The following is a 57,671-nucleotide window of genomic DNA, read 5'->3' as shown; positions in this document are numbered from 1 at the left end:
GGATCAGGTCGATGATGGTCTTGAGATCGGTGCTCATTCGGTGGCCGGCGCTGCAAACGGCCGGAGTATAGAAGATCGCGGCGCGTTCCAAGCGGATGGGGGCCGGAATCACGCCCGCTTCCCTATAATCTCGTCATGAACAACCGCACCCGAACCGGCGGCAGCGCCAAGCTGTCCTTCCTCGCCATCCTTGCCGCCGCGCTCGCCGCGGGGCTGGGCCTCTGGCTGTCCCAGCGCACCCTCGCGCCGGACGCCGCCACCCCCCGGATCGAGGGCCTGCAGGGCACCCTGGTCTACCCGCAACCTCGTCCGGTGCCGGCCTTTGCGCTGGACGGTCCCGACGGGGCCAAGGTCGGCAGCGAGCAGCTGGCCGGGCGCTGGAACATCGTCTTCGTCGGCTTCACCCACTGCCCCGACATCTGCCCCACCACCCTCAGCACCCTCGGCCAGGCGACCAAGCCCTTCGCCGACCGGGCGCCTGCCGAGCGCCCCCAGGTGCTCTTTGTCTCGGTCGACCCCGAGCGCGACAGCCCGGAGACGGCGGCCGAGTACGCGCGCTTCTTCGGCAACGATTTCCTTGCCGCCACCGCCGACCACGAGCGCCTGCTGCCGTTCACCCGCAGCCTGGGCATGGTTTACATGCAGACCCCGGTCGAGGGTGGCGACTACACCGTCGACCACAGTTCCTCGCTGGCGGTCATCGATCCCGAGGGCCGGCTGGTGGCCGTCATGCGGCCGCCGCTCGACCCGCAGAAGATCGCCGCCGACCTCGCCCTGCTGATGCAGGCCGGCGCATGAGTCCGGGGATCCTGGCGCAGTACCTGCTGCCCCACCGCCTGCTGTCCTCCCTCGCCTACCGCGTCGCCCGCAGCCGCCAGCGCTGGCTGAAGCAGACCCTGATCGACACCGTGATCCGCCATTTCGGTGTGGACATGAACGAGGCAGCCAATTCCGACCCCACTGCCTACCCCAGCTTCAATGCCTTCTTCACCCGGGCCCTGAAGGACGGCGTTCGCAGCGCGCCGGCCCAGCCCGAGCGGCTGGCGCATCCGGCGGACGGCAAGGTTTCACAGGCCGGATCCATCGACTCCGAGGGTCGGATCTTCCAGGCCAAGGGGCAGAGCTTCACGGCCGCCGAACTGCTCGGCGATGCCGACTACGCCCAGCGCTTCGCCGGCGGCGACTTCCTCAACGTCTATCTGTCGCCGCGCGACTACCACCGGGTCCACATGCCCTGGACCGGCACCCTGATCGAGACCCTGCACATTCCGGGGCGACTGTTCAGCGTGGCGCCCGGCCCGGTGGAGGCGATCCCCCGTCTGTTCGCCCGCAATGAGCGCCTGGTCTGCCGCTTCGAGACCGATTTCGGACCGATGGCCGTGGTCATGGTCGGGGCGATGCTGGTCTCCGGCGTCGAGACGGTCTGGGGCGGCGAGGAAATCCCTCCCTATGCCAGCGCGCCGAACCGCAAGGACTGGCGCGAGCGAGGCATCCGCCTCGAGCGTTTTGCCGAGATGGCCCGCTTCAACTACGGCTCGACCGTGATCGTCCTGCTGCCCGCCGGCGCCGTGGTGATGGATCCGATGGAGCACAAGCAGCCGACCCGGGTCGGCGAAGGATTCGCGACCCGGATGAACGCTGGCGCCGCGGCCAGCTGAGCCGCGGCGGGCCGCCGGTTCGGGCGCAAACCGGACATTACGCAAATCCAACATGTGGAGCCAGCTTGCTGGCGATAGGCACCTCGGAAGGGACGATCGCCAGCAAGCTGGCTCCTACAATGGGACCGGGGCGAATGCGCACTCTGCGCCCAACCCGGCCGTGAGGCCGATGCGACGCCGGCCTCAGCCGCGGCAGCCGGCCAGGCGCAGACTCTGGCCGGGGCGAATCAGATAGCTCGGCGGCTTGATGCCATTGACCCGGGCCAGCGACTCGGGGCTGTCGCAGCCATGCCGTCGGGCGATCGAGGCCAGGGTGTCGCCGCGACGCACGGTATAGCTGCCGGCCACCGCGCCGGAGTCGTGCCGCTTGGCGGCGCTGGCCAGCTGGAGGGCGGCCTCGGCAAGCTCGCCGGCAAGGCAGTCCTCGCGATAGCCGGCGGCGACCTGGGCCGGGACCTCAAGCCGGGTGCCGGCGGCCAGCTCGGTGTGCGGAAGATGACGCGGATTGAGGTTGCGCAGGGCGCGGAACCAGCCGCTGCGGCTGCCGCGTTGGCCGACACAGATCGCCAGCTGGTTCAGCGAGGCCGGCTGCTCAAGGACCAGGGCAACCGGCTCGACCTCGACCTGCGGCAGTTCAAGGCCGTAGTCCTCGGGATGCAGGAACAGCCAGGCCGCGGCCAGCACCATCGGGACATAGTCGCGGGTCTCGCTGGGAAGCTGGCGGTTGATGCCGGCGTCCCAGAAGCTCCTCCGCCCGTGCTGTCGCACCAGCCGGCCGACCCGGCCCTCGCCGCCGTTGTAGGCAGCGAGCGCCAGCGCCAGATCATTGTTGAACTCGGCGAAGCGCTCGTTGAGGTAGCGCACATTGGCGCGGGTCGACATCTGTGGGTCGAAACGCAGATCGAAGCCGTCGGCGTCGCGGCCAAGGCCCAGCCTGGCCCCAGTCGCCGGCATGAACTGCAGCGGACCGGCGGCGCCGGCGCGCGACACCGCATGCACCTTGCCCGCCGATTCCTTGGCCAGGATGCCGAACAGCAGGGCCTCGGGCAGCCCGGCGGCCTCGTACTCGGGCCACATGCGGTGGCGCATGAACTGGTAGTTCTCATAGGACTCCAGAAGCTGCGGACGCATCCAGGTCAGCCACTCGTTGAGCGCCGCCTTGACCGGCGCGTTCAGTGCGATCAGCTCGCGCAGGTCGCGTCCCTTGAGCAGGGCAAGGCTGTCCTGCAGGCCCTCGATTTCGGCCTCCGGGCCCCCTGCCAGGTCGACGCGCCCCTCCTCCACCAGGGCCCCGCCCTCGCCCTCCAGGGCGAGGGCATCCGGACCGGCCTCGTCGTGCTGGACGAGCAGCTCGGACTGCGCCGAGAGCAGTTCGGCGTAGCGCGCCAGCAGCGGCGCGGTGTCGCAGTCGGGCAGCGCCGCGCAGGCCTCGTTCGCTGACTGCAGGGCCGCCCCGGCGTCGCGCAGGCGGGCCGCCGACTCGGCGCTGCGCTGGGCGCGCCATTCGGCCAACGCCGAGCGCCAGGCTTCGGCCGCGGCTTCGGCCGCGCCATGGGCCGAGACGGCGGCATTCGAGGCCGTCCGGGGCTGGGCCGCACAGCCGGCGAGCACGCCGACCAGCACGGCGACGCAGAGTCGCTGCATGGTGTGTTTCCTGTTCCGTCCAGCCGGCAAGGCTAGCCGGCCGGGGGCGGGTCATCAACGCGCGGCGGTGGCCTCGGCTTGCTTGCCGGCCGGCGCGCGGTGTTTCTCGAACCAGCCCGAGGTGTTCAGCACCTGGGCGATCATCTGGCTGGGACGCCGGTTGATCGAGTGCGAAGCGCCGGGGATGCGCACCAGGGCGGTGTCGATCTTGCGCAGCTTCAGCGCCTGGTAGTACTGCTCGGTCTCCGACATCGGCGTGCGGTAGTCGGCCTCGCCGGTGATCAGCATGGTCGGCGTACTGACCTTGCCGACGTAGCTGATCGGCGAGCGCTTCAGGTAGTGCTCGGCGTGCTCCCACGGTGGCCCGGGAAACCAGTACTGCGAAAAGTAACCGTAGGCATCGGCGGTGAGCACGAAGCTGTACCAGTTGATCACCGGCTTGGCGACCACCGCGGCGCGAAAGCGATCGGTGTGGCCGACGATCCAGGCGGTCAGGGTGCCGCCGCCGCTGCCACCGGTCACGAACAGGTTGTCCTGGTCGACGATGCCGCGCGCGATGACCGCATCGACGCCGCTCATCAGGTCGTCGAAGTCCTGGCCCGGATAGTTGTGGTGGATGAGGTTGGCGAACTCGGCGCCGTAGCTGGTGCTGCCGCGCGGATTGGCGTAGAGCACCAGATAGCCCTTGCTGGCGTACATCTGGATCTCGGGGGCGAAGCGCGGGCCGTAGTTGGCGAACGGACCACCGTGGATCTCGAGCAGCAGCGGGTAACGCTTGGCCGGGTCGTAGCCGGGCGGATAGACCAGCCAGCCCTGCACCGGGCGCCCGTCGTGCGAGGACTGCCACTCCAGGGTCTCGACCCGGCCCAGCTCGCGGCCATCGAGCAGGGTGTCATTGAGCGCGGTCAGCACCCGCGGATCGCGACCGCGGCTGACGACGGCGAGGTCGGCCGGTCGGTACGGCGTGCTGTGGGTGTAGAGCACCTGCCCACTGGCGACGTCGAAGGAGCCGCCGTCATAGGGCCGGCCCATGGCCGTGCCGCCAAGGTCGCTGGCCACCTGCTCCAGCTTGCCGCCTCGGCGGGCCACCCAGCCGATCCGGGTGACGCCGTGGTCGTCGTAGCTGAAGTAGAGGCCGCGGTCACCGTCCCAGCCGATCTGCTCGATGCTGCGGTCGAGCGACCCGGTCAGCGCCCGCGACTCGCCGGATGCAAGGTCGAGCACCGAGAGCACGCTGTTCTGGTAGCCAAGGCGCTGGTCGTCGAAGCCGACATAGGCCAGCGACTTGCCGTCCGGGGACAGCATCGGGCGGGCATCGGGGCCGTCGCGATCGGTCAGGCGGTGCAGCTTGCCCGTCGCCACCTCGACCCGATACAGGTCGCTCTCGATGGGATCATGGTCGGCGTCCTCGACCGGATTGGCCGAGAGGTAGAGCGACTCTCCGTCCGGGCTGAAGGACAGCGGCCCGGAGAAATCGAAATCGCCGCGAGTCACCTGGCGCGGCGCGCCACCCTCGGCGTCGACCACGAAGACGTGGCTGTAGCCCGGCTCGATGAAGCCGGCACCGTCGAAGCGGAAGCGGAACGTGTCGATCACCTTGACCGGGTCGGCCCACTTCGCCCCCGAGGGCGGTCGCGGCATGTCCTTGGCCAGGGTGGTCGTCTGCGCGCTGACCCGCTGGGTGAAGGCGATGCGCTTGCCGTCGGGCGACCAGACCAGGGCCCCCGGCGATCGCTCGAGCTGGGTCAGCCGGGCCGTGGCGCCGCTGTCCAGCCAGCGGACGAAGATCTGGCTGCGGCCGCCGTCGCTGCCGACGAAGGCGATGCGTCGACCGTCCGGCGACCAGGCAACGCCCGCGTCGTTGCGGTCGCCGGTGGTCAGCGGCCGCTGCTCGCCGCTGCGCAGGTCGATCCACCAAAGATTGCTGCGCCGCTGGTCCTTCTGCCGGTCGAAGAAGCTTCGCTGATAGATCGCGCTGCGCCCGTCCGGGGCCACCGCCGGGGACTCCGCCCACTGCAGGGCGAACACATCCATCGGCGCGAAGGCCGGCCTGGCAGCCAGCGGCGCCGACAGCGCAAGGGCGAGCAGGAGCAGGCTTCGGTAGGGCATCGAAGATCTCATGGCAACGGAACGATCCTCGATCCTACCGAGTGGCCGATCACGGTGGCGAGACGGGGCGCCAGCACACTGCGCCAGGCCGATCTAGTCCCCGTCCGGAGCGAGCGATGCCCAGGCCTCGTCCAGCGCCGCATAGGCCGCCGGCATCAGGGCTTCGTACCGCGCTGCGGCGGCGGGCAGGCCCAGCAGCGAATCGAAGTGCTGTGCGCGCGGCAGCAGGCGGAAGCGCAGTGCCGGGCTTCCGGCATTCGCATCGCGATAGGCCTCGGCGCTGAAGGCGGCAGGCACCAGTCCGTCCTCGGCGCCGTGCAACAGCCACAGCGGTCGGCCCTCGGCCAGGCGGCCGGCGCGGGTCTCTTCGACGGCCAGGCGCAGGGCGCGCGCATCGGCGCTGTCGCCGGTCCAGAGGGATCGCAGGCACTGTAGCCCCGGGAAATCGGGATCCTCACCCTCCCCGGGCGGTGAGGCCAGCAGGACGCCATTGCCGGGCGGGATGCCGCTGCTGTCCGACCACCACAGCGCCGGATCGGCACCCTCGCCCATCGTGTAGGCATAGCCGCAGGGCATGCTGTCGGGCCCACGCCGCAGGTAGGCGCTGGCGTAGCCCGCGCCCACTGCCCGCCACAGGTCGAGGCGAGTGCTGGCCACGGCCGCCTCCAGCGCAGCCACCGACCAGCCGGCTGCGCGCAGCCGGGCATAGGCCGCCTCGGCCGCCGAGCCGCCCTCCGATGTCTGCAGCCATCCGGCCCGTTGCAGGCTTCGGCAGCGGGCCGCGGCCGCTGCCGGATCCACTCCAAGCAGGGCCTTGGCCAGCTGCGGTGCCGCCGCAGCACAGGGCATCCAAAGCGCAGCCTCGGTGGCGTAGTCATACAGCGCGCGGCCGCCCTCGTGCGGCAATACGTTGGGGGAGACGGCCACCACCGCATTCACCGGCCAGTCGAGGGCGGCGGCCTGCAGCACGGCTCCGGCGCCGTTGGACACGCCGGTGGCGATGATGCGCCAGCGATCCGCGGACACCTCGCGGGTCGCCGGCACCAGGGCGCCGATCTGGGCCCTGGCCCATAGCGCCGCCTGGCGGACGTACTCGCCCCAGGCCGACTCCGGGTGCATCGCCGAATGCGCATGCGGAATCGCCACGTGTCTCATCGGCGACTCAAGCTCATAACGTACGGCTTCATCTTCCGCACCGGCCGGGCTGCCATCCAGCGCCGGCCCGTTGAGCCGACCGGGGGCGATCCAGTCACTGCCGGCCCCCTTGTCGGTGTAGGCGATCGCGCAACCGCGCGGCAGTCCCCAGCCGCCGGCCAGCGCGATGGCCCCGTAGATGCCGCGCGATCCGGAGCTGGCCGAGACCACCAGGCACGGCCGGCCGGCATCGAAAGACTGCGGCAGCTGCAGCATCACCCGATGCCGATGCCGACCCCGATCCAGTTCGAGCAGCGCATGCAGTTCACGACCCGGCACCGCCCCCTGGGCGAGCCGGCCGGAGCCAAGCCCGGCTTCGGAAATCGTCGTGATCCCGCGCCAGTTGGTCCACACGGCACGGCGGCGCAGGGACGCGGCGCTGCCGTCGAAGGGCGGCGGCGTCGGCGAGGCCAGTCCCTCCCAGCCCAGACCGGCGGTCAGCAGGTCATCGTCGCCCGCGTGCTGGGTCAGACGCTGGGCGAGCGGCGTCGGGCCGTCGTGGCGGACGGTCGTGGCGCAGCCGGCCTGCAGCATGCAGAGCAGGGCCGCAAACAATAACGTCGCGACGCCCTGTGATCCCGGAAACCCTCGCATGCCGCACCCTCGCCTCGATCCAGTCGCCCTGCCGCGACCGTAGTGGCACCGCGGCCGGCCGGGCATCGTACCTTGGTACAGGTCGACGCCCTGCCCGACTTGCTAAGGTTGCCGCAGCCCGCCACGGACCCGGCCGTGATCCACATCCTCATCGCAGACGACCACCCGCTGTTCCGCGCCGCGCTGGCCCAGGCGGTCAAGGCGCTGGAAGCCGACACCGAAGTGCTCGAGGCGGGCTCGCTGGCGAGCGCCCAGGCGGTGCTCGATGCCCGCCCCGGTATCGACCTCGTCCTGCTCGACCTGCACATGCCCGACAGCCACGGCCTGATGGGACTTGCCACCCTGCGCGCCGCACACCCGGCGGTGGCGGTGGCAATGATCTCTGCGGACGACGAGCCGGAAACCGTGCGGCGGGCGATGGCCTACGGTGCGGCTGGCTACATTCCGAAGCGATCCGACGGCGACCAGCTGCACGCCGCCCTGCGCACCCTGCTCGACGGCGGCGAGTACCTGCCCGATGACCTCGCCGACCGCCTCGGCGCCCTCCCCGCGTCCGACGATGACGATGATCGCACCGCCGCCCGGCTCGCCCAGCTCACTCCGCAGCAGTTCAAGGTCCTGACCCTGGTCGCCGAGGGTCGGCTCAACAAGCAGATCGCCGACGTGCTCGGCATCTCCGAGCGCACGGTCAAGGCCCATCTCAGCGCGCTGTTCGAAAAGCTCGACGTGCGCAACCGCACCCAGGCTGGTGTGCTGCTGAAGTCCCTGCAGCTTCGTGATCTGGTCCCGGCACAGCGCGACGCGCCCGCCTAGCCTATTCAGCTTCGGTCCCGATAAAGCGCTTCGATGCGCGCGGCGCGGCACAGCATCTCCTCGCGCAATACACGGGGTGCCAGCACTTCGATCTCGTCGGCGAATCCGAGCAGCAGCCCTGCCGCGTGCTCGACCGACTCCATGTCCACCTCGACCCGGCGCCAGCCGTCCGCGCCGGGCGCCGCGCACCGGATCGCCTGAGCGATCCGGTCTCCAAGCCGGTCCAGTCGGTCGTGGCTGCTGGGCGCGACCCGCAGGGTGACGGGCAGCCGCCGCAGGCTGGCCTCGAATGCTTCCACCTGGCCTTGCCAGACATCGGCCAGATTGAAGTTCTTCGGCCGGGAGAAATGCTCCGCCGCGGCTTGCGCGCTGCGAATCGAGTCGAGCCGGTAGATGCGCCGGCGACCGCGCGACTGGGCGACCAGATACCAGCGACCGGCCTTGAGCACCAGGCCCAGGGGCTCGACCTGCGCCTGGCTGCGCCGCGTCCAGCTGTCGTAATCGAGCAGCAGGCAGCGGTTCTCCCAGACGCAGCCGGCCACCACCTGCAGATGGGCGGGTACGACCGGATGCCGGTACCAGTCGAGCGGATCGAGATGGAAGCGTTCGGCCATCCGCTGCGCGGCCGGCGCGCTCGACGAGGGCATCGCGGCCAGCAGCTTCAGCCGCGCTGAGGACGCCTGCCCCGCCAGCCCCAGGTCCGCCGCGGCAGCGGGAATGCCGGCCAGCAACAGTGCCTCGGACTCCCCTTGGGTCAGGCCGGTGAGCTCGGTCCGGAAGTCACCCAGCAGGGCCACGCCGCCGTTGCGTCCGCGCTCTGAATAGACCGGGACCCCGGCTGCGCTCAGCTCGTCGATGTCGCGATAGACGGTGCGGAGGGAGACACCCAGCTCCTCCGCCAGCGCGCGGGCCGTGCAGCGCCCGCGCAGCTGCAGGGTCATCAGAACGGTGAGCAGGCGGGACGCACGCATGTCGGCAGCATGATGCTCGAATGTTGACACGGCCTGTCAACTATTCAGCGCTAGCCTGCGTCCACCTCCAACATTGCAGGCCCCACCATGAGCGACTTCTCATTCCAGACCGGCCACTGGCTGGTCCATCACCGCAAGCTCGCCGAACGCCTGGTCGGCAGCCGGACCTGGCTCGAGTTCCGCGGCACCTGCAGCGCCTGGCCGCTTCTCGATGGGATGGGCAATGTCGAGGACCAGTGGCTCGACGACCCGAGCGGCGCGTACCGGGCTGCCGCGCTGCGTCGGCGCGACCCGGACACAGGCCAGTGGTCGATCTGGTGGCATGACGGCCGCTCGGCCAGCCTCGATCCCCCCGTGGTCGGCCGGTTCGAGGCCGGAGTCGGGCGATTCTTCGCCGACGACACCCTGCGCGGAATGCCGATCAGGGTGCGGTTCGAATGGCACGATACGCATACTCCGTGCCCGCGTTGGGAGCAGGCCTTCTCCGCGGACGACGGCGCCACCTGGGAGCTCAACTGGGTGATGCGCTTCGTGCGTGCAAAGCAGGGCGTTTCACCGTATCTGGGCACGCACGGGATCTGATGCCGATTCTGCCCATTGCGACCACCGGCCGGACGCCCATGCCAGGGGATTCGATATGAACGACTACGTGCTGCTGATGTACGACGATGTCACCGATCAGGCCGCCTCGGAGGATTCCGATGCCTGGGCACGCTACCTGTCGGCCTTGCGCGGTTCGGGCTGTTTCGAGGGCGGCAGTTCCATCGGACGTGGGCTGTCCTTCAAGCGCGGCCGGCCGACGCAGGCAGCCAGCGTCAACATCAGCGGCTTCATCCGGGTTCGCGCCGAGACCCTCGAGGCGGCGGCGCGCTGGGTCGAGGGCAACCCGGTCCATGATGCCGGCGGCACGGTCGAGGTTCGCGATCTGCCACGCGACTAGCCCGGACATTTCATGAGGTCGCCATGAATCGCTTCGGTGCAAAGTGTTCGAAGCAGGGAATCACTTGCTTCCGCGGTCAAACGCCAGATGCGGGGCGATTCATGGCGACCTCGCGAAATGTCCGGGCTAGCGTCCCCCGATGGCCGCTCAGTGCCGCTGCGCGCTCGCCCAGCGACGCAGCAGGGACCGCAGGGCCAGGGGCTTGAGCGGCTTGTACAGCACCTGGCAGCCCTCGGCCTCGGCTTCCTGGCGGATGGCGGGGTCGTGGTCCGCGGTGATCAGCACGCAGGGCGCTGCGCGCAGCGCGGGCGGCCAGCCGCGCCGCAGTGCCAGTCCGGTGACGTTGTCATCCAGGTGGTAGTCGAGCAGCACGGCGTCGGGTGCAATGTGTCCATGCAGCGACTCGCGTTGGCCAAGCAGGCGCACGCGGCATCCCCAGCCTTCCAGCAGCGCCCGCATGCCGGCCGCGACCGCCGGATCGTTGTCCAGCACCCACACCGACAGATCCAGCGAGGCGCGGTGCTCCACCGCCGGCGCAGCGACAGCCTCCAGGGGACGCGCGGCCACCCGTGGCACGCGCAGCGCGAACACGCTTCCCTTCCCCGGCCAGGAGCGCAACTCGACCCGGCTGCCGAGCAGCTGGGCGATGCGCTCGGCAATCGCGAGCCCGAGGCCGAGCCCGCGTCCACCCCGGTCGAGGCGGCGGAACTCCTCGAAGATCACCTGCTGGTGCTCGCGCGCGATGCCCGGCCCCTGGTCCCAGACTTCGACACGCAGCGCGTCGCCCACCCGCCGCACGCCCAGCAGCAGTCGACCCCGCTCGGTGTAGCGCACGGCATTGGCAAGGAAGTTCTGCAGCACCCGCCGCAGCAGCTGCGGGTCTGAATGAACCCAGGCCCGCGTCGGCACGCAGCGCAGACGCAGTCCCTTCTCGCCGGCCAGCACGCCAAACTCCGAAAGCAGCGGGTCCAGCACCTCCTGCAGGGCCACGTCCACCGGTCGAGCGCGCATCGCACCCGCGCCGAGCCGCGAGATATCCAACAGCCCCGACAGCAGCGACTCGGCGGACTCGAGCGCGCCCAGCAGGTGCTCGACGTCGGCCTGTCCATCGCGCTGATCGAGCCGGCGCGACAGCGAGTGGCCGAACAGGCGCGCGGCGTTGAGCGGCTGCGCCAGATCGTGGGTGATGGTCGCCAGCAGCCGGCTCTTGGCGAGGTTGGCCTGCTCGGCCTCGCTGCGTGCCCGGTCCAGCGCGGCGGTGCGCTCCCGCACGCGCTGCTCCAGCGACTCGGCGATGCGGGTCAGTTCCGCCTCGCTGCGGCGGAAGGCGGTGACGTCGGTGAACGTGGTCAGGAAGCCGCCGCCGCTCATCGGCGCGCCGCGGATTTCGATGATCGTACCGTCGGGCAGCCGCCGTTCGCCCAGATGCGCGGTGCCGGTGCGTAGATGCTCGAGACGCTTGTCGACGGCCGGATCGTCGTCGGCATCGCCGAGCATCTCCTGGGCATGGCGGATCAGGTCCTCGATCGGCTGGCCGACGCGAAGCAGCGATTCCGGAAACCTGAACAGCTCGGCGTAGCGACGGTTCCAGGCCACGAGGCGCAGCTCGGCATCGACCACGCTGATGCCCTGGCTCATGTTCTCCAGCGCCGCCGCCAGCACCTGGCGCGAGAAGCGGGCAGCCTGCGCCGCCTCGCCCACCAGTGAAGCGACCTGCTCGATCTGCCGGTCACTGCCGACCCGCGCCGCGTCGAGCAGCAGGCGGGTCGAGGCAGCACCGATCACCGCGGTCAGCTCGTGGGCCACGCGTTCTTCCAGCTCGCCATTGGCCGCCGGCGCATCATCCAAAAGCCGCCGGGCGCGTTCGGCGCCAAGAAATCGCTGGGCGATCGGCTGCAGGGCATCGACCCCCAGCCGCGGGCCGGCGGACAGCCGGGCGCCCCCGGGCGCGAATCGCTGCACACCCGCCAATACCAGCAGGTTTACCGCCAGGCTCGACCACACCGCCAGCGACAGTGGATCGATGCCGCCGAAGCGCGCCGCGCCGACGCCAAACGGGGTCGGCCAGAGCAGCGGCAAAATCAGCACCCAGGCCCAGACCGCGAATCCGGCAACCAGCCCGGCGCCGATCGCCCGCGGCGACAGGCGCGGCCAGTACACGCCGAGCACCACCGCCGGGGCGAGCTGGGCCAGCGCCGAGAAGCTTTGCGCACCGATCTCGGCCAGCGAGTCCAGCGCGCCCAGTGCGCGCGAGTAGACATAGCCCAGCGCCAGCACCGCGGCGATGCCGATCCGCCGTACCCGGCGCACATCGCCGAGCCAGCCGTGCACCGAGCCCTGCCGGCGCAGCAGCCAGGGGGTGACCCAGTGGTTGCCGATCATGATCGACAGAGACAGGCTGGCCATGATCACCATGCCGGTGGCCGCGGCGATGCCGCCGAGAAAGGCGAGCAGGGTCAGGGTGCGGGCGTCCTCGGCCAGCGGCAGGCCGAGCACGAACAGGTCAGGGGCGAGACCGAGCGGCGACAGGCGCAGCTGCCCTGCGGCCGCCAGCGGCCAGATCGGCAGGCTGATGAGCAGCAGGAAAATGGGAAACAGCCAGCGCGCCGTGCGCAGCTGGCCGCGGTCGGCGCACTCGACGACGCCGACGTGGAACTGGTGCGGCAGGGTGAACATCGCGGTCAGGCCGAGGAAGGCCAGGGTGACGTAGGCACTCCAGCGCGGCGTCTCGCTGGCCGGCACCCCAGCCGACCACTGCGCATGCAGGTCGAGCGGCCCCTGGTACACGGCGAACACGACAAAGGCACCGACCGCCAGCATGGCCAGCAACTTGAACGCGGCCTCGAAGGCCATGGCCTGCAGCAGGCCGCGATTGGCCTCGCTGGCCGAGGTGCGGCGGGTGCCGAAGAGCATGGCGAAGGCAGCCATGATCAGGGCCACGTAGAAGGCGCTGTCCTGCCAGGCCGGCGGCTCGCTACGGCCCGCCACCAGGGCCGAGTAGCTCATCGCGACGGCCTTCAGCTGCAGGGCGATGTAGGGCAGCATGCCGAGCACGACCAGCCCGGTGACCAGGGCCGCCAATCCGCTGGACTGGCCGAAGCGCGAGGCGATGAAGTCGGCCACCGAGGTGGCATTGGCGCCCTTGGCCGTGCTCAGCAGGCGTGAGAGGAAGGGCAGCCCGAACACGTAGAGCAGGATGGTGCCGAGGAAGGTCGGCGGCAGCCACCAGCCGTAGTTCGCGCCCTGAGCCACCGTGCCGTAGAAGGTCCAGGAAGTGCAATAGATCGCCAGCGACAGCGCATAGATCAGCGCCGCGCTGCGCGCCCGCGGCACGTGCCGCTCTCCCCAGAGGGCGACAAGGAAGAGCAGGATCAGCCAGGCGACCACGCCGGCCGCAACGCCGCCCGCGCTCAACATGCGGTTTCGCCCCCCTGCCCGCCCATCGCTGCCGGGCTCAGTCCTGCAACCAGGGAACGTGGCCGGTCGCCACGTGCTGGCGCGCCGACTCGACGTTGGCGTGGGAGTCGTCGAAGAAGATGTCGGCGCCGAAGGCCTCGAGGAACGGGCCCTTGTCGCGGCCGCCGAGGAACAGCGCCTCGTCGAGGCGCACGCCCCAGTCGCGAAGGGTCAGGATGACCCGCTTGTGCGCGGGCGCCGAGCGCGCCGTGACCAGGGCCGTGCGCACCGGCGAGTTCTCCGGAGGGAAGGCCGCCTGGATCCGGTGCAGCGCGTTGAGCACGCCGCGGAACGGGCCGGCCGGCAGGGGCTCGCCAGCCTTCTCGCGCTCGTTGCGGGCAAAGGCCTCGAGGCCCTGGTCCTGGGAGATGCGCTCGCTCTGGTTGCCGAAGATCACCGCGTCGCCATCGAAGGCGATGCGCAGCTGGGTGGCATGGCCGGGCACGGTCCGCGATGGCAGCAGCGTGGCCGCGGCGACGCCGGCGTTCAGTGCGTTGCCGACGTCCTCGGGATGGGCCGACAGGAACAAGGCCGCTCCGAATGGCCGCACATACGGCCAGGGTGGCGCGCCGTTGCTGAAGGCCGCGCGGACGATGCCCAGGCCGTGGTGCTCGATGGAATTGAAGATCCGCAGCCCGGTGTCGGAAGAGTTGCGTGAGATCAGGATGACCTCGATCGGCGGCACGCCCTCCTTGCCCAGCGCGTTCAGCGCCAGCAGCTTCTTGACCAGCGGGAACGCGATCCCGGGACGCAGCACGTCGTCCTCCTTGCTGCGCTGGAACTCGGCGTAGGCCTCCAGCCCGTCACGCTCGAACAGGGTGTGCGAATCCTCGAGGTCGAACAGCGCCCTTGAGGAAATGGCGACCACGAAGGGCTCGGTGGGGGGGGGCAGCGGACTCGGCATGAGCGGCGATGGATGGGGACCCGGCCACGATAGCCGATCACCGTGACCGGGTGCGCTTCGCGCGCCCTGCCTCGCGCCCGGGGGACGCATCGCCTACCACCCCACCCGGCGCTGCGAGCTTCGCCCTTACTCCGGCAGCGCGAGGCGCACGCCAAGCTGCTGTTCGGCCTGATCGGCGAACTGGCGGGCCTGCTGCTGCAACCAGTCGTGGAAGGCAGCGATCCGCGGGCTGTCGCTTTCGGCGGGGCGGCACAGGAGGTGGTGGGCATACTCGGTCGGCCGCCAACTGGCAATCGGGTGGAGCTGGCCGCGGCGCAATGCCTCGGCCGCCAGCGAGACACGGCCCAGGCACCAGCCCGCGCCGGCGATGCAGGCGGCCAGGGCCAGCCCGCTGTCGGAGAAGCCGACGCGCTGCGTCGCCGCCCCGCGGGGCAGGCGCAGCTCGCGCAGCCAGGGCGACCAGCGCAGCCAGGTCTCGCCCTCGCCGGCGCCCAGATCTTCCAGCAAGGGCGGCGGTGACGCCTTGCCTCGCCCGCCGCCGCGCCGCGAAGGGGGTTGCGCGCTGGCCAGCACCGCCACGGCATCCCCCATCACCAGGCGACTGGAGAGTCCGGGCTCGTCTCCCGGGCCAAAGCGCAGGGCGATGTCGGCCTCGCCCTGCAGCAGGTCGACGCGTCGCGCGTCGGCCACCACCTGCAGCTGCAGCGAGGGGAAGTCGCGCAACAGCGCCGGCAGCCGCGGAGCCAGCCACCACTGTGCGGTGGACTGGGGCAAAGACAGCCGCAGGGGTCCATCGAGCTCCGGCCGCCGCAAGCGCGCGGTGGCCTCCTCGAGCAGCTGCAGTGCCTCGCCGATGCGCGCCCGGTAGCGGGCGCCTGCCGCGGTCACCGTGACCCCGCGCGTTCGCCGGTCGAACAGCGGCATGCCCAGCGCGCTCTCCAGCTCGCGAACGTGATGACTGACCGCGCCCGGGGTGACGTGGAGCTCTTCGGCCGCGCGGACGAAGCTGCCGGTCCGCGCGGCTGCCTCGAATGCGCGCAGGCTGTTCAACGGAGGCAGGCGTCCAACCATACCCTTACGACTCAGTAATTCTCATCCATAGGCGGAATACTACTCGCTTGAAGTGAGAATTCCTCACCCTGAGAATTCCTCCAGATTCTTCAGGAGCGCGCCATGAACCCTTCTTCCCTGTATCGCCTCAGCGCCTTCACCGACCAGCCCGATGGCGGCAACTGCGCGGGCGTCTGGCTGGGCGAGGTCCTGCCCCCGGCGGCCGTGATGCAGGCCATCGCGGCCGAGGTCGGCTTCTCCGAGACCGCTTTCGTCGCCCCGGCCAGCGGCGCGGCGCGGCAGATCCGCTACTTCAGCCCCCAGGCCGAGGTCAGCTTCTGCGGCCACGCGACCATCGCAGCCGGTGCACTGATCGGCCGGCTGAGCGGGGCCGGCACGTACGTTCTGTCGACGGCCGCGGGTGAGGTCGAAGTGCACAGTGAGGCCGGTCCGCGGCGCTGGCGCGCCAGCCTGCTGTCGGTGGCAACGCGCCATATCGCGCCGCCCGCTTCCCTGCTCGATGGCGCGCTCGGCCTGCTCGGCTGGCGACGCGACCAGCTGGACGCGGCCATTCCGCCTGCCGTGGCCTATGCCGGCGCCTGGCACCTCGTGTTGGCGACCCGGGATGCCGACAGGTTGGCCCATCTGGAGTACGACTTCGAGGCCCTGCGAACGCTGATGCTGGAGCACGGCCTGACCACACTGCAGCTTGTCCGAGCGGAGGGCCCCGGGCGCTTCGAATCGCGCAATCCGTTTCCGGTCGGCGGGATGTTCGAAGACGCCGCCACCGGCGCCGCGGCCGCCGCCCTGGGTGGCTACCTGCGTGACGCTGGCCTGCTCGCAGCGCCGGCCCGCCTGCAGATCCGTCAGGGCCACCATATGGGCCGGCCCAGCCTGATCGACGTCGAGATCCCGGTCGCAGGCGGCGTGCGAGTCTCGGGCGAGGCGGTCGAGCTGGACGACCTGCCGGTCGCCGCAGCCTGAGGTCCCTGCCCCGCACGCGGCCACCTGCCTTCACCCCTCTCGTGTGCGCGGATCCCGCGATGGGGAGGAGGCAGGCCGCGTGAATCAGTCTGGATATGCCGTGATCGCCCCGACCTGGCGGCAGACGCCGCCTACGCCGTGGGACCCGTCGGATCGGATGCGTGAGGCGGCACGGCGCGGTGGCAGCCCCCCGATCGCGGGCCCACAGCATGCCTTTCGACTCCTCCTCGACTCTCCCTAGCATTTCACGCGCTCCGGGGCAGCAGAGGAGTAGCCTCGGAGCTCCCTGGATCTGGGGAGTTCGAACATGTTCACTGGCAACAAGACGCTGGCAATTGCTGCAGCGCTCGCACTCGGTGCGACAGCGCCGTCGGGGGCGCAGGATCTTGGCTTCACCTACGTCGAAGGCGGCATCATCGCCGGCTTCGTCAATGACGTTGAGAATTCCGGAACGATCAACGGCGCCGGCAGCGCGTTGGAGCTGGAAACCGATGCCGGCGGCGGCGGCTTCATCGGCGGCGCGTGGCAGTTCGGCGAGCGCTTTCACCTGTTCGGCGATTATTCGTCGACCAGTCAGGACCTCGAGGTCAGCGACGGCAGCTCTACGGTCGAGGGTGATTTCGATCTTGTGCGCTGGCGCATCGGTGTCGGCTATGCGTACCCGATATCCGACGCGACGCGCTTCTATGGCCGCCTCAGCTTCGACAACGCCGAGCTCGACAACGTGAAGGTCGCCGGCTTCGATCTTGCCGCCGACCTTGACGACGATGGTCTCGGCGGCGAGCTCGGCATGATCTGGGCGGCCACGCCCGACATCCAGGTTCAGGGCCACCTACGCTACACCTCGGTCGGCGAGGTCGCCGGCGGGGGGTCCGACGCCTTCGACTCCGACATCCTAGTCGGCCTGAACGGCCGCTGGTTCTTCCGACCGGGCATCGCACTGATCACGGGATACGAGCTGGGCAAGATCACGACCTGGAACGTCGGCCTGCGGTTCTCGTACTGAAGCCCACCGCTCCGCCGCTCCTGCCCCGGCGAGCACGGCTCACCACCGAACGGCGGGGGCGGGCGCGAAGCAGACATTCCACAACACCCGAATGTAGGAGCCAGCTTGCTGGCGATCGTCCCATCCGGGGCGCCTATCGCCAGCAAGCTGGCTCCTACAGCGGGGCCGGGGCGAATGCGAACTTCGCGCCCGTTGCTGCCTGCCACGCGCGCGGCGCCCAGCGCCGGGTCTAGCTCGCGAACTGCTCGTCGAGGATGCGCTCCTCAAGGTTGTGCTCGGGGTCGAACAGCAGGGTCACGGTGCGGTCCTGCGATTCCCTGACCCTTACCTCCACCACGTCGCGGACCTCGGAGGAATCCGCGGTCACGCTGACCGGCCGCTTGTAGTGATCGAGGATCTCGAAGCTGACTTCCGTGTCCGAGCGCAGGATCGCCCCACGCCAGCGCCGTGGGCGGAAGGGGCTGATCGGCGTCATCGCCAGCGTGCGGCTTTCCAGCGGCAGGATCGGGCCGTGGGCGGACAGGTTGTAGGCCGTGCTGCCGGCCGGCGTCGAGACCAGCACGCCATCGCAGACCAGCTCGTCGAGGCGCTTGGTGCCATTGAGGGTGATGCGGATCTTGGCCGCCTGCTTGCTCTGCCGCAGCAGGGACACCTCGTTGTAGGCAAAGGCCGTGACCGTACTGCCGGCCTCGCTGACCGCCTGCATCTCCAGCGGTTTGAGCACCGCCGGCTGGGCGCGATGGATACGCTCGAACAGGTCGTCCGGCCGATGCTGGTTCATCAGGAATCCGACCGTCCCGGACTTCATGCCGTACACCGGCTTGTTGAGATCGCGGTGTCGATGCAGGGTGCGCAGCATGAAACCATCGCCGCCCAGCGCGACGATGACGTCGCAGTCATCGATGCCATGCGCGCCGTAGCGCGCTTCGTAGCGGGTCTTCTGCGCCTGCGCCTCGGCCACGCTGCTGGCAAGGAAGGCAATACGCGGCGGGGTCGACATCGGCAGCTCCGGTAAGGGTGGGCGACGGCGCGAGGTTCCGCGACCGCCCAAGGGTGCCGAACCGGCCGCCCCTTGCCAAGGGCGGCCGGAGATTGCGCTGCTTAACGCGCGCTGGCGGCGGCCAGCTGGGCGAGGCGGCGCACCGCCACCTGGACGGTTGGATAGTCCGTGCTGCGCTGGCTGCGGATCTCGGCGAACATCTGCAGGGTGAAACGCAGGGCCTGGTCATCGCGCGCCGTCCACTTCGCCACGACCTTGTCCGCCGACACCTTGCCGATGCCGAGCAACTGGGCCACCAGCGCGCCCTGCTGGGCCTGCAGTTCGTCGCGCAGTGCGCCGCGGGCCAGAGCATGCCAGCGCCCCTCCACCGGCAGCTCCTCGATGCGCTGAAGCAGCCAGTGGGTGTGCAGGCTCTGGCCAAGATCGGAGTGCACCCGGGCGACATCGAGCACGCTGCGCTCATGCTCCAGCGCCACCTCGATGATATGCAGGGCCTGACCCAGGAAGGGCAGCAGGGCGAGCCGCTCGGCGAGGTTCTGCGGGAAGCCCGCCTCGCACCAGCGCTGACGCTCGCTCTTGAACTGCTCGAGGTCCTCGCCGCCCAGCGTCTTGCCGAGCATGGCGCGCATCTCGATCATGCCCGGCAGGTAGCGGGCGACCTCGGCGGCGATGTCTCCGCGTCGCCCAGGCTTCTGCAGCAGCCAACGGGTCTGCGCGCGGAGTACGCTCCAGATCAGCATCAGGGCATCGATCTGGGCCGCCTCGGTGACCTTGCCGTCGAGCGCGTCGATCTCGCTCCAGGCAGTGCGCGCATCGAGCACCTCGCGGGCAATCGTATAGGCCTTGGCGATCTCGGCCGGCGACTCGCCGGTATCCTCCTGCATGCGCAACATGAAGGTCGCGCCCATGCGGTTCACCAGTGAATTGGTCACCGCGGTGGCGATGATCTCCCGGCGCAGGCGATGGCCTTCCATGTGCTGCTTGAAGCGCTCACGCAGTGGCTCGGGGAAGTAGCGGGCCAGCTCCTTGGACAGGAACGGATCCTCCGGCACTTCGGACTCCAGCAGCTGCTGGTAGAGCACGATCTTGTCGTAGGACAGCAGGATCGACAGCTCTGGCCGGGTCAGGCCCTGGCCGCGCAGCTTGCGCTCGGAGAACTCCGAATCCGAGGGCAGGAACTCCAGCGCGCGGTCGAGCAGGCCCCGCGACTCGAGGATGCGGATGAAGTGCTGCAGCGAACCCAGGCGTTGGGCGCTCATCCGCTCCATGACGCTGATTGCCTGGTTCTGCCGGTAGTTGTCGAACAGCACCAGCTGCTCGACCTCGGCAGTCATCTGGGCGAGCAATACGTTGCGCGCCTCGACATCCATCTCCGAGCGGGCCACGGCCTCGTTGAGCAGGATCTTGATGTTGACCTCGTGGTCCGAGGTGTCGACGCCGGCCGAGTTGTCGATGAAGTCGGTGTTGAGCAGGACCCCGTGCTGGGCCGCCTCGATGCGCCCCTTCTGGGTCATGCCGAGGTTGCCGCCCTCGCCCACCACCCGGCAGCGCAACTCGGCGCCATTGACGCGGATCGCGTTGTTCGCGCGGTCGCCGACGTCGGCGTGGGTCTCGTCCTGCGACTTGACGTAAGTGCCGATGCCGCCGTTCCAGAGCAGGTCGACCGGCGCACGCAGGATGGCGCTCAGCAGTTCGTTCGGGCTCATCGCGCCGACCGAGGGGTCGATTCCCAGCGCTTCCTTGGCCTCGGCAGACAGGGTGATGGTCTTGGCGCTGCGCGGCCAGACGCCGCCGCCGGCCGAGATCAGCGACTTGTCATAGTCCTCCCACGACGAGCGAGGCAGCTTGAACATGCGCTCGCGCTCGACGAAGGAACGTGCCGAATCCGGGTTCGGATCGATGAAGATGTGCCGGTGGTCGAACGCCGCGATCAGGCGGATGTGCTTCGAGAGCAGCATTCCGTTGCCGAACACGTCGCCGGACATGTCGCCGACGCCAACACAGGTGAAATCCTCGCTCTGCGAGTCGCGGCCCATGGCGCGGAAGTGGCGCTTGACCGACTCCCAGGCGCCCTTGGCGGTGATGCCCATGCCCTTGTGGTCGTAGCCCACCGAACCACCGGAGGCGAAGGCGTCGCCCAGCCAGAAGCCGTGCTCGGCGGAGATCGAGTTGGCGATGTCCGAGAAGGTCGCGGTGCCCTTGTCCGCAGCCACGACCAGGTAGGGGTCGTCGGCGTCGTGGCGGACCACGTCACGCGGCGGAACCACCTTGCCCTCGACCAGGTTGTCGGTGATGTCGAGCAGGCCATTGATGAACATGCGGTAGCAGGCAATGCCTTCGGCCAGCACGGCGTCGCGGTCGCCGCTGATCGGCGGCCGCTTGACGAAGAAGCCGCCCTTGGCACCGACCGGCACGATGACCGTGTTCTTGACCATCTGCGCCTTGACCAGGCCGAGCACCTCGGTGCGGAAGTCCTCGCGCCGGTCCGACCAGCGCAGGCCGCCGCGGGCCACCGGCCCGAAACGCAGGTGCACGCCCTCGACCCGCGGGCCGTAGACGAAGATCTCGCGGTACGGACGCGGCTTGGGCAGGTCCGGCACCTTGGACGGATCGAACTTGAAGGCGATGTAGTTGGCGTACTGGCCGTCCGGCTTCTGGTAGAAGCTGGTGCGCAGGGTCGCATTGATGATGGCGATGAAGCTGCGCAGGATGCGGTCGTCGTCGAGCGACTGCACGCGGTCCATCAGCTGGTGCAGGGCGTCCTCGACCGAGCGCATCTGGGTGGCGCGGTCCTGGCCCCGCAGTTCGACCAGGGCATCGATCACCGAGGCATCGACCGGGCGCTGCGCGGCCACCGCTTCGAGCTGGGCCCGGAAGGCGGCCTGGCCGGCCTTGATCTCCTCCGGGCTCTCGTTGCCGGTGGCGGGGTGGAACTTGGCCTCGAACAGCTCGACCAGCAGCCGCGACATCAGCGGGTAGCGGGCCAGCGACTCCTCCATGTAGGGCTGGGAGAACGGCACGCCGGTCTGCAGCAGGTACTTGCAGTAGCCGCGGAGCATGGCGACCTGGCGCCAGTCGAGGTTGGCGTTGAGGATCAGCCGGTTGAAGCCGTCATTCTCGGCATTGCCGCGCCAGATCTGCTCGAAGGCGTCCTCGAACGGGCCACGCAGGGCATCGACGTCGATGGCCTCGAAACCGACCTGCTCCAGCGCGGTCATGATCTCGAAGTCCTGGATGTAGATCGACTCCCCGGCGACCTCGACCTCGTAGGGATGCTCGGAGAGCACCCTGACGCCCATGTTCTCCATGATCGGCAGGGCCTCGGACAGCACCAGCGGGGTGGCGTAGCGGAACAGCTTGAAGCGCAGCCGCTCGTGTTCGGCCCGCGAGGTACGGTAGAGCTTGAGGCGCAGGTCCTCGGGACCGTGGAGCGAGGCGACCTGCTCCACGTCCTCCGCAGCGACATGCGGCGAGACCTGCTCGACGTAGCCGGCCGGCAGCGCCTTGCCATAGCGGCTGAACAGTTTGATGCCGCGAGGCTCGCCGTGCTGGGCGACCAGCTGGTCGCGGAGTTCGTCCTGCCAGTTGCGGACGATCTGCGCGAGCTCGGCTTCCAGGGCCGGCGTGTCGACCTCGACCTCGTGGCCGGCCTTGGGCCGGATCAGCAGGTGCAGCTGGGCCAGCGTCGATTCGCCGACCTGCACCGTGGTATCCAGGCGCTCGCCGTGCAGCGCCTCGCGCAGCATCGCCTCGATGCGCCGACGCACCTCCGTGTTGAAGCGGTCGCGCGGGATGTAGACCAGCACCGAGAAGAAGCGGCCATACCGGTCACGACGCAGGAACAGCTTGGTCCGCGCCCTCTCCTGCAGACCGAGGATGCCGATGGCCGTGCGGAACAGCTCGTCCTCGGTGGACTGGAACAGCTCGTCACGCGGCAGACTCTCGAGGATGTGGCGCAGGGCCTTGCCCGAATGGCTGTTCGAGGGCAGCTCCGAGCGCTGCATCACCGCGTCGAAGCGGCGCCGCACCAGCGGGATGTCCCATGGCCGGCGGTTGTAGGCGCTGGATGTGTAGAGACCGATGAAGCGCTGCTCGGCGATCGGCTCGCCCTGCTCGTTGAAGCGCAGGATCCCGATGTAGTCCATGTAACCCGGGCGATGCACGCTGGAGCGTGCATTGGTCTTGGTCAGGATCAGCGCCTCGGCGGCGCCCGACTGCGGCAGTTCGTGCGCCGCAAGGCTCTTCACCGAACGCGAGCTGGATCCGCGACTGGCGGCGCCAAGCAGGCCAAGCCCGGTGCCGTCGACTGCGCGCAGCACGTCCTCCCCGTCCTGCTGCTCGACCGCATACTCCCGATAGCCGAGGAAGGTGAAGTGGTCATCGGCGATCCAGCGAAGGAACTCCACTGCCTCGGCGCGGCCGCCATTGCCATCCGGCACCGGCCTCGAGGCCAGCTCCTCGGCGCAGTCACGCATCCGGTCGCGCATCTTGGCCCAGTCGCGCACGCAGGCGCGGACATCGCCCAGTGCAGCGCTGATGGCCGCCTCGAAGCGGCGCAGGTCCTCGGCCTCGGCCTGACGGTCGATCTCGATGTGCATCAGGGACTCGGCGCGGCCCTTGCCATCGATGCCGAGCAGGTGGCCGGCCGGATCCCGCAGGGCGTGCAGCACGGGGTGGATCATGGCGTGAACCAGGGCGTCGTTCTGGGTGATCGCCATGCTCACCGAGTCGACCAGAAAGGGCATGTCGTCATTGACGATCTGGATGACGGTGTGGGAACTCTCCCAGCCGTGATCCTCGAGAGTCGGGTTGAAGATGCGGATCTTCGGGGTGTCGACCTTGCGGTCACGGAGGAAATCCAGGAACCCGCACAGCAGGCTGGACCACTGCTCGGCGCTGCGGCTGCCGAAGTCGTCGACATTCACCCGTCGACAGAAGGCCTCCGCAAGCGCGGTGGCGTCCTTGTGGCGGGGGGCGGGAAGGCGCTTGCAGACGGCAGCGATGACGGCGTCGAGCGGATTGCTCGGGGACGCGGCGACAGCATTCATTGCGGGCTCGGAAAGGGGGCCGTGAAAGGTGCGCGAAGTCTAGCGCCCGGGCGCTCCTGCGGCCATAACAACAACCACTCCCGAAGCGCTTCCGCTGCATCTCCCAACAACCACGACGCCGCTCCGCGCCCCCGCTCCGTCAGGTCGCGCAATGCCTGCCGACGGCTGCTGAACCCTGACCCAACGCGAACCCCTGTGCAGCGCGACGCGGAGCCGGCGGGGCCGATGCTGCAGCGCACGATGGGAAGTGCGCGCGGCGCGGGCGAGTTCGGAATCGTCCTAGCCGTCGGCGCGGCAACGTCCGATGGTCGCGTCGATCCCGTCGCGGAATGCTGGGACCTCCGCCTGGTGAGAGAGCCATCCATGCACGCCACCCCCGCCCCGTCTTCGCCCCTGTCCGGGCGGTGGGTGCGCGCCTTCCTGATGCTTGCGGCCCTGTGGCTGGCCGCCACGGCCGACGCCGGCAACGCGCCCGGGTTGATGCTGGCCAGCCGCTTCCAGGGCCAGCCCGACATCGCCGCCTACTGGGTCAGCGAGAAGCTCGACGGCGTCCGCGCGCGCTGGGACGGTCGTCGCCTGTGGACGCGCAGCGGACAGCCGATCCGGGCGCCGGCGAGCTTCACCCGGGGCTGGCCGCCGATGCCCATGGACGGCGAGCTGTGGATGGCCCGCGGTCGCTTTGCCAGAACCAGCGGCATTGTTCGAAGCGTGGAGCCCGACGCCGCGGACTGGTCGCGCCTGCGCTTCATGCTGTTCGACCTGCCCGGCCACCCTGGGCCCTTCGATGATCGGGTGCGGGCCATGCGCGATCTGGTGGCCAGCGCGGCCCATGTCCATCTGCAGATGATCGAGCAGCGCCGGCTGCCGGACCGCGCCGCACTCGACGCACTGCTGAGGGACGTGGTGGAGGCCGGAGGCGAGGGACTGATGCTTCACCACGGCCAGGCCCGCTACCGCGACGGCCGCAGCGACGCCCTGCTCAAGCTCAAGCCCTTCGACGACGCCGAAGGCACCGTTGTCGACTACACCCACGGCCGCGGCAAGTACCGCGGCCTGGTCGGCGCCCTGGTCCTGCGCCTCGACAATGGTCGCCTGTTAAGGGTGGGCTCCGGCCTCGCCGACGCCGACCGCCGCACGCCCCCGCCGCTGGGCAGCCGAGTCACCTTCCGCTACAGCGGCCACACCGCCACCGGCCTACCGCGCTTCGCCCGCTACCTGCGCGTACGGGAGGAATAGAGGCGCGTCTGTCGCCGGCCAGCCGGGCTGCCCCGAATGGAAGACACGGGCGCAAAGCAGGCATTCATAGGGTGCGGCTGGCCGCACCGCGCGTACCGTCCGAACGCCCGTATCGGAGCGCCAAGGCACACCCTATAGGGCTTTGCTGAAGCCCGACGAAGTCCGACTGTGGGAACGACCTTGGGCGCGACCGCGGAAATCCGCTCTGGCCACGGCCTTGGGTGAATCCGTAGCGCCGCTGTCGCGCCCAAGGACGCGCCCACAATTTGACTGCGGCAAGGCCTGCTTTGCAGCGCATACCTCACCTGGCAGCGCCGCTGCGTGTGTAGGAGCCAGCTTGCTGGCGATCATCCCATCCGGGGCGCCTATCGCCAGCAAGCTGGCTCCTACATTCGGGTCCTGCGGTAGGTCTTCTTTGCGTCCCGAAGAGCCCTCTACGCCGTCGCTGTGCCCAGGCCCGGCATGACCGGGCGCGGGCGGTTGACGACGCTCAGCGCAGCCCGGTCTCGTTGCGGGCGATGACCATGCGCTGGATCTCGCTGGTGCCCTCGTAGATCTCGGTGATCTTGGCGTCGCGGAAATAGCGCTCCAGCGGCATCTCCTTCGAATAGCCCATGCCACCGTGGATCTGCAGCGCGGCGTGGGTGATGAACATGGCCGCCTCCGAGGCGGTCAGCTTGGCCACCGATGCCTCGGTGCTGAAGCGGCCGCCGTGCTTCTCCGTCTGGGCCTTGGTCCAGGCCGCGCGCAGGGTCAGCAGCTCGGCGGCGTCAAGGCGGCACTTCATGTCGGCGATCTTGGCCTGGATCATCTGGAAACTGCCGATCGCCTGGCCGAAGCTCTTGCGCTCGCGGCTGTACTCCACCGCGGCCTTGTAGGCGGCGCGGGCCAGGCCCACCGCCTGCGAGGCGATGCCGATACGACCCGCGTCGAGCACGCCCATTGCGATCTTGAAGCCCTCGCCTTCGGTGCCGACGACCTCGTCCGGAGTCGCCACGTAGTCGGTGAACTCGATCTCGCAGGTCGCCGAGGCGCGGATGCCGAGCTTGGGCTCGGTCTTGCCGCGGTGGAAACCGTCCTTGGCGGTGTCGATCATGAAGGCGGTGATGCCCTTGGCGCCCTTGGACGGATCGGTCATCGCGAAGAGGATGATGTACTTGGCCACCGGGCCCGAGGTGATCCAGCTTTTCTTGCCGTTGATCACGTAGCTGCCGTCGGCCTGCTTGACCGCCTTGCAGCGCATCGCCGTGGCGTCGGAGCCCGACTGCGGCTCGGTCAGGGCGAAGGCGCCGATCTCCTTGCCCTCGGCGATCGCGCGCACGTACTTCTGCTTCTGCGCCTCGGTGCCGAACTTCAGCAGGCCGTTGCAGAACAGCGAGTTGTTGACCGAGACGATGGTCGAATGCGCGCAGTCGGCCTCGGCGATCTCGATCATGGCCAGCACGTAGCTGACCGGATCCATGCCGGCGCCACCGTATTCGGTGGGCACCTCGATGCCCATCAGGCCGTTCTCACCGAGCAGCCTGATGTTGTCCAGCGGGAACTCGCCGGTCTGGTCGAAATGCTCGGCGCTCGGCGCGATCTTCTCCTGGGCGATGCGCCGCGCCACGTCCTGGATCATCAACTGCTCTTCGGTGAACTGGAAATCCACGGTCTACCTCGCTGGCTTTTCGGAAACGGATTCTTCACGGCTTCGCACCGCATAACCTGCCAATGGTAGCGGGTTCGGGGGGTGAAGGGCTGTGAGCTGGCGGGGCCTGCGGCCCCGCAGGGCTCAGGGGCTAGGGCCTAGGGCTCAGGGAGAGAGCGCGGGCGCCGCTGCAACGCGTCGCTCCGGCCGCCGCACCCTTGCTTCGCTGGCCCCGGAAGGGGCAGCAGACCCCCAAGTCAGCCTCACCTCGCCTCCCTGAGCCCTAGCCCCTGAGCCCTGAGCCCTGCTCTCTCTGCTAATATCTCCCGATCGCGATAAAAGGATATATCACGTGGACCTGACTGCCTGGTCGGCCTGCCTGCGGGTCTTGGCCGATCCGACCCGGGTACGGCTGCTGGCCCTGCTGGACCGCGAAGAGCTGACCGTCGCCGAGCTGTCGGAGATCACCCAGCTTGCCCAGCCCCGGGTCTCGACGCATCTCGCCAAGCTGAGGGAGGCCGGACTGGTCCGCGATCGGCGCTCCGGGGTGTCGGCCTACTACCGATTCGAGCCGGACGGACTGAGCCCGAGCCAGCAGGCGCTGTGGCGCTCGCTGAGCGATGCGGCGGACGACCCCCTGCTGCGCCAGGACGCCGAACGCCTGCCCACCGTGCTGGCTGCGCGAGCCTTGGACGAGAACTGGGCCGACAGCGTGGCCGGCGACATGGAGCGCCACTATTCCCCCGGACGCACCTGGGAGGCGCTGGCGCGGGCCGCCCTGCAGCTGATCGAGCCCGGCGACGTCCTCGACGTGGCCTCGGGCGACGGCGCGCTGGCCGAGCTGCTTGGGCCACAGTCGCGGCGCTACCTCTGCGTCGACGCCAGCCAGAAGGTGGTGGCCGCGGCCCGCGAGCGACTCTCCGGCATCGGCAACGTCGAGGTGGCGGTGCAGGATATGCACGCGCTCGACCTTCCCGATGCCAGCTTCGATCTGGTCCTGCTGATGAACGCGCTGACTTACGCCCAGAAGCCAGCCAAGGCGATGGCCGAGGCGGCCCGCGTGCTGCGCCCCGGCGGACGGCTGCTGGCCACAACACTGACCCGGCACGAGCACCGCGCCGCGGTGGCGCCCTACGGGCACGCCAACCTCGGCTTCACGGTGAAGGAGTTGCGCAAGCTCGGCGAGAAGGCCGGCCTGCAGGTCAGCCGCTGCGAGCCCTTCACCCGCGAGCGCCGGCCGCCGCATTTCGAGGTGCTCTCCCTTATTGCGAGAAAGCCATAGGGCGGGACTCGACGCGACAACCGGCTGTCCGAAAGACCCCGCCTGCATGCCCCGACACCCGCCATCGACGACCTCGCGGGAACTGCAGGCAACCGAACACCGCTGGTGGCGGGCAACTACCCGCCCTACACAAATGATTCAACCGAAGGTGTGTGCATGTACCAAGAATTGCCCTGGCTTCATCCCGACCGCGCCCAGGCCCTGCTCGATGCCCTGTCCCAGAGGATCCTCGTGCTCGACGGCGCGATGGGCACCATGCTGCAGCGCCATCGGCTCGGCGAGGAGGACTTCCGCGGCGAGCGCTTTGCCTGCGGCTGCGGCCATGACCACGGCGACGAGGCCGCGCACGGCAAGGACCTCAAGGGCAACAACGACCTGCTGGTGCTGACCCAGCCGGAGATCGTCCGCGGGGTGCATCGCGAGTACCTGGACGCCGGCGCTGATCTGGTCGAGACCAACACCTTCAACGCCACCTCGATCTCGCAGGCCGACTACGGCATGCAGCACCTGGTGCGGGAGATCAACCGCGAGGCCGCACGCATCGCCCGCGAGGCCTGCGATGCCAAGACGGCCGAAACGCCGGACCGGCCGCGCTTCTGCATCGGCGTGCTCGGCCCGACCAGCCGCACCGCCTCGATCTCGCCTGACGTCAACAATCCCGGCTTCCGCAACGTCGACTTCGAGGAGCTGCGCCTGGCTTACGTCGAGGCGACCGAAGGCCTGATCGAGGGCGGCGCCGACACGATCATGGTCGAGACCATCTTCGATACGCTGAACGCGAAAGCCGCCCTGTACGCCATCGAAGACGTGTTCGAGAAGCTCGGCGCGCGGCTGCCGGTGATGATCTCCGGCACCATCACCGACAAGTCCGGACGCACCCTGTCCGGCCAGACCGCCGAGGCCTTCTGGTACTCGCTGTGCCATGCCCGGCCGCTGTCGATCGGTCTCAACTGCGCGCTCGGCGCCACCGACCTGCGCCCGCACGTGGAGGCCCTCGCCGATCTCGCCGGCTGCCATGTCAGCGCACATCCGAACGCCGGGCTGCCGAACGCCTTCGGCGAGTACGACGAAACACCGGAAGAGATGGCGGTGGTGCTGGAGGAGTTCGCCCGCTCAGGCCTGCTCAATATCGTCGGCGGCTGCTGCGGCACCACGCCGGACCACATCCGCGCCATCGCCGGGGCGGTGGCCGGAAAGCCGCCGCGCCGCCGCGCCGAGCCGAAGCCCTTCACGCGCCTGGCCGGCCTCGAACCCTTCGTCATCACCCCCGAGACGAATTTCGTCAACGTCGGCGAGCGCACCAACGTCACCGGCTCGGCACAGTTCCGCAAGCTGATCAAGGAAGACCGCTACGCCGAGGCCGTCGAGGTCGCCCGCCAGCAGGTCGAGAACGGCGCGCAGATCATCGACGTCAACATGGACGAGGGCCTGCTCGACGCCGAGAAGGCGATGCACACCTTCCTCAACCTGATCGCCGCCGAACCGGACATCGCCCGGGTGCCGGTGATGGTCGACTCCTCCAAGTGGAGCGTGATCGAGGCCGGCCTGCGCTGCCTGCAGGGCAAGGGCGTGGTCAACTCGATCTCGCTGAAGGAAGGCGAAGCCGCGTTCCTGGAGCAGGCGCGCAAGGTGCGCCGCTATGGCGCGGCCGTGGTGGTGATGGCCTTCGACGAGACCGGTCAGGCCGACACCCTGGCCCGCAAGATCGAGATCTGCCGGCGCAGCTATGCCCTGCTCACCGAGCAGGCCGGCCTTGCGCCCGAGGACATCATCTTCGACCCCAACATCTTCGCCGTCGCCACCGGCATCGATGAGCACGCCAATTACGGCGTCGACTTCATCGAGGCCGCACGCCAGCTCAAGCGGGACTTCCCCCTGGCGCACATCTCGGGTGGCGTCAGCAATGTCAGCTTCGCCTTCCGCGGAAACAATCCCGTGCGCGAGGCGATCCATTCGGTGTTCCTCTACCACGCCATCCACGCCGGGATGGACATGGGCATCGTCAACGCCGGCGCGCTGGCGATCTATGACGACCTGCCGGAGGAACTGCGCGAGGCAGTCGAGGACGTGGTGCTGAACCGGCGCAGCGACAGCACCGAGCGCCTGCTGGATATCGCCGACAAGTACAAGGGCGGCAAGAGCGGTGCTGGCCCGGCCAGTGCGGACAAGCTGGCCTGGCGCGAGCTGCCGGTGAACGAGCGACTGCGCCACGCCCTGGTGCACGGCATCGACGAGTTCGTCGAAGGCGATACCGAGGAGTGCCGGCAGGGCTTCGACAAGCCCCTTCAGGTGATCGAGGGCCCGCTGATGGACGGCATGAACACGGTCGGCGACCTGTTCGGCGCCGGCAAGATGTTCCTGCCCCAGGTGGTCAAGTCGGCACGGGTGATGAAGAAGGCGGTGGCCTACCTGCTGCCCTACATCGAGGCCGAGAAGGCCCGCAGCGGCGACACCGGCAAGGCGCAGGCCAAGATCATCATGGCCACCGTCAAGGGCGACGTGCACGACATCGGCAAGAACATCGTCGGCGTGGTCCTGCGCTGCAACAACTTCGAGGTGGTGGATCTCGGGGTGATGGTGCCGGCGCAGACGATCCTCGACGCGGCGAAGAAGGAGGGCGCCGACATGATCGGCCTGTCCGGCCTGATCACCCCTTCGCTGGAGGAGATGAGCCATATCGCCAAGGAGATGCAGCGCCAGGGCATGGAGATGCCTCTGCTGATCGGTGGCGCGACCACCTCCCGGGCGCACACGGCGCTGAAGATCGAGCCGCACTACAAGGCGCCGACGGTCTGGGTCAAGGACGCCTCGCGCGCAGTCGGCGTCGCCCAGAAGCTGATCAGCGCCGAGCAGCGCACCGCCTTTGTCGCCGCCAACCAGGCCGACTACGCCGAGATCCGGGAGCGGCACAAGGACCGCGGCACCGGCAAGCGGCTGATCCCGCTGGCCCAGGCCCGGGAGCAGGCGCTGAAGCTCGACTTCTCGGCCATCGACGCCCCGCGCCAGCCGGGCCTGCACGTACTGCGTGACCTGCCGCTGGCCGAGCTGGTGCCCTATATCGACTGGACGCCGTTCTTCCAGACCTGGGAGCTGGCCGGCCGCTACCCGGCGATCCTCAAGGACGAGGTTGTCGGCGCCCAGGCCAGCGAGCTGTATCGCGATGCGCGGGCCATGCTGGAGCGCATCGTTGCCGAGAAGTGGCTGACCGCGAACGGCGTCTGCGGCATCTGGCCAGCGCTGCGCGAAGGCGACGATATCCTCGTGCTGGATGAATCCGGCACGCGCCATGCAACCCTGCACTGCCTGCGCCAGCAGGCGGACAAGCCGGCCGAGCGCGGCAACCTGTGCCTGGCCGATTTCATCGCGCCGGCGGAGTCGGGTGTGCAGGACTGGATCGGCGGGTTTGCCGTCACCGCCGGCCTGGGCTGCGAGGAGCGCGTTCGCGACTTCGAGGCGCAGCACGACGACTACAACGCGATCCTGCTCAAGGCCCTGGCCGATCGCCTGGCCGAGGCCTTCGCCGAGTATCTGCACGCAAGGGTGCGGCGAGAGCTGTGGGGCTATGCCAGCGATGAGGGCCTCGACAACGAGGCGCTGATCGCGGAGCAGTACCGCGGCATCCGCCCCGCGCCCGGCTACCCTGCCTGTCCCGAGCACACCGAGAAGTCGACGCTGTTCCGGCTGCTCGACGCAGAGTCGAACTGCGGCATGTCGCTGACCGAAAGCTTCGCCATGAACCCGCCGGCCTCGGTCTCCGGCCTGTACTTCGCCCACCCGAAGAGCCAGTACTTCGTCGTCGGCCGCGTCGGCAAGGATCAGGTCGAGGACTACGCCAAGCGCAAGGGCTGGTCAGTCGGCGAGGCCGAACGCTGGCTGGCGCCGATCCTCGATTACGACCCGGAGTGACGCGGCGCTTAGGGCGCAGAGAAGACGTTCATAGGGTGCGGCTGGCCGCACCGGGCATACCGTCCGAACGCCCGTATCGGTGCGTCCAGGACGCACCCTATGGGGCTTCGCCGACGCCCAACGAAGCCCGACTGTGGGAGCGCCCTTGGGCGCGACCGCGGAGATCCGCTCTGGTCGCGGTCTGTGGTGAATCCGTAGCGCTGCGGTCGCGCCCCAGGGCACTCCCACAATTTGACTGCGGCAAGGCCAACTTGGCGGCGCAGACCGGGCCTGGCAACGCCGTTGCACGTAGGAGCCAGCTTGCTGGCGATAGGCGCCCGGAAGGCACGATCGCCAGCAAGCTGGCTCTACATTCGGGTTTTGCGGAAGGTCTGCTTCGCGCCCTTATCCGCCCTTCGCCGCGCTCCCGGCCAGCACGCAATCGCCGGCCGCCTCATCCAGCGGCGCATCCCAGTCGCCCATCAGGGCGATGTAGAGCAGCTTCTCGAACTCGAGACGGAAGCGCGCGATGACGGCGTCCGGGTCGGGCAGGCGGCGGCTGTCGGCGATCAGGCCAAAGTGGACCTCGTTGTTGTAGCTCAGGATCGACACGCCAAGCCCGATGCCGCCGGTCTGCGGGACCCAGAACATCATCTCGCCGATCCGCGCGCCGGCCAGGTACAGCGGCTGCTGCGGGCCGGGGACATTGGTGGCGACCAGGCTGGCCTTGCGGCTGAGCATCTCCAGCGCGCCCTGCTGCACGCCAGGCGGGGCCATGCCCAGGGCGCCGAGCAGGCCGTAGGCGACCATGGCCTGCTTGCTGTGCTTGAGCTCGTCCATGTTGCGGGCCACCGCGCAAAGGCGCTCGGCGGGACTGTCGAGGCCGACCGGCAGGTCGAGGAAGACCAGGCCGAAGTGGTTGCCGAGCTTGCGCGCATGCTCGCGCGGGCGCAGGTTCACCGGCACGGTGGCGCGAATGCTCAGGCCGTCGATATCCTCGCCCGCCTCCAGCAGATGGGCGCGCAGGGCGCCGCAGGCCGAAGCCAGCAGCACGTCGTTGACGGTGCAGCAGAACGCCCGGCTGACCGCCTTCACCTCATCGAGATCCAGCGGCTCTGCCCAGGCGCAGCGCTTGCTGACGCCGAGCGGGCCCTTGAGCACGGTAGGCGGATCGTCGCTGAGCGAGACCGCATGGGCCAGCTCCTGGGCAATCGCCTGGGTCTCGTGGACCAGCTGGGCGGCGGCGGCCGGATCCTTGTACAGGTCGACGCCCTTTTCCAGCAGCTTGTGGCCCATCGCCATGGCCCGGTCGAACTGCTTGATGGCCGGGCCGAAGAAGCGCTCGGTGACACGCTGGCCGTCGTCCTTCAGCCAGCTTTCGTGCAGGGCCTCCTCCTTCTTCGGCTTCGCGCTGATATCGGTCAGCGAAAGCATGACCTGGACCAGGGCGATCCCGTCGGCATAGCAGTGGTGGATGCGGGTGATCAGGGCACTGCCGCCGCCGTAGCGCTCGACCAGATGGAACTGCCAGAGCGGCTTGGAGTGATCCAGCGGCGTCGAGGCCAGCTGGCTGACCAGGCGCTGCAGCTCGGGCTTGCCGGCCTTGCCCGGCAGCGCGGTCAGACGCACGTGCCAATCGAGGTCGAAGTCCTCGTCGTGCGCCCACCATGCACCGGCCGGCGTATCCACCGCCTTCTGCCGGAAGCGCCGGTAGGCAAGCAGGCGCTCGCGCAGCAGCTGCTTCAGGTCATCCAGCTCCAGCGGCGTGTCGAACATCATCACGCCGGTGATCATCATCAGGTTGGTCGGGCGCTCCATACGCAGCCAGGCGGTGTCCACCTTGGCCATGTCCTCGCGATCGCCCGCATTGCCGAACAGCCCCATGATCCGCGTCTCCCCAGCGCCAACACCCGATGGTGGGACGTCGATCAGCGGGCGGCAAGTCCCGGAGCGGCGCGGATCAGCTGCGCGAGGCCTTGTAGGCGGCCAGCGCCGCCTCGCGGGTGGACTTCAGGTCGACCAGCGGCTCGGCCGGATAGTCGCCGCAGCGCGCCAGCGCATCCGGCTGAGTCCAGGGCTGCTGCAGATGACGCAGCGGCATGGCCTGCAGCTCCGGCACCCAGCGCTTCACGTACGCGCCATCCGGGTCGTGGCGCTCACCCTGCGAGACCGGGTTGAAGATGCGGAAATAGGGCGCGGCATCGGCGCCGGTGCCGGCGCTCCACTGCCAGCCCTGGGTGTTGTTGGCCAGATCGGCATCGACCAGGGTGTTCCAGAACCAGCGCGCGCCGTGCAGCCAGTGGTAGCGCAGGTTCTTGGTGAGCAGGCTGGCGACGATCATCCGCACGCGGTTGTGCATCGTGCCGGTGGCCCACAGCTCGCGCATGCCGGCATCGACGATCGGGATGCCGGTGCGCCCGCGGCGCCAGGCCTCGAGGCTGTCCTCGTCGACCTCGGCCCAGTCGAAGCCCTTCAGGGATGAGGTCAGATCGGCGTCGGTGCACTCGGGAAAGTGGAACAGCAGGTGGTAGGAGAACTCGCGCCAGCCCAGCTCGCGAATGAAGTGCTGACGGGCCTCCTCATTGGCCGGTGAGTCCTCGCGCAGGGCGTGCAGGATCTGCCGCGGCGAGATCTCGCCAAAGGCCAGGTGCGGAGAAAGACGCGAGGTGGCGGTCAGGTCGGGCCGGTCGCGTCCCTCGGGGTAGTCATCGATGTCCTCGAAGAAGGCCTCCATACGCGAGTGGGCGGCGGCCTCGCCGGGGCGATGGTGTTCCCAGAAGCCACGGTCCCAGCGCGGGCTGGGCAGCGGCAGGATGTCGTCCAGCGATCGACCTTCGAGCTTCGAGGGCGGCAGCTCGCGCGGCGCGGCGCAGGGCGGGCTGACCTCGTCGAGATCGGCCTGGACCCGCCGCCAGTAGGGCGTGAACACCTTGTAGGGCCCACCCTGCTGGGTGCTGATGGTCCACGGCTCGCGCAGCAAGGCAGCATTGAAGCTGCGCGCCTCGAGCCCGTCGCCGCGCAGGGCCTGCTTGACGGCCTGGTCGCGCTCGATCACCGCTGGCTCGTAGCGGCGGTTCCAGTACACCGCTCCCGCCTCGAGCTCGCCGGCCAGCCCGCGCAGGATCGTCAGCGAATCGCCCTGTTCAAGAAGCAACCGGCCACCGCGCGATGCGACCGCCTCGGCCAGTTCGGCCAGGGACCGTCGCAGCCAGGCCCGGGAGGCGGCGCCCAGCGGCCAGCCGCCCTCGCCTTCGGGGTCGTCGATGTAAACCAGCTGCGGCGCGAAGCCTGCGTCCAGCGCGGCGCGCAGGGCCGGGTTGTCGGCCAGGCGCAGGTCGCGGCGCAGCCATACCAGGGCAGTCTCAGTCATGCCGGCCACCGCTCCCCGCCGCCCGTTCCACACTCGCCTGCTGCCGCATCTGATCCACCCCGCTGCCCGGAATGCGCCCAGTATGGCCAGATGGATGTCATGGCGGCGCCTATACTCCCGCCAACCAACAGGAGCCGAGCATGCCGTCCCAGCGCCCCTTCCCCTCACGATGGATCCGGTGCGGCGCCCTGATCGCTGCGCTGCTGCTTGCCGCCTGCTCCGAACAGCCCGCGCCGGGCACAGTGGAGGCGGTTGGCGAAGAGGAGGCCGGGGCGTCCCTTGCTCCGCACCTCAGCCTGCGCTCGGCCGTCGGCGGCGAGTTCGAGGGCCGCCCGGCCATTGAGCTTCGCTTCGACCGGGCGCTGGCCAGCGCCCAGCCCTTCGACGAGCGCCTGCGTATCCGCGAGGCGAACGGAGGCCAGGTCGAGGGAAGCTGGCAGTACGAGGCCGGCGAGCAGATGCTGCGCTTCCCCTACGTCAAGCCCAACACGACCTACCGCATCGAGGTCGGCGCCACGCTGGAGGCCGCCGACGGCACCGCGCCGGGCCAGCCGACCGAGCGCGAGGTGTTCTCGGGCAACCTGCCGCCGCTGCTGGTCTTTGCCAGCACCGGCAGCGTGCTGCGCGCCGGCGACGAGTCCGGGCTGCCGGTGGTCGGGGTCAATGCGCCCGAGGCCGACGTCGAGATCTTCCGCGTGCGGCCCGAGCGCTACTCGGCCTTCTTCCAGCGCTGGCGCGGCAGCGGCGAGCGCGGCAGCTGGGAGCTGCAGGACATCGCCAAGCTGGCCGACTCGGTCTACGCCACGCGCTACGCGCTGGACAGCGTGCCCAACGAGCGCCAGATCAGCCACATCCCTGTGCAGGGGATTGCCGAGCTGCGCGAGCCCGGGGTGTTCTTCGCGGTGATGCGCCGACCGGGCGAGTTCGGCGGCCAGTACGCCGCCACCCACTTCTTCGTCACAGACATCGGCCTGCACCTGCGCGGCTACCGCGAGGCGATGTGGGTGCACACCGCCTCACTGTCCAGCGGCCAGCCCCGGGGCGGCGTAGTAGTGGAACTGCGTGACGACAAGGGACGCCTGCTGGCCGAAGGTGAAACGGCTGGCGATGGAGGGGTCATGCTGGACGTTCCGCCGCGCCCGGAGCAGGTCCTCGTTGCCCGCGCCGGCCGCGAGATCGCCGTGCTGTCGCTGCGCCAGCCAGCGCTGGATCTGGCCGAGTTTCCGGTGGCCGGCCGGCCGTTCACCGGGATGGATGCCTTCATCTGGTCGGGCCGCGACCTCTATCGCCCGGGTGAGAGGCTGGGCGCCTCCATCCTGCTCCGCGACCACGACGGCCGGCTGCCCGACGCGCTGGCGCCGGTGTTCGCCGTGCTCCGGCTGCCGGATGGCCGCAGCCTCGCGCCACGCGTCCTCGAGCCCGGCGAGCTCGGCAGCTTCCGCCTCGAATACCCGATCGCCGAGGACGCCCCGACCGGCCGCTGGCAGCTGGCGGTGTTCGCCGACCCCAAGGGCGAGCGCAGCCTCGGCCGCTTCGACTTCCGCGTCGAGGAGTTCCTGCCCGAGCGCCTGAAGCTCGCGCTGGACGCACCCGAGGCGCCGCTCGCGGCCGGCGAGGCGCTGCCGCTCAGCGTGCAGGGCGACTATCTCTACGGCGCCCCGGCCGCCGGCAACCGGCTGAGCGTCGACCTCATCTACCGGCCCGCCATCCATGCGGTGCCCGCTCACCGCGACTTCCTGTTTGCCGACCCCGACGCCGACCTGCCCGATGCGCCGCAGCAGGCCTTCGACGGACAGCTCGACGAGGACGGCCAGCTATCGACCGAGCTTTCCCTCCTGGATGACGAGCGGCTGGCCCGCCAGCCGGTCTCGGTGCGGGTCGCCGCCAGCCTGTTCGAATCCGGCGGCCGCGCGGTACGGCGATCGCTGGTGCGCACCCTGCTGCCGGCGCCGCAGCTGCTCGGCGCCCGCCCGCTGTTCGATCGCGAGGACGGCGCCGAAGCCAACGGCGAGGCAGCCTTCGAACTGCTGCGCTCGGATGCACAGGGCGCGCTGTCCGCGGGCCGGGCCAAGGCCACCCTGATCCGCCGCATCCGCGACTACCGTTGGACCTACAGTCCCCAGGGCGGCTGGAGCGCCGACTTCGTCAGCCGCGACGAGGAGGTCGACACCCGCGAGGTAAAGCTCTTACCCGATGGCCCGGTGGTGGAGCGCTTCCGTGTCGAGTGGGGCGACTATCGACTGCAGCTGGTGGACCTCGACAGCGGGCAGGTCCTGAACCTGCCGTTCCACGCCGGCTGGCGCTGGGAGGACGACAACCGGGGCGACGAGCCGCGGCCGGACAAGGTCCGCGTCGCCCTCGACAAGCCGCGCTACCGCGCCGGCGAAACGCTGACCATCACTCTCACTCCGCCGTACGAAGGGCCGGGCCTGGTGCTGCTCGAAACCGACCGGCTGATCGAAGCGCGGCCAATCCAGGCCCGCAACGGCAGCACGGTCAGTTTCGAGCTCGCCGAGGACCTGGACCGCCACGACCTCTACGTCAGCGCCCTGGTCTTCCGCCCCGATGGCCGCAGCGACCGGGCCAGCCCGCCGCGGGCGGTGGGCATCACCCACGTGCCGCTGGACCGCGGCGAACGCGCCGTGGCGCTGGAGGTGGAGGCGCCGGAACAGGTCGCCCCGGAGCAGCCGATCACCCTGCGGCTCTCTGCCCCTGCCCTGGCCGGGCAGCGCGCGTTCGCCCAGGTCGACGCGGTGGACCAGGGTGTGTTGGCCCTGACCGGCTACGGGCTGCCCGACGCGGCGGCGTACTTCTTCGCCCAGCGCGGCCTGGCGGTCGAGGCTCGCGACCTGTACGCGCGGCTGATCGAGCGTCTCGATGGCAGCCGGGCGCGACTTCGCTACGGCGGTGACGCCGCGCTGGCCGGCCTGCCGCAGGCGCGAAGGCCCACCGATCGCACCCGGACCGCCGCGGTCCACAGCGGGCCGGTCGAGTTCGACGCCGCGGGCAAGGCCGAAGTCACCCTCGCCGCGCCCGCCTTCAACGGCGCCCTGCGCATCGCCGCCATCGCCTACGCCGCCGACCGCTTTGGCGCCGCCGGCGAGGAAACCCTGGTCCGCGCGCCGCTGGTGGTCGAGGTCAGCACGCCGCGGGTGATGGCGCCGGGCGACCGCGCCGAGCTGGCCGTCGACCTGCACAACCTCTCAGGCCGCGGCCAGTCGCTGGAACTGCGGGTGGAGGGCGATGCCCTGCTGGCGATCGAGGACGGCGCGCGGCGGCTGCAGCTGGCCGACCAGGCCAGGCAGACCCTGCGCCTGCCGCTGCGTGCACGGGCCGAGGCGGATACCGGCAGCGGTCGCTTCAGCGTCGCGGTCCGCGGCGAAGGAATCGATCACCACCGCGAGCACACCATCGCGGTGCGTGCGGCCTACCCGGCCGAGCGCCGCGGCGAGCTGACCCGCGTCGACGGCCCGATGACCCGGACCCTCGGGCAGGGCCTGGCGGAGGGCCTGCAGCCGGGCTCGACCACGCTCCGCGCAGCCCTCTCGGCGGATCCGCCGATCCCCTTCTCCAGCGCGGCGCAGGGCCTGATCGGCTATCCGTACGGCTGCATCGAGCAGACCGCCAGCCGGCTCTGGCCGCTGGTCTGGGCCGACGCCGAAGCCCGCGAACGCCTCGCCATCAGCGGCCTGGACGAGGATCGCCGGCAGTCGATGCTGCGCCGCGGCTTCGACCGCCTGAACAGCCTGCAGCTGGCCTCGGGTCAGTTCGCCTACTGGCCCGGTGATGGCTATGCCAATCCACAGATGACCGCGCCTGTGGCCGAGTTGCTGATCGTGGCGCGCGAGTCGGGGCTGGCGATTCCCGAAACGGTGCTGCAGCGCAGCCTCGACCGACTCAACGAGGACCTGCTGCAGGGTGGTGATGGTTTCTATGCCTTCGAGCACGCCGCCCACCTGCGCTTTGCGGCGCTGGCGCACGCCGGCTACGTGCTGGCCCGGGCCGGCCGCGCCCCACTCGGCGCCCTGCGCGCCCTGCACGACCACGAACGTGGCAACAGCCTGACCGCCCTGCCCCGGCTCCAGCTTGCCCTGGCTCTGAAGCTGGCCGGCGACGAACAGCGCGCCGGTGCCGGCATCGACGAGGCCCTGGCCTTCGAGAGCGAGCGGCCGCGCTACCTCGGCGACTACGGCAGCGCCCTGCGCGACCAGGCCTGGCTGCTGGCCCTGCTGATGGAGAACGACCTCGGCGACCGCGTGGATGGCGACGACCTGCTCGAGATCGCCCGCGGCGTGCGCGACCCGTCCCGCGGCAACAGCCTGCTCAGCACCCAGGAGCAGCTCGCCCTGTTCCGCCTGGGCCGCCAACTGGCCCGGCGCGGCGACCAGACTCTCGCTGGCAGCTGGCAGCAGGGCGAGCGCGTCGCTGCCTTGGGCCCCGGCCTCAACGAGTGGCATGCCGCCCTCGCCGACGGCCCGAGCCGTCTGAACCTCGAGTCCACCGGCCAGGCCTGGCTGCTGGAGGACATCGTCGGCACACCGCGCAGTGCGCCGAAGCCGGTCGACCAGGGCCTCAGCATCCGGCGCAGCTGGTACACGCTGGATGGCAAGCCGTTCACCGGAGCCCGCCTGCGCGAAGGCGACACGCTGCTGGTCCGGCTGGTCGTGGGCGCCGAGGAGAACGTCCCCGACGCCCTGGTCACCGACCTCGTGCCCGGCGGGCTGGAGATCGAGAATCTCGGCCTTGGCGACCGCGGCACGCTCGAGCAGCTGGTCATCGACGGCCAGGCCCTCAGCGAGCGGCACTGGGCCGCGGACAAACAGCACGAGGAGTTCCGCGACGACCGCTACAGCGCTGCGCTCAAGCTCTGGGCGGGCCAGACGGCGACCCTGTATTACCTGGTCCGCGCCGTCTCCCCTGGCCGCTACACCGTGCCCCCGCCCTTCGCCGAGGACATGTACCGCCCCGGCCTGCGCAGCATCGGCCCCAGTGCCCCGGCGGAACTGGAGGTAGTGGGCGCCGCCGCGCCCTGAGGGCGCGTCGCGCGAGTGGCGTGGAGGACCGGTTCCGCCCGCCCGACCCCTCGCAAAAGGAGCACCAGCGACGAGAGCTCGACGGGTAGACGCGCGGCGCTGTGGCCCCTCCCCTTGCGCCCCCAAAGGGGCGTAGGGGGAGGCTGGGAGGGGGCCGCCCCAATCCAGCCATATCGCCGAATCAAGCGACCGGCCGCAAAACGAAGCTGCCCGTAGAGCGCAGCTTGCTGCGCTGACCGGCCCACCCAGGAAATCCATCACCCCGCACCCGACCGCGCTCATCCGACCGCCGCGAGGCCCACGCGGTAACGCCTCCCTCCACCCGCTCAACCCTCGCGTGGTGAAACGGCGCTAAGGCTCACCCACACCCGCACCGTCAGGGGTCGCCAGCAGCTCGAAGCGCGGCGCATCGCGGAGGGCGGCAAGGTCGGGGTCCTTGAGCAGGAACTGGCGGTACTGCGGATCCTTGGCCAGGGCCTCCTCCAGCGCATCGAGCGCGCCCTCGGCATCGCCGAACTGCACCCGCCCGATCGCCTGGTAGTACAGGGTTTCGGCCGAGCGCCCCGAGCCGGACACCGCCTCGTGCAGCAGGCGCATCCCCGACTCGCGCTCGCCGGCGAACAGACGGTACAGACCCAGCAGACCCTGGGTGGACCAGTCGCTGGCATCGATGCGCAATCTCCCCTCAGCCAGCTCGGCCGCGCGGCGGTACGCCGCCAGGCTCTCACCCTCGCCCTCGGCGAGAAACCGCAGCGATTCGGCCAGCCGGCCCCAGACACGATGGTCATCGGGGGCCAGCTCCAGCGCTTGCCGCTGCATGTCGGCGGCCTCCTCGAAGCGGCCCGCGTAGTAGTAGCGCAGGCCGAGGTTGGTGAAGGCCTGACGGCTAGGCTTCAGGGCCAGCGACCGCTCCCAGGCGGCGCCGGCCGCGTCGACCTCCCCCAGCATCCAATGCGCGGCGCCCGCGCCGGAGAACGCGGTCGCGATGTCCGGGGCGAGCCGGGTCACCATGGTGTAGGACTGCAGCGCCTCGCGGTAGCGCTCGTTGCGGTAGTAGAAGGTGGCCAGCGCGTCATGGGTGCGCCAGTCATTGCGCTTCAGGTCGACCGCCCGCAGAAAGCTGGCCTCGGCCTCCTGCTCGCGATCCTGCCGGCTGCGCAGCCGGCCCAGTTCCAGATACACATCCACTTCCGCCGGGGCGATCGCGCGGGCCCGCTCCAGCTGCGCCTCGGCGCGGTCGGTCCAGCCGCGGAACCGGTAAAGCCTGGCCAGCGCCACGTGGGTGGTGGCATCGAGCCCGGTATCCAGATCGGCGGCGCGCTGGCAGTCGGCCTCGGCGCGTTCAAACTGTGCGACATCGTTGCCGATCTGGTACAGCCGCAGCCCGGCCTCGCAGCGCCCGGCCAGGGCCCGGGCCAGGCGCGGGTCGAGCTCCAGCGCGCGGTCGAACAGCTCGATCGCCACGCGCATGACGTTCTCGTCCTGCGAGCTGTGCAGTCGATCCAGCCCCTGCAGATAAAACAGATAGGCATCCAGGCTGGTCGTTGGCACCTTTCCCAGCCGATCCCTAACCTCCACCGACAGCGCGATCTGCAGCTCGTTGACCACCGCCTCGCCGATCTCGCGCTGGATGGCGAACACATCGGACAGCCGGCGGTCATAGGTCTGTCGCCAGAGCTGGAATCCGCTCTCGCCGTCGGTCAGCTGGGCCGTGACCCGCAGGCGCTCGCCGTCGCGGCGCACGCTGCCCTCCAGCACCCGGGCCACGCCGAGCAGTCGGGCGATCTCGCGCACGTCGACGCGCTCGCCGCGGAACTGAAAGGAAGAGGTCCGCGAGGCGACATTGAGCCGCTCGATACCGGACAGCAGGTTGATGATCTCTTCAGCGAGGCCGCTGGCGAAGTAGTCGGTGGAGGCCGAGGTGTCGAAGCTGTCGAAGGCCAATACGGCGATGGAGTTGTCTGCCCGGGCGGTCGGCGCTTCGGCCGCTTCCTCCCCGAGCATGCCGAAGGCGGTGTAGGCACCGATCACGGTGAGGGCGAGCACGCCGAGCGCCAGCGCGAGGTCCGAGCGTCGGCCGCGCGGCGCCCGGTCACCGGCCCGCGGCCAGAGCGGCAGGTCGAACATCAACCCACGCGGACCGACCTCGATCAGCCAGGCCAGCACGAAAGCCAGCGGAAACCCGGCGAGGGCGAGCACGATCAGGCCGCGCATGACCTCCTGCGAGATGCCCAGCGGCTCGAAGGTTACCTCACCGATCTGCAGCACCACCCAGGCCGCGACTGCGTAGATCGCCAGCACGCGGAGCACGCGGCGGCGACGCAGTTCGGCGAGGAAGGTCTGGACGAAGCGCGCCAAGGAGCCACCCTGTTCCCGGGAACGGATACCGAGCATACCCGCATGCCATGAGCGGCGGGTCTACATGGGCATCGCGTTGGCCATGTGCTAGCGTGCGCCCAGTTCGTGGCAGTGGGGAGACGAGCATGAGTTCCAGCGCCAACGGCAATACCCGCCCGGGCCCGCCCGACGAGAACGACCAGGCACCCGCCACCCGTCCCGGCCCGCCCGATGAGAACGTCAAGGCGCCCGCCACGCGACCCGGCCCGCCCGACGAGAACGTCAAGGGCCCCGCCACACGACCCGGCCCACCGGACGAAAACTGATCGCGATGCGCGCCCGTCGCGCTGCGCTGCGCGGGGCCGGACATGGCTGAGCGGCATGCGCTGATCATCGGCATCGACCGCTATCCGCTGCTCGACGCCCAGTACCAGCTGGCCGGCTGCGTCAACGACGCCCGGCTGATGGCCAGCGTGCTGCAGGAGCGCTTCGGTTTCCCCGCGTCCAACGTGCGCTCGCTGCACGATGCCGAGGCCAGCCGAGACGCCATCCTCGCGGGGATGGAACACCTGGTTCAGGTCGCCGGCGCGGACGACGAGGTGTTCTTCCACTTCAGCGGGCACGGTTCCCGGCGCACGTCGGTGGACGCCAGCGAGTCCTCGGGCAAGGACAGCACCCTGATGCCCAGCGACAGCGGCCGGAATCCGCATCCCAACCGGGACATCGTCGACGATGAGATCGGCGCCTGGCTGGATCGGCTGGCTGCGCGCACCCGCCGGATCAGCCTGCTGATCGACTGCTGCCACTCCGGCACGATCACCCGCGACCCGTTTGCCGCCCGCATCCGCGCCGCCCCCGCCGATGAGCGCGCCCTTGACGAGATGGGCGTTGGCGCGCCGACACCGCCCGGCCCGGCGCGTCGCGCTCTGGATCCGGCCTCCGACTGGCTGGCGCTGGGCGAGTCCTGGGTGGTGATGTCGGGCTGTCGCGACACCGAGTACGCCCACGAGTTCAGCGAGCGCCGCGGCGGCGAGATCATCCGCCACGGCGCCCTGACCCATTTCCTGGTGTCGGCCCTGCTGGCAGCGCCGCCCGGCAGCCGCTATCGCGACGTGTTCGAGAAGGCCCGACGCGAAGTCAGCACGCGATTCCCGACCCAGCATCCGCAGATCGAGGGCGCGCGCGATCGCGAGCTGTTCTCCGACGCCCGGCACGCCGCTGGCCGCTACGTCGAGCTGGAGTCGGAGCAGAACGGCGAGATCATCCTGAAAGGCGGCGCGGCTCACGGGCTGGCCCCCGGCGCGCTCTGGGCCGTGGTGCCCCCGCCCGCGGATCTGGCGCAGACCCCGCCGCCGATCGCCCGCCTGGAGATCACCCGCGTCGACGTGCTGCGCGCCTTCGCACGACGGCTCGAACAGGGTCCCCCCCTGCCCGCCGGCGCCCGCTGCATCGAACAGCAACCGTCGACCGCGCAGTTCCGCCCGGGCGTCGACCTGCAGGCGCTGCCGGCGGATGACGCCGCCACCCTGCGCCCTGCCCTGTCCGACTCGCCCCTGCTCCGCATCACGGACTCAGCCGACGAGGCCGACTACCGCGTCGAGCGCGTCGCGTCCACGGGCGAGGCCCCCAGCGGCCCGGTCTGGCGGGTGATCGACCGCAGCGGCGGTCCGATCGCGTCTCCGGTGCCCTGCGACGAAGCCGATGCGCCCACCCGCCTGCGCGGCCAGCTGGAGACCTGGGCGCGCTTTCGCAACGCCCTGCTGATCGACAACCCCTGCAGCCGTCTGAACGTGGAATTCCGCCTGCTGCGCGAACGCGACGGCGGCTGGCAGCGGATGGCGGACGACGAGGACCTGGTCCAGGGCGACAGCATCGCCTTCGAGCTGGTCAACCACACTGACGCGCCGGTGTTCGTCAGCGTGCTCGACTTCGGCCTGACCGGCCGCATCCAGCTGCTCTACCCGCCCAACAGTTCCAGCGAGCAGCTGGCACCGGGCAGGACGCTGCGCATCGGCGCCGACCGGAGGCGAATCCGCCTCGGCCTGCCCGAGGGCTTCGCCGGCGACCACGGGCACGAAACCTTCAAGGCCTTCATCACCGAGGACGAAACCGACTTCAGCTGGCTGCAGCAGGTTGGTACGCGCTCCTTCGCCGATGCCACGACCGGCCTGCGCCGCCTGTTCGCTGCCGCGATTGACGGCCCGTCGACCCGCGATGCGCTGCTGGAACCCGAGACCGAAGCGGATGGCGTGATGAAGGACTGGTGCGCCATCGGCCGCCGCTTCGTCCTTCGCCGCCGCGCCGACTGACCCCCACCACACAGAGGTTCACCCATGGGCCGCGAGATCCAGACTGCCAGCCCCAAGCTCGCCCCGGTCGGCCGCCGCGGTGCACCGGACGAGGACTTTCCCGCAGCCGGCCCGGCACAACCGGCTGCCGATGGCTATGCCGACCGCCTGATGAAGCTGATCCCGGGCGAGGTGATCGGTGTCTACCTGTCGATGATCACCCTCCTCAAGCACTCCAGCGACCCCGTCGCCCCCCAGGTGCCCTGGGCGGTGTTCGCCTTCGGCGTCGCCGCGACGTTCTTCTACCTCCGCGTCACGCTGAAGGTCCGCAACCGCCGTCAGCTCGCCCTCAGCGTGGTCTCCTTCTGCATCTGGGCCTTCACCCTTGGCGAGCCCTTCACCCAGCTCGCCTGGTACAACGGGACCTATGCCGGGCTGCTGTTGATTGCCTTTACGTTCGTCGCGCCTCAGGTGCCGATGGATGACGGCCCGCCAAAGTCTGCCGAAGCCTAGCCGTCGATGATCGTGGCCTCCCGGGGAGTCACTGATTGCCGACTGCTCCAGCCAGCCGCTCGCGAAGCGCCGCCCGATAGGTGCGACTGACGGGGACCGTGTCACCGCCCTTGGTCTGGATCCTTGCGTCGCCGCTGTCCAGGGCTTCGATCGTCTCCAACTGGTCGAGATTGACCAGGAAGGATCGATGTACGCGCACGAAGCGCGCCGGGTCGAGGCGCGTCTCCAGGTTGCCCATCGTCTCGCGCAGCGGGTAGACGCGCCGGTGCGCATGCAGGTTGATGTAGTTGCCGGCCGCTTCGGCCCACTCCACGTCATCGACATCGAGCAGGAACTCCTTGCCCAGCTTCTTGATCAGGAATCGCTGGGCGCGCTCCTCGCGTTCGACGTTGGGGCGGATCTCGGAGGCCGAGAGCAGACTCGCCTCGCCCTGCATGCGCAGCAGGATGAAGCGGTAGAGATACACGATGGCCAGCATGCCGGTGTAGGCACGGAAGTCCTTCAGAAACTCATAGCCCAGGCCGTCGGCCCAGCGCGCCAGCGGGTAGTCGTCGCCTGCCAGGGCGTATCCCGCGTCGCGCAGCAGCGCCATCAGGCCGGAGTGGGCGACCGAGTAGGCGACGCAGGCAAGCGCATGCGCCGGAACGCTGGGCCAGACGGTCGAGAAGCGCAGCGGAAAGCGCCGGTCGAAGGCCAGGATCAGCGGCAGGAGCAGGGCCATCGAGGCCATGCTGCTTAACTCGAGCAGCCAGGGCTCCCACGCCGGCATGGAGCGTCCGGTCCTGGCCAGATCGGTCTGGATGACCAGCACGTTGGAGACGCCGTGAAGGCAGAAGAACAACAGCCAGAAGCCCCATTCGAACGGCCTGCGCACGGCGAGAAACCGTGACAGGGCCGCCCGCCCCTGGCGGTCGCGCCTGCCGCGCATCGAATCTGTATCCGCCTGGCCGCCTTCCAATCGCGGCTCGTCCATCGATGCTCCCCCGGGGGCATGCAAGCCCGGATTGATTCTTTCGCTGCGCGCCCGGGGTGTAAAGCGCTTGCAGACTGCCACCGGCTTCTCGCGCTTCGCCCCAAGCTCGTCGCGGTCCATCCCCAAACGTTTGAATCATGAGCGTTTTTTCAGTCTGCTGGCGGCCAGCCCTCGATTCCCAGGTTTCCATGCCCCAGCCTGCCCCGACCGTCCGCTACCACGCCATGGACGCGCTCCGCGCCTTCGCGCTGCTGCTCGGCGTGTTCTTCCATGCGGCGGAGTCGTTCTGTCCGGGACGCACGAGCTGGGCCATCGTCGACATCCGCGCGCACTGGTTCGCCGAGTGGTTCCAGCACGTCTCGCACAGCTTCCGGATGGAGCTGTTCTTCGTCATGGCCGGCTTCTTCGCCCAGATGATGCTCAGCCGGCAGGGCGCCGGAGGCTTTCTCGCCCAGCGCGCGCAGCGGGTGCTGCTGCCCCTCGTGCTCGGCTGGCTGATACTTGTCCCCCCGCTCATGGCGATGTGGATCCACGGCGCCCAGGCCATGGGCCACTATGCCGACCTGGCCGGGCATCTCGGCATCGAGACCCCGGCTGGGGCCGGGGTGCTGCAGGCCACCTGGGCCTATTACCGTTCGGGCTCGGCCCTGGGTGCCGGATTCACCCTCGGCCACCTGTGGTTCCTGCACCACCTGGCGCTTCTCTACACCCTGTTCCTCCTGGTGCGCGGCGTGTCGGTCCGTCTCGGGCCGGTCGGCGAGGCGCTGGAAGCCGCCATCGACCGGGGGCTGCGCGCCACGCTGCGATGGCGCCTGCTACTGCCCCTGTTCGCGCTGGCGGTGGTTCCGGCGGTCTACGCGATGGGCGGAGGGGTCATCACCGCGAACACCACCCTGCTTCCGCCCGCGGCCGGCATCTACCTGTATGGGCTGTGCTTCGGACTGGGCTGGTGGCTGCATCGCAATGCCGACCTGCTTCCCGGCGTCGGAGCCGGGTTCCCCGCCCTGCTGGCCATCGGTCTGGCACTCGCGATCGCAACCGGGGGAGACTGGCTGCCCGACCTGCCGACGCTCGCCTACAGCGGGCTGTACGCGCTGATGATGGGCTGCTTCGTGTTCGGCTTCATCGGCCTGTTCCAGCGCATCGCGGGCGGAGGGCATCCGCTCTGGCGCTACCTGGCCGATGCCTCCTACTGGATCTACCTGATCCACCTGCCCGTCGTCGTCGCCCTGCAGATCCTGCTCTGGCAGCTGCATTGGCCGGCCAGCCTCAAGTACGGCCTGATCATCGGCGTGGCCATCCCGACCCTGCTGCTCAGCTATCACTACTGGGTGCGCGCGACCGCGGTCGGCGTCCTGCTCAATGGCAAGCGCATCGCCCGGCGGTTGCCATAGGGCGCGCCTTGGGCGGACCGATTCGGGCGTTCGAATGGCGCGCCCGATGCGGCCAGCCGCACCCTACCAATGTCCGGGTTGCGCCGGAAGCCGGCGCCCTTGTCCCATCGCGAAAGCCCGAATGTGGAGCGGGCTCGCCCGCGACGGCAGCGCCGCGGATCAGCTAGGGACCGTGGGCGGAGCGCCTCTCCGCGGTCGCTCCCCAGAGCGCTCCGACAGCCGGGCTTCGCTGCGAAGGTGATCGCGATGCCCGGTTCGGGCGCAAACCGGACCTATCGGCGCCCTTGCGTGTAGGAGCCAGCTTGCTGGCGATCGTTCCGTCCGGGGCGCCTATCGCCAGCAAGCTGGCTCCTACATTCGGGTTTTGCGGAAGGTCTGCTTCGCGCCCGCTGCACGCATCGCAAAGGCTCGGCGCGCAGATTCTGGAGCGGCATTTGCAGGGCTGCGAAACAGGCAGAATGTGCCGCTCTTACTCGCCGCAATCGAGCAACCGGGTCTGGGTGAAGGGATGCCCGGCGGGCAGATTGAATGGCGCCTGGCACTCAGCGGGGTCGACGTAGCGGGCCAGGTCAGGGCGTTGCATGGGGAAGTTGTGCAAGGCGTGGAGATAGCCATCGAAATTCGACACCACGACCCGCAGCCGCTGGCCCGATTCATCGAAGCGCAGTCGATCGATGCCCCAGGCGTCGAGATCCCAGAGCACTTCGACGAAGACCAGGCGCGGCTCGCTCTGCAGTCGGTAGACCTCGATCTCGGCCTCGCCACCTGGCCGCAGGTCGCGCTTGCGAAATCGGTCGAAGGCCACCGCGAGCAGGGGGTCGCTACCGCCGGAGAGCGCCAGCTCCATCTCGCCCAGCTCCCGGAGATCGCCATTGCGCTGCGGGTCGGGCGCGCCGAAGTTGACCGCAAGCCCGTCCTCGGTCTCGGAGACCAGCATGTCGAGGCCAGCTGGCCGGGTCGCCGGGTCCGGGAAGCCCAGGGCCAGCAGATCGAGCTGCCCCGACTCGTGCAGGGCACGCAGCGCGGCGACGTTGTCGGCGGGCGGCAGCGCCGCGGCCTCTTCCTCGGGATCGGGCCCCTGCTCCACGGACGGCTGCGTCGAGAGATCGATCAGTTCCATCCGGTCATCGCTGGCGACCAGCAGCAGCGCCGGCCCACCGAGCAGCTGCAGCGATCGCACCCGCGATAGTTCCACTCCGAGCGGCCTCAACATGGCCGGTGTCGCATCGCTGCCGGGCCGGAAGACGCGCAGACCCTCGCGATCGACCACGGCAAACAGACCACTGCGCTCATCGATATCGAAATGGACCATTTCGTAGCGGGTCGAGTAGACCGGCTGCTCGGCAAAGCGCAGGACGCCGTTTGCCTGCTGCGCCATCAGCAGACGATTGGCGCTGGCGGCGAGCAGGTATTGGCCGTCCGGCCTGAGCTGTCGTACGTAGTCGCCCTTCGGGATGTTCTCGGACCACAGGGTCCAATCCGGGCCGATCGAAGCGCGGCCGACCTGGGATGGGTCGGGCCGTGTCCGGCTCGCCGGGGGCAGCGTGAAACGCAGGATGCGATCGTGGAAGCCTCCGCCGTACAGCGTGCCGCCATCCTCGGTGAAGGCGAGGCTGGTCAGCCGCGCTGGACCCTCGGTGCGATACAGCGGCAGGACCAGCGCCTCGGCCTCGGCTTCGCCAAGCGACCAGACCCTCAGCTCGTCGAGGCCGGCGGCGGCTAGCCGCTGCCCCTGCGGGTCGAAGGCCATTGCCTCGAACCCCTCGGGCGGCGCAAGCCGGCGCGGCGCCGTCGTCACATCGAGCCCCTCGCCCAGCTGCCAGAGGACAAGCTCCGTCCTCCCCTGCCCGCTCGCTGCCAGCCATTCCCCGTCTTCGCTGAGCGCCAGCTGCTCCGGGCGGCCAAGCGGCGATTCGAGCAGCGCCAGTCGGTCGGCTGCGAAGTCGCGCAGCTCGATGTCGCCGTCCTGGTTGACCCCGACCAGCCGGGTCGCGTCGGCGGTGAATCTGGCAAGGCCCAGCGGACGCCAGGCGACGGCAAGGTAGGCCTGCTGCCGGGCCCGGGTCAGCTCCTCGATGGCGTCACGATGCTCGGGATGCTCGGGAACGAGCAGGGGGGCGGGCGACGCTCCGTCCGCCGAACCGGGCTCGATGCCGAAGTTCCTGAAGCCCAGCGCCGTCGCGCTGTGGAAGGCAGCGCCCACGTGGTCGCCGATGCTGGACGCCCCCCGGGCCTGCTCCAGCAGCGCCCGGCCATTGGCGTAGCGGGCCTCTGCGAGCTGCCTCTCCGCTTCCAGCCGCTGCCGCTCAGCTTCTTCGGCGCGTTCCCAGGAGATGACGGCGGCCACGGCCAGCAACAGCATGGTCGACAGGGTGGCCGCTGCCAGCACGCGCCGGCGCCGCCCGCGGCGGACCCGGCTGGCGTGCGCGAAACGCCGCTCCAGCAGGTTGAGTTCGGGCAGGGCGGCCAGGGCATGCGGAAGGCGCGGATCGCTGTCCCAGAGCAGGCCACCCCCGAATCCGCCCGACTGCCAGTCCCGGGCAGAGCGCCACAGCGCGCGCAGCAGGGGCTGCTCCGGATGGGCGGCCAACCAGTCCTGAAGGTCTTCCCAGGCCTGGACCAGCGAGTCGTGCGCGGGCTCGACGTGCCCGTCGTCGACGATCAGCAGCCGCGCCTCAACATAGAGATCCACCGCCTCGCGGGCCAACGCGGTGCGCGAGTCCTCCTTGAACTGCAGCTCGTCGAAGCTGACCCGGCGCTTGGCCATCCGCGCCCCATCGGGCGCGACCAGGCGCAGGAACAGCCAGCGAATCATCGCCTGCAGCTCCGGTCGCGCCTCGTGATGCAGGGCCGACGCGCGACGATGCAGTCCGCCGATCACGCCGCCGGTGGCCGCATAGTCGGCCGCGGTCAGCGCGCGATCTGCGCTGCCTGTCTGTCGGCGGCGCAGCTGGGCAAGGCGATAGGTTTCCGCCAGCGCGAACGACAGCAGCGGCAGCGCCCCCGGCATCGCCGCGACTTCGCCGAGCAAGGTGTCAACCAGTTCGGGCGGATCGAGAAACAGGGCGCGGGCCCGCAGCGGTCCCTCGATCACCCGTCGAAGCTCGACCGGGGTGAACACCGGCACCACGAAGCGGCTCGCGCCTAGCCGCCCGCCGAAGCGCGGACAGGCCGCCAATCTCGGTTCGAAGTCCGAGCGCAGGGTAAGCACAACCTGCGGGCCATCCGGAGCGAGCACCACGCGCTCCAGCTCGGCGAGGAAGGCCTCGCGGCGACCGGAATCGCTGCACTGCGTGTACAGCTCCTCGAACTGGTCCACCAGCAGCAGGGACGGCTGGTTGGGCGTCCGGGCGGTCTCCAGCCTTGACTGGGCGCGGGCGAGCTGGTCGAGCGGATCAGCACGCAAGCGCTCGCATTCCACGATCCGCCAGTCGCCCTGCAGCCGCGGCAGCAGGCCCGCCCGCACCACGCTGGATTTCCCGGTGCCCGAGGCGCCAACCACCACCAGCAGTTTCCCCGCACCGGCACCACGGATCCGTGCCTCCAGCGCCTCGATGACCCGCTCGCGACCGAAGAACAGCGGCGCGTCGGCAGGGCCATACGCGCGCAGGCCGAGCCAGGGATTGTTGGCCTCGTCCAACGGCGGATCCGGCCGGGTCTTCAGCTCGCTGCCGGGACAGCGGAAGACGAACTCCCCGCGGTTGTCCGGGCGCAGCGGCCACAGCCCGGGCGTCTGCAGCGGCGAGGCACCGGGCGGCACCAGGGTCTCGAACACGAACTGGTGCAGCTCGGTGGCGGTGACCACGCCGTCCGGGTCGAATCCCCGCCGCGCGGAATCCGCCGCACCGCCAAGCGCCTCAAGGAAGGCCGCGGCGAAGGGCGAATGTCCGGGACCGTCGTGCCCGTCGCGCGTGTTGCAGCGGCCCGGCAGGGTGTCTGCCGCGCGCTGATCGTGGCTGGCCGAGGTCAGGACGAGCCAGGAGTCGCCCTCCAGGTACCGGGCAAGCTGGCTGTCATAAAGCGGATGGCCGACCAGCACTGCGTCGCGGGTCGCGCTCCAGCGGAAGGCGCCGGCAAAGCAGCAGTCCAGCACCACCAGCAGATGTCCGCAGCGGAACCGGTTCAGCGCGTCGCGAAGGGCCTGCATCGACAGCCAGGTGCTCTCGTCGCCAGGCTCGGCGTCCTGCGGCAGCAGGAAGCCGCGCGGGCCACCCTCCCCGTCTCCGGTGGCCAGGCCATGCCCGGCGAAATAGAGGACGAACCCCTCTTCGGGCGCGCTCTCGTCCGCGCAGCGCGCCAGTGCCTCGAGCATCGCCGAGCGGCTGGCCGTCGCATCGGCCAGGCACTCGACGCGGTAGCCGTGGTCGCGCTCCAGCGCGGTCGCCACCGCCCGGGCGTCGGCCACCGCGCTGCGCAGCCGGGCAATGCCACCACGATAGTCGTCGATGCCAACCACCAGGGCGCGGCATTCTCGTTCGCCAGCCATTGCCACTCCCCACGCGGCGCCAGGGTCCGAGTCTCGCATCCTCAGGGGCGATTACAAGCGCGCGTTCCTGTCCCGCGCTTTAGAGCGTCACCGGGGGGCTACTCCGGCGGCTCCGGCGACGGCAGGTCGCGCGCGACAGCCCCGTGCGCGCTGAGCCGTTCGATCAGCCAGGCGCGGGCATCGGTCTCGCGCTCGAAGATGCCCAGCTCGCTGCCGCTGTCCCCGTAGATCCGCCGCCATTGGGCGTGCAGGATGCGGTTGCCGGGATGCGGCGGTGAGCACAGGGCCATCGCAACCCGGCCGCGAGCGGCGAGCGCCGGTGCGCGCTCACGGAACAGCGCTTCGGCCTCTGGCGTAAGCAGGGAGCCCCCTGCGTGAACGATGCCGAGCGTCGCCCAAGGGCCCGGGCCGAGCTGCGCCAACCACGGCTTGAGCGCTTCGATGTAGTGCTGGATACCCTCGGAATTGGTCGGACCACCCCCGACCACGCGCAACACCCTGCCCTCACGGGCAATCTCGATCAATCCACCATGCGGGGGAAACTCGCGCGTCACGCCCCAAGCTTGCGATCCTCGGCGGCGCTCGGCAAGCCCCGTCCGACCGGGATCGCCTACCATGCCGTCATTCCTTCCGAGAGCTGAGCCATGACCGCCAGCCTGCATTTCCGCGCCTGCCCGCTCTGCGAAGCCTTGTGCGGGCTGCAGATCAGCGTCGAGGATGGCGAGGCCACCGCCATCCGCGGCGATGCCCAGGACCCCTTCTCGCGCGGCCATATCTGCCCCAAGGGCAATGCCATCCTCGACCTCGAGGCAGACCCCGACCGCTTGCGCCGCCCGCTGCGCCGTCGGGGCAAGGACTTCGAGGAGATCGGCTGGGACGAGGCGCTGGGCGAGGCGGGTGAGCGTCTCGCCGCCGTCCAGGGCCGCCACGGCCCCGACGCACTGGCCGCGTACGTGGGCAATCCCAACGTCCACCACTTCGGTCATCTCGCCTACCTGCCGCTGCTGCTGCGCGCCTTTCGATCAAGAAACGTGTTCAGCGCCTCCTCGGTCGATCAGTGGCCGCACCAGCTGGTCAACTGGGCCATGTACGGCCACCAGTTCCTGCTGCCGGTTCCGGATATCGACCACACCGACTATTTCCTGATGCTCGGCGCCAACCCCGTGGCCTCCAACGGCAGCCTGATGAGCGTGCCCGACGTCACCCGCCGGCTGAAGGACCTGGTCGCCCGCGGCCGGCTGGTGGTGATCGACCCGCGACGCACCGAGACCGCCGCGATCGCCAGCGAGCATCACTTCGTGCGCCCCGGCACGGATGCCTGGTTCCTGATCGCCCTGCTGCAGGCCATGCAGCGCCGCAGCGCCCCGCGCACCGAGGCCTATGCCGGACGGCTGGCCGGCTTCGAGGCAGCGATGAAGGCGGTCGCCGCGATCGATGTCGGCGACACCGCCGCGCGCTGCGGCATCGGCCAGCAGTCCATCGAAGCCATCGCCGGAGACTTCCTCGACGCCCCGCGGGCGGTGGCCTACGGCCGCATGGGGCTGTCGACCCAGGACCACGGCACGCTGTGCCAGTGGCTGCTCCAACTGATCAACCTGTTCAGCGGGAACCTCGACCGCCCCGGCGGCAGCCTGCCGGCGGAACCTGTCTTTCCCCTGACCGGCCCGGGCACCTCGGCGGGCCACCGCGACCGCTGGCGCTCACGGGTCCGCGGGCTGCCCGAGTTCGCCGGCGAGCTGCCCGTGGCCGTGCTGGCCGAGGAGATCGTCACGCCTGGCGAGGGCCAGGTACGCGGCCTGTTCACCTGCGCCGGCAACCCGGTCCTGAGCACGCCCGACGGCGCCCGCCTCGACGCCCTGCTCGGTTCACTGGAGTGCATGGTTTCGGTGGACCTGTATGTCAACGAGACCACCCGCCACGCCGACTACATCCTGCCGCCTGCCTCCTTCCTCACCCAGCACCACTACGACCTGGTCTTCAACGGCTTCGCCGTGCGCAATGTGGCCCGGCTCAACCTGCCGATCCGCGCGCGCGGCAAGGACGAACGCGCCGACTGGGAGATCCTCAACGGCCTCGCCGGCGCCTACGCCGCGGCGGCCGGAAAGGAGATCAAGCCGCTGCCCGAGCCACGGACGCTGATTGCCGCCGGGCTCCGGGCCGGCGGCAGCGGGATCACGCTGGACCAGCTCGAAGCCGCACCACACGGTCTCGATCTCGGCCCGCTGAAGCCCTCCCTGCTGCGCCGACTGCAGACCGCAAGCGGCTGCATCGAATGCGCCCCGCCGCTGTTTCTCGACGCCCTTGGTCAGCTTGCCGCACCGGCGTCGGCGGCCGCGGAGGACGGATTCCCGTTGCGCCTGATCGGCCGGCGCCACGTGCGCAGCAACAATTCCTGGATGCACAACGCCGCGCGCCTGGTGAAGGGGCCCACCCGCCACGCCCTCTGGCTCCACCGCGACGATCTTGCGGCAGCCGGCGTGGCGAGCGGCGAGCAGGTGCGATTGGTCTCCGCGCGCGGCTCGGTGGAAATCGAAGTGGAGGCAAGCGATGACCTCGCGCCGGGCGTGGCCTGCCTGCCTCACGGTTTCGGCCACCAGCTCGACGGGGTTCGCCTGTCCCGCGCCCGCGAGGTCGCTGGCGCCAACTACAACGCGCTCAGCGACCCCACCCGCCTCGACGCGCCCTCCGGCAATGCCGCCCTCAACGGCATCCCCGTGCGCGTCGAAAGACTGTAGAGCCCGGCCAGCGGCTGTCCCTGCCGCCCACACAAGCAACTGGACACCTGTTCCCGTGCATGCACGACAGCAAGACCGGCCCAAGCTCGGCACCCGATCCGGCGGGGCTCGACGCATTCCGGAGAACCGCCGCCGCACTCGGCCACCAAGCACCGTGATTCAACAGGAGCGGTCCGGCCAGGGGCAAGCCCGCGAAGAAGCCTCCTGCTGGCCCGAATCAAGCATTGAGTACGACCTGGAGATCGGTCAACGGCGTCGCAGCGTGCGGAAGAATGAGGCCACCATTCGCGACCACAGGCTGCGTGGCGGTCCCGCACGGGGCGTGGGCACCACCCAGAAGTGTCCGGACGGCGAACTGGTGTCGCCCTGGGTGACACGTGATCGTGGAGTGTTCATCGAAGCTTCCAGTCAGCAGGAAAGCCGCACTTTGCGTCCCGGGCCATGGCACGGATGACGCGCCTCGCAGCTGTCAAGGCGTTCGAACCATTCAACGCCAGCGCGCAAGGCGTTGCGGCTTCGCGTCGGACCAAGGGAGCAGAGCTGGTGACAGGTGAACGACCTCAGCGCGTCGCACGTCCGCGCCAGTCCGGGGGATCGGTGGGTTCATGGTGATCTGCCCGGCGCAACAGCAACGCGGTAGCGGCCCATGCCGCCACCAGCATGCAGCGCTGCGGGCCGCGGCGTCTGCCTCACCGGGACGCATCAGGTGACCGCTCCCTGGCTCACCGTTGCCTTCCCCCTTGGGCTCTGACACGCCAGTCAGGCAGGTGCTCTGCGACCCGAGGCGCTCTCAACGAGGGCGAACGTCAACCAGCACGGGGATCGTCCGTCCCGGCCGGACCAGGCTGAACGCCTGGTAGGTCTGTCCGGCGTACTCGTAGGTCACCTGGTAGCCACGGCGCCCGTACCCGCCGCCGGGCTCCTCGACCGTGCGGCAGCGCCGCACCACGCCGGACTCGTCGCCGTAGTAGTCGTAGCCATCATCGGCGTAGCGCCTATCGTTCTGGCCGTGCTTGCTGCCGACGGCGCCACCGATCACCGCACCGGCCACCGTGGCGGCCTTGCGGCCATCGCCGCTGCCGATCTGATTGCCCAGTACGCCGCCTATGATCGCGCCGATCACCGTGCCGGCCTTGCCGCTGTTCTCGCCGCGGTACAGCCGACCTGAGTTGTCCCGGTAGTAGCCGGGCTCGTGGCGGCGGGTGCTCTCGTCCCAGCACTCCTGACTCAGACGGGTGCTGTACTGACCTCCCACCCGCTCAACCTCGATGACGCGTGCGCGGTCTGCGCGCAGCTGGAAACTGGACTGCTGATACCGGTCGCCGTCCTCCGCAAGGGCATGGTCGCCGAGGACGAAGAGGGAAAGGACGAGCGCGATGCGTGAGCTGGCGTTCATGGATGTGCTCCTGTGAGTGGGCTGAGCCTGGCCCATCGAGCGGCCGCCGTCGGTGCGCTTGAGCACGTAGCGGCACGCCGGCTTTCCATGACTCAAGCGGGTCTGCGATCCGTCTCGGCCGCCGCGTTGCGCCGCGTGGCGGGTGAGTCGATCGCCACATGATCAAGCGACCAGGCGGCGCCGCGCCCTCAGCGCCGGCAGGGGTCAGCCTGTCGAACCGGCTGTGTTGGGAAGCGCACCGAACATCCCCATCGCCTGCGCGCACTCTGCGCCCGAGCGATCGCCAACGCGCGTCGTTCCAACACCCCGCCCTTGCCTGCTGACCGTCACGGAGAATCCCATGCTTGAAACCATCGCCATCGTCCTTCTGATTCTCTGGGCACTGGGCCTCGTCACCTCCTACTCCATGGGTGGCCTGATCCACCTGCTGCTGGTCCTTGCGATCGTCGTGATCGCGATCCGCCTGTTGCGCGGCCAGCGCATCTGACCGGCCTTCCACACATCGCTGGAACGGCTGGCGATGTCCCTTCCTTCCTGAGACCCTCCCATGGACACCAACGATGCCAGCATTGCGAAGACCCCTCGCAAAGCCAACACCGAACCCCCTTCCAGCAGCCACCTGTCCCGCGACCTGAAGGCTGTGATCGACGACGCCGAAGCCCTGCTCAACGCCACTGCGAACCAGGGCGGCGAGAAGCTGGACGAGCTCCGGGCCAGGGCCCGGCAGTCCCTGCGCGCGGCGCGACTGCGCCTGGAAGACGCCCAGCGCGAGATTGCATCCAAGTCCCGAAATGCGGCCAAAGGCACCAATGCCTACGTCCATGCCCATCCGTGGCGGGCCATCGGCACCGTGGCGGCGGGCAGTCTGATCATCGGTCTGCTCCTGCGCCGTCGCTGAGTCGGGGCTGGCGCCACCGATGCCAGCCGCGGGCCTGCTGAGCTCGCTGCAGACACTGACCACCCCCTGCCCGGGCACCGCCCACGCTCGTCTGGGCTTGCCGTCGATCGACCTCGAGGAAGGGCGAGACCAGGCACCTCCTGATGGCGGGCACGCTCATCGCGCTGACGCTGGCCGCCGCCCTGGTCCTGCTGACCGCGCTGCCGATGATGCGGGCACCGCAGCCGCGGCGACTAGCCGTGCTCTCCAGCAACGTCTTAGTCGCGCTCGGCCTTGTGCTCCATCGCCTCGGCTTCGGCGGCGGCGACCCGCTGCCGGGTATCGATGTTCTCCTCAACGCCGTCGCGTCACACGCTGGAAAGATCCGCGGTGGCCTTCTTGCGGGAAGCTTCGGCATCCCTGCGCGCTGTGAGGCTATCCTCCGCGGCGTCCTGCCGGGCATCCGTGTGCATTCCGGTTGCCGTGGCCACCTGGAACGGTGGCAGTGCACACTGGCGCCTCGCAGACCCGGCATGGCGCGACAGGCTGCTTGCGACCCAGAACGTGCGTTCGGCGATGTGTATTTCGGGCGCGAAGAAGACATTCATAGGGTGCGGCTGGCCGCACCGGGCGTACCGTCCGAACGCCCTTATCTGTGCGCCCAAGGCGCACCTTATGGGGCTTCGCCGACGCCCAACCAAGCCCGACTGTAGGAGCGCACATGGGCGCGACCGCGGCGTGACGTGTTCTCCACAGACCGCGGCCAGAGCGCGCCTCCGCGGTCGCGCCCAAGGGCACTCCCACAGTTTGACTACGGCAGGGCCTGCTTTGCGGCGCCAACCGGACCTGGCAACGCCGTTGCGTG

General features: G+C 69.7%; 37 protein-coding genes (1 of these 37 running past the window's edge). 19 read left to right on the top strand and 18 right to left on the bottom strand.

From position 1 onward, the window contains the following. A protein-coding gene (prmB, locus tag M0G41_RS13430; protein ID WP_248210255.1) for a 50S ribosomal protein L3 N(5)-glutamine methyltransferase crosses the window boundary here: on the bottom strand, positions 1-37 show its 5' end (the start). It extends 881 nt beyond the left edge of the window; 37 of the gene's 918 nt are visible here — the first part of the coding sequence; the start codon lies at positions 35-37; its stop codon lies off the left edge, out of view. A gap of 98 nt (positions 38-135) precedes the next feature. Here prmB and M0G41_RS13425 point away from each other — a divergent pair, with 98 nt between their 5' ends. After that, the gene (locus tag M0G41_RS13425; protein ID WP_248210251.1) at positions 136-798 is read left to right on the top strand and encodes an SCO family protein; all 663 of its coding nucleotides are present in this window, start codon (positions 136-138) and stop codon (positions 796-798) included. Then, positions 795-1,658, top strand: a complete 864-nt coding sequence (asd, locus tag M0G41_RS13420) for an archaetidylserine decarboxylase (RefSeq protein WP_248210250.1) — start codon at positions 795-797, stop codon at positions 1,656-1,658. The genes M0G41_RS13425 and asd overlap by 4 nt, the downstream gene beginning before the upstream one ends. A gap of 183 nt (positions 1,659-1,841) precedes the next feature. Here the strand turns inward: asd and M0G41_RS13415 are convergent, their stop codons facing one another. From M0G41_RS13415 to M0G41_RS13405, 3 genes are all read right to left on the bottom strand, one after another. Next, complete coding sequence (locus M0G41_RS13415; RefSeq protein ID WP_248210249.1) at positions 1,842-3,302, bottom strand: lytic transglycosylase domain-containing protein; 1,461 nt, start codon at positions 3,300-3,302, stop codon at positions 1,842-1,844. A 54-nt stretch (positions 3,303-3,356) separates the two neighbouring features. Beyond that, positions 3,357-5,423, bottom strand: a complete 2,067-nt coding sequence (locus M0G41_RS13410) for a S9 family peptidase (RefSeq protein ID WP_248210241.1) — start codon at positions 5,421-5,423, stop codon at positions 3,357-3,359. An 81-nt stretch (positions 5,424-5,504) separates the two neighbouring features. Beyond that, on the bottom strand, positions 5,505-7,199 hold the full coding sequence (locus M0G41_RS13405; RefSeq protein WP_248210240.1) for a 3-hydroxybutyrate oligomer hydrolase family protein: 1,695 nt from the start codon (positions 7,197-7,199) through the stop codon (positions 5,505-5,507). Between the two features lie 135 nt (positions 7,200-7,334). On the opposite strand from M0G41_RS13405, the gene M0G41_RS13400 reads away from it, so the two are divergent. Beyond that, entirely contained in the window at positions 7,335-8,012 is a 678-nt protein-coding gene (locus M0G41_RS13400; RefSeq protein WP_248210239.1) for a response regulator, read from the top strand. A 5-nt stretch (positions 8,013-8,017) separates the two neighbouring features. Here the strand turns inward: M0G41_RS13400 and M0G41_RS13395 are convergent, their stop codons facing one another. Next, a complete protein-coding gene (locus M0G41_RS13395; protein WP_248210237.1) occupies positions 8,018-8,983 on the bottom strand; it encodes a helix-turn-helix transcriptional regulator in 966 nt (321 codons plus the stop codon). An 87-nt stretch (positions 8,984-9,070) separates the two neighbouring features. Here M0G41_RS13395 and M0G41_RS13390 point away from each other — a divergent pair, with 87 nt between their 5' ends. Together M0G41_RS13390 and M0G41_RS13385 are read left to right on the top strand one after the other, a co-directional pair. Next, positions 9,071-9,565 carry a hypothetical protein gene (locus M0G41_RS13390; RefSeq protein ID WP_248210233.1) on the top strand — a complete coding sequence of 165 codons (495 nt, stop codon included), beginning with the start codon at positions 9,071-9,073 and terminating at the stop codon, positions 9,563-9,565. 55 nt (positions 9,566-9,620) lie between these two features. Next, a complete protein-coding gene (locus tag M0G41_RS13385) occupies positions 9,621-9,923 on the top strand; it encodes a YciI family protein (RefSeq protein WP_248210232.1) in 303 nt (100 codons plus the stop codon). A gap of 147 nt (positions 9,924-10,070) precedes the next feature. Here M0G41_RS13385 and M0G41_RS13380 read toward each other — a convergent pair whose 3' ends face one another. The 3 genes from M0G41_RS13380 to M0G41_RS13370 all read right to left on the bottom strand — a co-directional run bounded on the left by M0G41_RS13380 (position 10,071) and on the right by M0G41_RS13370 (position 15,333). Next, entirely contained in the window at positions 10,071-13,340 is a 3,270-nt protein-coding gene (locus M0G41_RS13380; protein ID WP_248210231.1) for a PAS domain-containing hybrid sensor histidine kinase/response regulator, read from the bottom strand. Between the two features lie 37 nt (positions 13,341-13,377). Next, positions 13,378-14,283: a 5'-nucleotidase gene (locus M0G41_RS13375; protein ID WP_248210230.1), complete on the bottom strand. Its 906-nt coding sequence runs from the start codon at positions 14,281-14,283 to the stop codon at positions 13,378-13,380. A gap of 126 nt (positions 14,284-14,409) precedes the next feature. Continuing rightward, positions 14,410-15,333: a LysR substrate-binding domain-containing protein gene (locus M0G41_RS13370; RefSeq protein ID WP_248210228.1), complete on the bottom strand. Its 924-nt coding sequence runs from the start codon at positions 15,331-15,333 to the stop codon at positions 14,410-14,412. Positions 15,334-15,456: 123 nt separating this feature from the next. Between M0G41_RS13370 and M0G41_RS13365 the strand changes: the two genes are divergently transcribed. Further along, on the top strand, positions 15,457-16,317 hold the full coding sequence (locus M0G41_RS13365; protein WP_248210226.1) for a PhzF family phenazine biosynthesis protein: 861 nt from the start codon (positions 15,457-15,459) through the stop codon (positions 16,315-16,317). A 307-nt stretch (positions 16,318-16,624) separates the two neighbouring features. Then, complete coding sequence (locus tag M0G41_RS13360; RefSeq protein ID WP_248210225.1) at positions 16,625-17,323, top strand: outer membrane beta-barrel protein; 699 nt, start codon at positions 16,625-16,627, stop codon at positions 17,321-17,323. A gap of 229 nt (positions 17,324-17,552) precedes the next feature. On the opposite strand, the gene M0G41_RS13355 is transcribed toward M0G41_RS13360, so the two are convergent. Both M0G41_RS13355 and M0G41_RS13350 read right to left on the bottom strand, forming a co-directional pair. Then, positions 17,553-18,323 (bottom strand): NAD kinase, encoded by a 771-nt coding sequence (locus tag M0G41_RS13355; protein WP_248210223.1) that lies wholly within the window; start codon positions 18,321-18,323, stop codon positions 17,553-17,555. A gap of 101 nt (positions 18,324-18,424) precedes the next feature. Further along, a complete protein-coding gene (locus M0G41_RS13350) occupies positions 18,425-23,371 on the bottom strand; it encodes an NAD-glutamate dehydrogenase (RefSeq protein WP_248210220.1) in 4,947 nt (1,648 codons plus the stop codon). Between the two features lie 363 nt (positions 23,372-23,734). Between M0G41_RS13350 and M0G41_RS13345 the strand changes: the two genes are divergently transcribed. Next, the gene (locus M0G41_RS13345; RefSeq protein ID WP_248210219.1) at positions 23,735-24,607 is read left to right on the top strand and encodes a DNA ligase; all 873 of its coding nucleotides are present in this window, start codon (positions 23,735-23,737) and stop codon (positions 24,605-24,607) included. Positions 24,608-25,097: 490 nt separating this feature from the next. On the opposite strand, the gene M0G41_RS13340 is transcribed toward M0G41_RS13345, so the two are convergent. After that, positions 25,098-26,258, bottom strand: a complete 1,161-nt coding sequence (locus M0G41_RS13340; RefSeq protein WP_248210218.1) for an acyl-CoA dehydrogenase family protein — start codon at positions 26,256-26,258, stop codon at positions 25,098-25,100. Positions 26,259-26,589: 331 nt separating this feature from the next. Here M0G41_RS13340 and M0G41_RS13335 point away from each other — a divergent pair, with 331 nt between their 5' ends. Together M0G41_RS13335 and metH are read left to right on the top strand one after the other, a co-directional pair. Then, positions 26,590-27,519 (top strand): ArsR/SmtB family transcription factor, encoded by a 930-nt coding sequence (locus tag M0G41_RS13335; protein ID WP_248210216.1) that lies wholly within the window; start codon positions 26,590-26,592, stop codon positions 27,517-27,519. A 156-nt stretch (positions 27,520-27,675) separates the two neighbouring features. After that, the gene (gene metH / locus M0G41_RS13330) at positions 27,676-31,425 is read left to right on the top strand and encodes a methionine synthase (RefSeq protein ID WP_248210215.1); all 3,750 of its coding nucleotides are present in this window, start codon (positions 27,676-27,678) and stop codon (positions 31,423-31,425) included. Between the two features lie 384 nt (positions 31,426-31,809). Here the strand turns inward: metH and M0G41_RS13325 are convergent, their stop codons facing one another. Both M0G41_RS13325 and M0G41_RS13320 read right to left on the bottom strand, forming a co-directional pair. Then, positions 31,810-33,288 carry a WS/DGAT/MGAT family O-acyltransferase gene (locus tag M0G41_RS13325; RefSeq protein WP_248210214.1) on the bottom strand — a complete coding sequence of 493 codons (1,479 nt, stop codon included), beginning with the start codon at positions 33,286-33,288 and terminating at the stop codon, positions 31,810-31,812. Positions 33,289-33,364: 76 nt separating this feature from the next. Next, positions 33,365-34,774 carry a cryptochrome/photolyase family protein gene (locus tag M0G41_RS13320; protein ID WP_248210213.1) on the bottom strand — a complete coding sequence of 470 codons (1,410 nt, stop codon included), beginning with the start codon at positions 34,772-34,774 and terminating at the stop codon, positions 33,365-33,367. Positions 34,775-34,914: 140 nt separating this feature from the next. Between M0G41_RS13320 and M0G41_RS13315 the strand changes: the two genes are divergently transcribed. Then, a complete protein-coding gene (locus tag M0G41_RS13315; protein ID WP_248210212.1) occupies positions 34,915-39,807 on the top strand; it encodes an alpha-2-macroglobulin family protein in 4,893 nt (1,630 codons plus the stop codon). A gap of 351 nt (positions 39,808-40,158) precedes the next feature. On the opposite strand, the gene M0G41_RS13310 is transcribed toward M0G41_RS13315, so the two are convergent. Continuing rightward, positions 40,159-42,165 carry a tetratricopeptide repeat protein gene (locus tag M0G41_RS13310; protein WP_248210211.1) on the bottom strand — a complete coding sequence of 669 codons (2,007 nt, stop codon included), beginning with the start codon at positions 42,163-42,165 and terminating at the stop codon, positions 40,159-40,161. Between the two features lie 125 nt (positions 42,166-42,290). On the opposite strand from M0G41_RS13310, the gene M0G41_RS13305 reads away from it, so the two are divergent. The 3 genes from M0G41_RS13305 to M0G41_RS13295 are packed head-to-tail and all read left to right on the top strand — an operon-like array spanning position 42,291 to position 44,945. After that, on the top strand, positions 42,291-42,470 hold the full coding sequence (locus M0G41_RS13305; protein WP_248210210.1) for a hypothetical protein: 180 nt from the start codon (positions 42,291-42,293) through the stop codon (positions 42,468-42,470). 42 nt (positions 42,471-42,512) lie between these two features. After that, positions 42,513-44,453: a caspase family protein gene (locus tag M0G41_RS13300; RefSeq protein ID WP_248210209.1), complete on the top strand. Its 1,941-nt coding sequence runs from the start codon at positions 42,513-42,515 to the stop codon at positions 44,451-44,453. A 24-nt stretch (positions 44,454-44,477) separates the two neighbouring features. Continuing rightward, a complete protein-coding gene (locus M0G41_RS13295) occupies positions 44,478-44,945 on the top strand; it encodes a hypothetical protein (RefSeq protein ID WP_248210207.1) in 468 nt (155 codons plus the stop codon). A gap of 28 nt (positions 44,946-44,973) precedes the next feature. On the opposite strand, the gene M0G41_RS13290 is transcribed toward M0G41_RS13295, so the two are convergent. After that, the gene (locus M0G41_RS13290; RefSeq protein ID WP_248210205.1) at positions 44,974-45,873 is read right to left on the bottom strand and encodes a LytTR family DNA-binding domain-containing protein; all 900 of its coding nucleotides are present in this window, start codon (positions 45,871-45,873) and stop codon (positions 44,974-44,976) included. 233 nt (positions 45,874-46,106) lie between these two features. On the opposite strand from M0G41_RS13290, the gene M0G41_RS13285 reads away from it, so the two are divergent. Then, entirely contained in the window at positions 46,107-47,312 is a 1,206-nt protein-coding gene (locus M0G41_RS13285; protein ID WP_248210203.1) for an acyltransferase family protein, read from the top strand. 469 nt (positions 47,313-47,781) lie between these two features. On the opposite strand, the gene M0G41_RS13280 is transcribed toward M0G41_RS13285, so the two are convergent. Both M0G41_RS13280 and M0G41_RS13275 read right to left on the bottom strand, forming a co-directional pair. Beyond that, positions 47,782-51,798, bottom strand: a complete 4,017-nt coding sequence (locus M0G41_RS13280) for an nSTAND1 domain-containing NTPase (protein WP_248210202.1) — start codon at positions 51,796-51,798, stop codon at positions 47,782-47,784. A gap of 98 nt (positions 51,799-51,896) precedes the next feature. Next, positions 51,897-52,322, bottom strand: coding sequence for a hypothetical protein (locus M0G41_RS13275; RefSeq protein WP_248210199.1), 426 nt, complete (start codon positions 52,320-52,322; stop codon positions 51,897-51,899). A 120-nt stretch (positions 52,323-52,442) separates the two neighbouring features. On the opposite strand from M0G41_RS13275, the gene M0G41_RS13270 reads away from it, so the two are divergent. Further along, positions 52,443-54,533 (top strand): molybdopterin-dependent oxidoreductase, encoded by a 2,091-nt coding sequence (locus tag M0G41_RS13270; protein ID WP_248210198.1) that lies wholly within the window; start codon positions 52,443-52,445, stop codon positions 54,531-54,533. 790 nt (positions 54,534-55,323) lie between these two features. On the opposite strand, the gene M0G41_RS13265 is transcribed toward M0G41_RS13270, so the two are convergent. Further along, a complete protein-coding gene (locus M0G41_RS13265) occupies positions 55,324-55,929 on the bottom strand; it encodes a glycine zipper 2TM domain-containing protein (RefSeq protein ID WP_248210197.1) in 606 nt (201 codons plus the stop codon). 340 nt (positions 55,930-56,269) lie between these two features. Between M0G41_RS13265 and M0G41_RS13260 the strand changes: the two genes are divergently transcribed. From M0G41_RS13260 to M0G41_RS13250, 3 genes are all read left to right on the top strand, one after another. Then, positions 56,270-56,416: a lmo0937 family membrane protein gene (locus tag M0G41_RS13260; RefSeq protein WP_248210196.1), complete on the top strand. Its 147-nt coding sequence runs from the start codon at positions 56,270-56,272 to the stop codon at positions 56,414-56,416. Between the two features lie 60 nt (positions 56,417-56,476). Further along, complete coding sequence (locus M0G41_RS13255) at positions 56,477-56,827, top strand: ElaB/YgaM/YqjD family protein (RefSeq protein ID WP_248210195.1); 351 nt, start codon at positions 56,477-56,479, stop codon at positions 56,825-56,827. A gap of 143 nt (positions 56,828-56,970) precedes the next feature. Further along, the gene (locus tag M0G41_RS13250) at positions 56,971-57,519 is read left to right on the top strand and encodes a hypothetical protein (RefSeq protein WP_248210194.1); all 549 of its coding nucleotides are present in this window, start codon (positions 56,971-56,973) and stop codon (positions 57,517-57,519) included. Positions 57,520-57,671: the final 152 nt, after the last annotated feature.

Origin of the sequence: Pseudomarimonas salicorniae (assembly GCF_023156535.1) — a bacterium.
Classification (GTDB): Bacteria; Pseudomonadota; Gammaproteobacteria; order Xanthomonadales; family Xanthomonadaceae; genus Pseudomarimonas; species Pseudomarimonas salicorniae.
Note: the sequence above shows the minus strand (reverse complement) of the source record. Positions and strands in the feature narration are given on the sequence as shown.

Excerpts from the sequence above, each read along its gene's own strand:
- M0G41_RS13280 (WP_248210202.1), bottom strand. The coding sequence starts at position 51,798 with ATGGCTGGCGAACGAGAATGCCGCGCCCTGGTGGTTGGCATCGACGAC.
- M0G41_RS13255 (WP_248210195.1), top strand. The coding sequence starts at position 56,477 with ATGGACACCAACGATGCCAGCATTGCGAAGACCCCTCGCAAAGCCAAC.
- M0G41_RS13350 (WP_248210220.1), bottom strand. The coding sequence starts at position 23,371 with ATGAATGCTGTCGCCGCGTCCCCGAGCAATCCGCTCGACGCCGTCATC.
- M0G41_RS13250 (WP_248210194.1), top strand. The coding sequence starts at position 56,971 with ATGGCGGGCACGCTCATCGCGCTGACGCTGGCCGCCGCCCTGGTCCTG.
- M0G41_RS13345 (WP_248210219.1), top strand. The coding sequence starts at position 23,735 with ATGCACGCCACCCCCGCCCCGTCTTCGCCCCTGTCCGGGCGGTGGGTG.
- M0G41_RS13365 (WP_248210226.1), top strand. The coding sequence starts at position 15,457 with ATGAACCCTTCTTCCCTGTATCGCCTCAGCGCCTTCACCGACCAGCCC.
- M0G41_RS13410 (WP_248210241.1), bottom strand. The coding sequence starts at position 5,423 with ATGAGATCTTCGATGCCCTACCGAAGCCTGCTCCTGCTCGCCCTTGCG.
- M0G41_RS13320 (WP_248210213.1), bottom strand. The coding sequence starts at position 34,774 with ATGACTGAGACTGCCCTGGTATGGCTGCGCCGCGACCTGCGCCTGGCC.
- M0G41_RS13285 (WP_248210203.1), top strand. The coding sequence starts at position 46,107 with ATGCCCCAGCCTGCCCCGACCGTCCGCTACCACGCCATGGACGCGCTC.
- M0G41_RS13355 (WP_248210223.1), bottom strand. The coding sequence starts at position 18,323 with ATGTCGACCCCGCCGCGTATTGCCTTCCTTGCCAGCAGCGTGGCCGAG.
- M0G41_RS13270 (WP_248210198.1), top strand. The coding sequence starts at position 52,443 with ATGACCGCCAGCCTGCATTTCCGCGCCTGCCCGCTCTGCGAAGCCTTG.
- M0G41_RS13265 (WP_248210197.1), bottom strand. The coding sequence starts at position 55,929 with ATGAACGCCAGCTCACGCATCGCGCTCGTCCTTTCCCTCTTCGTCCTC.
- M0G41_RS13290 (WP_248210205.1), bottom strand. The coding sequence starts at position 45,873 with ATGCGCGGCAGGCGCGACCGCCAGGGGCGGGCGGCCCTGTCACGGTTT.
- M0G41_RS13425 (WP_248210251.1), top strand. The coding sequence starts at position 136 with ATGAACAACCGCACCCGAACCGGCGGCAGCGCCAAGCTGTCCTTCCTC.
- M0G41_RS13395 (WP_248210237.1), bottom strand. The coding sequence starts at position 8,983 with ATGCGTGCGTCCCGCCTGCTCACCGTTCTGATGACCCTGCAGCTGCGC.
- M0G41_RS13325 (WP_248210214.1), bottom strand. The coding sequence starts at position 33,288 with ATGGGGCTGTTCGGCAATGCGGGCGATCGCGAGGACATGGCCAAGGTG.
- M0G41_RS13415 (WP_248210249.1), bottom strand. The coding sequence starts at position 3,302 with ATGCAGCGACTCTGCGTCGCCGTGCTGGTCGGCGTGCTCGCCGGCTGT.
- M0G41_RS13360 (WP_248210225.1), top strand. The coding sequence starts at position 16,625 with ATGTTCACTGGCAACAAGACGCTGGCAATTGCTGCAGCGCTCGCACTC.
- metH (WP_248210215.1), top strand. The coding sequence starts at position 27,676 with ATGTACCAAGAATTGCCCTGGCTTCATCCCGACCGCGCCCAGGCCCTG.
- M0G41_RS13380 (WP_248210231.1), bottom strand. The coding sequence starts at position 13,340 with ATGTTGAGCGCGGGCGGCGTTGCGGCCGGCGTGGTCGCCTGGCTGATC.
- asd (WP_248210250.1), top strand. The coding sequence starts at position 795 with ATGAGTCCGGGGATCCTGGCGCAGTACCTGCTGCCCCACCGCCTGCTG.
- M0G41_RS13260 (WP_248210196.1), top strand. The coding sequence starts at position 56,270 with ATGCTTGAAACCATCGCCATCGTCCTTCTGATTCTCTGGGCACTGGGC.
- M0G41_RS13405 (WP_248210240.1), bottom strand. The coding sequence starts at position 7,199 with ATGCGAGGGTTTCCGGGATCACAGGGCGTCGCGACGTTATTGTTTGCG.
- M0G41_RS13385 (WP_248210232.1), top strand. The coding sequence starts at position 9,621 with ATGAACGACTACGTGCTGCTGATGTACGACGATGTCACCGATCAGGCC.
- M0G41_RS13315 (WP_248210212.1), top strand. The coding sequence starts at position 34,915 with ATGCCGTCCCAGCGCCCCTTCCCCTCACGATGGATCCGGTGCGGCGCC.
- M0G41_RS13390 (WP_248210233.1), top strand. The coding sequence starts at position 9,071 with ATGAGCGACTTCTCATTCCAGACCGGCCACTGGCTGGTCCATCACCGC.
- M0G41_RS13300 (WP_248210209.1), top strand. The coding sequence starts at position 42,513 with ATGGCTGAGCGGCATGCGCTGATCATCGGCATCGACCGCTATCCGCTG.
- M0G41_RS13375 (WP_248210230.1), bottom strand. The coding sequence starts at position 14,283 with ATGCCGAGTCCGCTGCCCCCCCCCACCGAGCCCTTCGTGGTCGCCATT.
- M0G41_RS13295 (WP_248210207.1), top strand. The coding sequence starts at position 44,478 with ATGGGCCGCGAGATCCAGACTGCCAGCCCCAAGCTCGCCCCGGTCGGC.
- M0G41_RS13305 (WP_248210210.1), top strand. The coding sequence starts at position 42,291 with ATGAGTTCCAGCGCCAACGGCAATACCCGCCCGGGCCCGCCCGACGAG.